51 protein-coding genes, 2 tRNA genes and 1 pseudogene are annotated in these 54,436 nt (G+C 34.7%); 28 read left to right on the forward strand and 26 right to left on the reverse strand.

From position 1 onward, the window contains the following. Positions 1–371 precede the first annotated feature (371 nt). Entirely contained in the window at positions 372–677 is a 306-nt protein-coding gene (locus H5T44_05525) for a hypothetical protein (GenBank protein MBC7081683.1), read from the reverse strand. 274 nt (positions 678–951) lie between these two features. Between H5T44_05525 and H5T44_05530 the strand changes: the two genes are divergently transcribed. Beyond that, positions 952–2,109 carry a DUF362 domain-containing protein gene (locus H5T44_05530; protein MBC7081684.1) on the forward strand — a complete coding sequence of 386 codons (1,158 nt, stop codon included), beginning with the start codon at positions 952–954 and terminating at the stop codon, positions 2,107–2,109. 8 nt (positions 2,110–2,117) lie between these two features. Here H5T44_05530 and H5T44_05535 read toward each other — a convergent pair whose 3' ends face one another. Genes H5T44_05535 through H5T44_05545 form a run of 3 tightly spaced genes read right to left on the reverse strand, consistent with a single transcriptional unit; the run spans position 2,118 to position 4,711 of the window. Beyond that, positions 2,118–2,828 (reverse strand): DUF92 domain-containing protein, encoded by a 711-nt coding sequence (locus H5T44_05535; protein ID MBC7081685.1) that lies wholly within the window; start codon positions 2,826–2,828, stop codon positions 2,118–2,120. Further along, positions 2,825–4,288 (reverse strand): RtcB family protein, encoded by a 1,464-nt coding sequence (locus H5T44_05540; GenBank protein MBC7081686.1) that lies wholly within the window; start codon positions 4,286–4,288, stop codon positions 2,825–2,827. Before H5T44_05540 ends, H5T44_05535 begins: the two co-directional genes overlap by 4 nt. A 9-nt stretch (positions 4,289–4,297) precedes the next feature. Next, positions 4,298–4,711 carry an archease gene (locus H5T44_05545; protein ID MBC7081687.1) on the reverse strand — a complete coding sequence of 138 codons (414 nt, stop codon included), beginning with the start codon at positions 4,709–4,711 and terminating at the stop codon, positions 4,298–4,300. A gap of 607 nt (positions 4,712–5,318) precedes the next feature. On the opposite strand from H5T44_05545, the gene H5T44_05550 reads away from it, so the two are divergent. The 5 genes from H5T44_05550 to H5T44_05570 all read left to right on the forward strand — a co-directional run bounded on the left by H5T44_05550 (position 5,319) and on the right by H5T44_05570 (position 10,130). Next, positions 5,319–6,287 (forward strand): Dna2/Cas4 domain-containing protein, encoded by a 969-nt coding sequence (locus tag H5T44_05550; protein ID MBC7081688.1) that lies wholly within the window; start codon positions 5,319–5,321, stop codon positions 6,285–6,287. Positions 6,288–6,331: 44 nt separating this feature from the next. Next, positions 6,332–6,421, forward strand: a tRNA-Arg gene (locus tag H5T44_05555). 53 nt (positions 6,422–6,474) lie between these two features. Further along, positions 6,475–7,548 carry a hypothetical protein gene (locus tag H5T44_05560; GenBank protein ID MBC7081689.1) on the forward strand — a complete coding sequence of 358 codons (1,074 nt, stop codon included), beginning with the start codon at positions 6,475–6,477 and terminating at the stop codon, positions 7,546–7,548. Then, entirely contained in the window at positions 7,549–9,288 is a 1,740-nt protein-coding gene (locus tag H5T44_05565; protein ID MBC7081690.1) for a lamin tail domain-containing protein, read from the forward strand. It abuts the gene before it with no gap. Further along, positions 9,288–10,130: a rhomboid family intramembrane serine protease gene (locus tag H5T44_05570; protein MBC7081691.1), complete on the forward strand. Its 843-nt coding sequence runs from the start codon at positions 9,288–9,290 to the stop codon at positions 10,128–10,130. The genes H5T44_05565 and H5T44_05570 overlap by 1 nt, the downstream gene beginning before the upstream one ends. Here the strand turns inward: H5T44_05570 and H5T44_05575 are convergent. Both H5T44_05575 and H5T44_05580 read right to left on the reverse strand, forming a co-directional pair. Then, a complete protein-coding gene (locus tag H5T44_05575; GenBank protein MBC7081692.1) occupies positions 10,118–10,918 on the reverse strand; it encodes a hypothetical protein in 801 nt (266 codons plus the stop codon). The two genes, H5T44_05570 and H5T44_05575, sit on opposite strands and share 13 nt — an antisense overlap. A 1-nt stretch (position 10,919) precedes the next feature. Beyond that, positions 10,920–13,013, reverse strand: a complete 2,094-nt coding sequence (locus tag H5T44_05580; GenBank protein ID MBC7081693.1) for a PKD domain-containing protein — start codon at positions 13,011–13,013, stop codon at positions 10,920–10,922. Between the two features lie 51 nt (positions 13,014–13,064). Here H5T44_05580 and H5T44_05585 point away from each other — a divergent pair, with 51 nt between their 5' ends. Continuing rightward, the gene (locus H5T44_05585) at positions 13,065–14,267 is read left to right on the forward strand and encodes a histidine--tRNA ligase (protein MBC7081694.1); all 1,203 of its coding nucleotides are present in this window, start codon (positions 13,065–13,067) and stop codon (positions 14,265–14,267) included. On the opposite strand, the gene H5T44_05590 is transcribed toward H5T44_05585, so the two are convergent. The 3 genes from H5T44_05590 to H5T44_05600 are packed head-to-tail and all read right to left on the reverse strand — an operon-like array spanning position 14,254 to position 17,296. Then, positions 14,254–14,601, reverse strand: coding sequence for a hypothetical protein (locus tag H5T44_05590; protein MBC7081695.1), 348 nt, complete (start codon positions 14,599–14,601; stop codon positions 14,254–14,256). The two genes, H5T44_05585 and H5T44_05590, sit on opposite strands and share 14 nt — an antisense overlap. Position 14,602: 1 nt before the next feature. Beyond that, positions 14,603–15,370, reverse strand: coding sequence for a slipin family protein (locus H5T44_05595; GenBank protein MBC7081696.1), 768 nt, complete (start codon positions 15,368–15,370; stop codon positions 14,603–14,605). Between the two features lie 45 nt (positions 15,371–15,415). Next, the gene (locus H5T44_05600; protein ID MBC7081697.1) at positions 15,416–17,296 is read right to left on the reverse strand and encodes a PKD domain-containing protein; all 1,881 of its coding nucleotides are present in this window, start codon (positions 17,294–17,296) and stop codon (positions 15,416–15,418) included. Positions 17,297–17,380: 84 nt separating this feature from the next. On the opposite strand from H5T44_05600, the gene H5T44_05605 reads away from it, so the two are divergent. Further along, positions 17,381–17,740: a prefoldin subunit beta gene (locus H5T44_05605; GenBank protein ID MBC7081698.1), complete on the forward strand. Its 360-nt coding sequence runs from the start codon at positions 17,381–17,383 to the stop codon at positions 17,738–17,740. Here H5T44_05605 and H5T44_05610 read toward each other — a convergent pair. The 3 genes from H5T44_05610 to H5T44_05620 are packed head-to-tail and all read right to left on the reverse strand — an operon-like array spanning position 17,730 to position 20,805. Beyond that, positions 17,730–18,557: an MEMO1 family protein gene (locus H5T44_05610; GenBank protein ID MBC7081699.1), complete on the reverse strand. Its 828-nt coding sequence runs from the start codon at positions 18,555–18,557 to the stop codon at positions 17,730–17,732. The two genes, H5T44_05605 and H5T44_05610, sit on opposite strands and share 11 nt — an antisense overlap. Before the next feature lie 29 nt (positions 18,558–18,586). Further along, complete coding sequence (locus H5T44_05615; GenBank protein MBC7081700.1) at positions 18,587–19,633, reverse strand: radical SAM protein; 1,047 nt, start codon at positions 19,631–19,633, stop codon at positions 18,587–18,589. Further along, a complete protein-coding gene (locus H5T44_05620; protein ID MBC7081701.1) occupies positions 19,621–20,805 on the reverse strand; it encodes a M28 family peptidase in 1,185 nt (394 codons plus the stop codon). Before H5T44_05620 ends, H5T44_05615 begins: the two co-directional genes overlap by 13 nt. A gap of 80 nt (positions 20,806–20,885) precedes the next feature. Between H5T44_05620 and H5T44_05625 the strand changes: the two genes are divergently transcribed. The 3 genes and pseudogenes from H5T44_05625 to H5T44_05635 all read left to right on the forward strand — a co-directional run bounded on the left by H5T44_05625 (position 20,886) and on the right by H5T44_05635 (position 23,810). Beyond that, entirely contained in the window at positions 20,886–22,652 is a 1,767-nt protein-coding gene (locus tag H5T44_05625) for a glycosyltransferase family 39 protein (protein MBC7081702.1), read from the forward strand. After that, positions 22,639–23,424, forward strand: a complete 786-nt coding sequence (locus tag H5T44_05630) for a serine/threonine protein phosphatase (protein ID MBC7081703.1) — start codon at positions 22,639–22,641, stop codon at positions 23,422–23,424. Before H5T44_05625 ends, H5T44_05630 begins: the two co-directional genes overlap by 14 nt. A 32-nt stretch (positions 23,425–23,456) precedes the next feature. Then, positions 23,457–23,810: pseudogene (locus H5T44_05635) on the forward strand (DUF4870 domain-containing protein). Here the strand turns inward: H5T44_05635 and H5T44_05640 are convergent. The 5 genes from H5T44_05640 to H5T44_05660 are packed head-to-tail and all read right to left on the reverse strand — an operon-like array spanning position 23,805 to position 28,137. After that, entirely contained in the window at positions 23,805–24,218 is a 414-nt protein-coding gene (locus H5T44_05640) for a hypothetical protein (protein ID MBC7081704.1), read from the reverse strand. The pseudogene H5T44_05635 and the gene H5T44_05640 sit on opposite strands and share 6 nt — an antisense overlap. Then, positions 24,215–25,489, reverse strand: a complete 1,275-nt coding sequence (locus tag H5T44_05645) for a Ni/Fe hydrogenase subunit alpha (protein ID MBC7081705.1) — start codon at positions 25,487–25,489, stop codon at positions 24,215–24,217. Before H5T44_05645 ends, H5T44_05640 begins: the two co-directional genes overlap by 4 nt. Next, the gene (locus H5T44_05650) at positions 25,486–26,268 is read right to left on the reverse strand and encodes a sulfhydrogenase 1 subunit delta (GenBank protein MBC7081706.1); all 783 of its coding nucleotides are present in this window, start codon (positions 26,266–26,268) and stop codon (positions 25,486–25,488) included. Before H5T44_05650 ends, H5T44_05645 begins: the two co-directional genes overlap by 4 nt. After that, positions 26,265–27,110: a cytochrome-c3 hydrogenase subunit gamma gene (locus H5T44_05655; protein ID MBC7081707.1), complete on the reverse strand. Its 846-nt coding sequence runs from the start codon at positions 27,108–27,110 to the stop codon at positions 26,265–26,267. Before H5T44_05655 ends, H5T44_05650 begins: the two co-directional genes overlap by 4 nt. After that, positions 27,103–28,137: a 4Fe-4S dicluster domain-containing protein gene (locus tag H5T44_05660; protein MBC7081708.1), complete on the reverse strand. Its 1,035-nt coding sequence runs from the start codon at positions 28,135–28,137 to the stop codon at positions 27,103–27,105. The genes H5T44_05655 and H5T44_05660 overlap by 8 nt, the downstream gene beginning before the upstream one ends. A 140-nt stretch (positions 28,138–28,277) precedes the next feature. Here H5T44_05660 and H5T44_05665 point away from each other — a divergent pair, with 140 nt between their 5' ends. Genes H5T44_05665 through H5T44_05680 form a run of 4 tightly spaced genes read left to right on the forward strand, consistent with a single transcriptional unit; the run spans position 28,278 to position 31,598 of the window. Beyond that, positions 28,278–28,493, forward strand: a complete 216-nt coding sequence (locus H5T44_05665) for a small nuclear ribonucleoprotein (protein MBC7081709.1) — start codon at positions 28,278–28,280, stop codon at positions 28,491–28,493. A 12-nt stretch (positions 28,494–28,505) separates the two neighbouring features. Beyond that, positions 28,506–28,664, forward strand: a complete 159-nt coding sequence (locus H5T44_05670) for a 50S ribosomal protein L37e (GenBank protein ID MBC7081710.1) — start codon at positions 28,506–28,508, stop codon at positions 28,662–28,664. Then, positions 28,657–30,039: an amidophosphoribosyltransferase gene (gene purF, locus H5T44_05675; GenBank protein ID MBC7081711.1), complete on the forward strand. Its 1,383-nt coding sequence runs from the start codon at positions 28,657–28,659 to the stop codon at positions 30,037–30,039. The genes H5T44_05670 and purF overlap by 8 nt, the downstream gene beginning before the upstream one ends. After that, the gene (locus H5T44_05680) at positions 30,036–31,598 is read left to right on the forward strand and encodes a hypothetical protein (protein ID MBC7081712.1); all 1,563 of its coding nucleotides are present in this window, start codon (positions 30,036–30,038) and stop codon (positions 31,596–31,598) included. Before purF ends, H5T44_05680 begins: the two co-directional genes overlap by 4 nt. On the opposite strand, the gene H5T44_05685 is transcribed toward H5T44_05680, so the two are convergent. After that, positions 31,587–32,888, reverse strand: coding sequence for a DUF1743 domain-containing protein (locus H5T44_05685; protein ID MBC7081713.1), 1,302 nt, complete (start codon positions 32,886–32,888; stop codon positions 31,587–31,589). The two genes, H5T44_05680 and H5T44_05685, sit on opposite strands and share 12 nt — an antisense overlap. A gap of 41 nt (positions 32,889–32,929) precedes the next feature. Between H5T44_05685 and H5T44_05690 the strand changes: the two genes are divergently transcribed. The 4 genes from H5T44_05690 to H5T44_05705 all read left to right on the forward strand — a co-directional run bounded on the left by H5T44_05690 (position 32,930) and on the right by H5T44_05705 (position 35,516). Beyond that, complete coding sequence (locus tag H5T44_05690) at positions 32,930–33,832, forward strand: transcriptional regulator (GenBank protein MBC7081714.1); 903 nt, start codon at positions 32,930–32,932, stop codon at positions 33,830–33,832. 1 nt (position 33,833) lies between these two features. Beyond that, positions 33,834–34,478 (forward strand): FAD-dependent thymidylate synthase, encoded by a 645-nt coding sequence (locus H5T44_05695; protein ID MBC7081715.1) that lies wholly within the window; start codon positions 33,834–33,836, stop codon positions 34,476–34,478. Further along, complete coding sequence (locus tag H5T44_05700; GenBank protein ID MBC7081716.1) at positions 34,463–35,437, forward strand: RNA-guided pseudouridylation complex pseudouridine synthase subunit Cbf5; 975 nt, start codon at positions 34,463–34,465, stop codon at positions 35,435–35,437. The genes H5T44_05695 and H5T44_05700 overlap by 16 nt, the downstream gene beginning before the upstream one ends. Then, positions 35,433–35,516 (forward strand) — tRNA-Ser (locus H5T44_05705). The genes H5T44_05700 and H5T44_05705 overlap by 5 nt, the downstream gene beginning before the upstream one ends. Before the next feature lie 82 nt (positions 35,517–35,598). Here the strand turns inward: H5T44_05705 and H5T44_05710 are convergent. The 5 genes from H5T44_05710 to H5T44_05730 all read right to left on the reverse strand — a co-directional run bounded on the left by H5T44_05710 (position 35,599) and on the right by H5T44_05730 (position 39,884). Next, positions 35,599–35,778: a hypothetical protein gene (locus H5T44_05710; protein ID MBC7081717.1), complete on the reverse strand. Its 180-nt coding sequence runs from the start codon at positions 35,776–35,778 to the stop codon at positions 35,599–35,601. 523 nt (positions 35,779–36,301) lie between these two features. Further along, the gene (locus H5T44_05715; GenBank protein ID MBC7081718.1) at positions 36,302–37,219 is read right to left on the reverse strand and encodes a hypothetical protein; all 918 of its coding nucleotides are present in this window, start codon (positions 37,217–37,219) and stop codon (positions 36,302–36,304) included. Beyond that, positions 37,216–38,634, reverse strand: a complete 1,419-nt coding sequence (locus tag H5T44_05720; protein ID MBC7081719.1) for a hypothetical protein — start codon at positions 38,632–38,634, stop codon at positions 37,216–37,218. Before H5T44_05720 ends, H5T44_05715 begins: the two co-directional genes overlap by 4 nt. A 1-nt stretch (position 38,635) precedes the next feature. Then, positions 38,636–39,565, reverse strand: coding sequence for a hypothetical protein (locus H5T44_05725; protein ID MBC7081720.1), 930 nt, complete (start codon positions 39,563–39,565; stop codon positions 38,636–38,638). 37 nt (positions 39,566–39,602) lie between these two features. Continuing rightward, a complete protein-coding gene (locus H5T44_05730; protein ID MBC7081721.1) occupies positions 39,603–39,884 on the reverse strand; it encodes a PRC-barrel domain-containing protein in 282 nt (93 codons plus the stop codon). A gap of 46 nt (positions 39,885–39,930) precedes the next feature. Between H5T44_05730 and H5T44_05735 the strand changes: the two genes are divergently transcribed. Next, on the forward strand, positions 39,931–41,031 hold the full coding sequence (locus H5T44_05735) for an exonuclease SbcCD subunit D (protein MBC7081722.1): 1,101 nt from the start codon (positions 39,931–39,933) through the stop codon (positions 41,029–41,031). Continuing rightward, positions 41,028–43,433, forward strand: a complete 2,406-nt coding sequence (locus H5T44_05740; GenBank protein MBC7081723.1) for an SMC family ATPase — start codon at positions 41,028–41,030, stop codon at positions 43,431–43,433. The genes H5T44_05735 and H5T44_05740 overlap by 4 nt, the downstream gene beginning before the upstream one ends. Positions 43,434–43,462: 29 nt before the next feature. On the opposite strand, the gene H5T44_05745 is transcribed toward H5T44_05740, so the two are convergent. Continuing rightward, positions 43,463–45,550 carry a sodium-translocating pyrophosphatase gene (locus H5T44_05745; protein MBC7081724.1) on the reverse strand — a complete coding sequence of 696 codons (2,088 nt, stop codon included), beginning with the start codon at positions 45,548–45,550 and terminating at the stop codon, positions 43,463–43,465. A 160-nt stretch (positions 45,551–45,710) separates the two neighbouring features. Here H5T44_05745 and H5T44_05750 point away from each other — a divergent pair, with 160 nt between their 5' ends. Genes H5T44_05750 through H5T44_05780 form a run of 7 tightly spaced genes read left to right on the forward strand, consistent with a single transcriptional unit; the run spans position 45,711 to position 52,105 of the window. After that, the gene (locus H5T44_05750; protein MBC7081725.1) at positions 45,711–46,022 is read left to right on the forward strand and encodes a hypothetical protein; all 312 of its coding nucleotides are present in this window, start codon (positions 45,711–45,713) and stop codon (positions 46,020–46,022) included. Then, positions 46,016–47,968, forward strand: coding sequence for a V-type ATP synthase subunit I (locus tag H5T44_05755; protein ID MBC7081726.1), 1,953 nt, complete (start codon positions 46,016–46,018; stop codon positions 47,966–47,968). Before H5T44_05750 ends, H5T44_05755 begins: the two co-directional genes overlap by 7 nt. Positions 47,969–48,027: 59 nt before the next feature. Next, complete coding sequence (locus H5T44_05760) at positions 48,028–48,510, forward strand: V-type ATP synthase subunit K (GenBank protein ID MBC7081727.1); 483 nt, start codon at positions 48,028–48,030, stop codon at positions 48,508–48,510. Continuing rightward, entirely contained in the window at positions 48,507–49,070 is a 564-nt protein-coding gene (locus tag H5T44_05765) for a hypothetical protein (protein MBC7081728.1), read from the forward strand. Before H5T44_05760 ends, H5T44_05765 begins: the two co-directional genes overlap by 4 nt. Further along, entirely contained in the window at positions 49,067–50,086 is a 1,020-nt protein-coding gene (locus H5T44_05770; protein ID MBC7081729.1) for a V-type ATPase subunit, read from the forward strand. Before H5T44_05765 ends, H5T44_05770 begins: the two co-directional genes overlap by 4 nt. After that, a complete protein-coding gene (locus H5T44_05775) occupies positions 50,083–50,361 on the forward strand; it encodes a hypothetical protein (protein ID MBC7081730.1) in 279 nt (92 codons plus the stop codon). The genes H5T44_05770 and H5T44_05775 overlap by 4 nt, the downstream gene beginning before the upstream one ends. 1 nt (position 50,362) lies before the next feature. Next, complete coding sequence (locus H5T44_05780) at positions 50,363–52,105, forward strand: ATP synthase subunit A (GenBank protein MBC7081731.1); 1,743 nt, start codon at positions 50,363–50,365, stop codon at positions 52,103–52,105. Between the two features lie 19 nt (positions 52,106–52,124). On the opposite strand, the gene H5T44_05785 is transcribed toward H5T44_05780, so the two are convergent. Both H5T44_05785 and H5T44_05790 read right to left on the reverse strand, forming a co-directional pair. Then, a complete protein-coding gene (locus H5T44_05785) occupies positions 52,125–53,519 on the reverse strand; it encodes a hypothetical protein (protein MBC7081732.1) in 1,395 nt (464 codons plus the stop codon). A 30-nt stretch (positions 53,520–53,549) separates the two neighbouring features. Further along, on the reverse strand, positions 53,550–54,436 hold an 887-nt coding region (locus H5T44_05790; protein ID MBC7081733.1), incomplete at its 5' end, for a peptidase C25.

Raw genomic sequence — 54,436 nt, forward strand, 5'->3', positions numbered from 1 at the left:
TATGAATATTTAAAAAATATTTCGGCTTACCTAAATTTTTAATTAGTAAGGGAAAAACAGATTAGCTCTTCTAATATAAAAAGATAACCATTTTTATGCTTTGTTGCATAATTAACCAATTTCTATTCTTTCATTTTTTAGATTTTCTTGGATCTGCCCATAGCATTCCATTAGTTATATCATAATCTATCAAGGCATTATAGGATACTTCATGGAACATGTTTTCTAGCAGGTGCATATTCTCCAAATTTACGTTTGACTCAGAGAAAATGCTCTCAGCATACCATCTCTTACCATAATCATAACTAGTTTACGGAACTCACATGCGTACTTTTTAGTTTTAAATGTAGCACCTGCATCTCTTCTGATTTTTATTCCTGCCATACAACGCCTTCAATTTTTTGAAAATTATGAACTTTCCATTTATGTCGCATCCACTCACCTCTTCTTTTTCCTCGTATTGGGTTAAGGTGTTTCTTATTTGGAGTTTGCTTCAAATCGTAGAATAGTCTGGCACCTAAACTCACTAACTTAGATAGCCCTCTTAAAAATCCTTCCAGACCCCTATAATCTCTACTTAGGAGGGTATGGAGATATGCCAAAAATATTATTAGAGAGCCCGGATAATGAAGTGCACCAACCTTGTTTTTGTTTAATTTTTCTAACTCTTTGTCCAAGAGTTAATAAAATCTAGAGAAATATACGCTTCTCCATGAGCCATAAGTTTTTACTTATATACCCAATCTCTTTTATCGACATATTTTTTACCCATCTTTGTCTTTTCGTAACCCATCCCAAGAGTAAATAGGTTTAGGCTATTTTAATATTTATGGACACAGCATCTTAATTGATTCTCAAAATTGATTTGACTTTTGCTTTTTAAGCAGACTTAAAATTTTTTTTTATATTTAACCCCCAATATAATTAAAAACATGAAAGTCATTCCAATTGTTGAAAAGCAAAGTTGCAATTGTAAGAAATGAAAACATATATGAAGCAACTTTTAGAGCTCTTGACTATTTAGAATATGATTTGAAAGGCAAGGTACTTATAAAGCCAAATCTTACACTTGATGTCCCAATTCAAAGAAGGGCATGCACAAATCCACAGGTAATAGATGCTCTTATTGATGCTATAAGGAATTTTAATGGAGAAGCTTTTGTTGGAGAAAGCTCAATGGTTGGATGCGATACATTAAAAGCTTATGAAAAAAGTGGTTTAAAAGAAGTATGTGAAAGGAAAAAAGTTAAGTTCATTGATTTCAATAGATGCGAGCCAGTAAGGGTTAAAATAAATGGAGAATTTTTGAAGGAAATTGTTGTTGCCAAGGAAATTTTTGAATTTGATAAGATAATTTCTGCTCCAGTAATGAAAACACATGTCCTTACAGGAGTAACTCTCGGGATGAAAAATATGAAGGGCTTGCAATATGGAAATGAAAAAATAAGATTGCATAGGAAAGGAATTAAAATGCTCCATATTGGGATAGTGGATATAAACATCGCCTTCAAGCCTTATCTTACGGTAATAGACGCAAGTTATGCGCAAGACGGCGAGGGCCCCGTTGCAGGCAATGTGAAAAAGATGGATTTGGTTGTTGCAAGCAGGGATGTGGTTTCTGCGGATGCTACCGCGTGCAAAATTATGGAGATAAATCCGTATAGCGTATATCATATAAAGAGAGGAGAAGAAAAGGGGCTTGGAAAAATTAAAGATGTTGAGCTTAAAGGAGAAAAAATAAAAGATGTAAGAGAGAAGTTTGAAAATCCTGTAAAAAGTAATAGGGTAAAATACTGGGTATTTGATTTTGGAATGGTATTTGCTTCTAAGTTAAAAGGAAAGCTCGGGGAAGAGGGTTATAGAGTTATAGCGGAATTGATGAGAACAAAGCCATTTATAAGCCATGATTGCAGAAAATGCGGAAGGTGCTATGAGATATGCCATCAAAAAGCAATAGAGAATTTTAAGATAAATCATGATAAATGTGTTGCCTGCATGATATGTATGGAAGCATGTCCGTTTAATGCAATAAAACTAGAAAAAATTTCTATTATAGAAGGGGTGAGAGAGATTTCAAAATTTGCCTTAAAATCTTTAAGAAAGCAATAGTTCCAAATCTACAAAATAGTTATTACAAATGCAATAAGGGCAACAATGGAGATTGATATCAAATTTACATCGCTGTTATTTAATATTGCATCTGATGAATTTATTGCGCCTTTTCCTTTTCCCTGAAATGTTGCCCCAAGGAATGAATCAATATGGCATCCAAGAAATCCTAGTAAAACGCATAGAAAAACCTGATATATATTTATTTTAACAAGAAAGTAAGCGGAAATTGAAATAATTAAAGCCCCAATGATACAAGCAATTTCTCCTAAAAAAGAGATAGCTCCATTTGTTCCAGGTGAAACTTTTTTGAAATTTGTTATCATATATGCTTTATCTGAAAAAACCCCTATTTCTGAAGCCATTGTATCTGAAAGGGCAACTGATATTGAAGCAACAAAAGGAATTGAAAGATCACTTTTTAAGTAAAAGGAAGATAATGCTATAAATGCGGGTATTATTCCATTCGCAATTACATTTGAAGCTTTTCTAGATTTTCTCTCAAGCAATCTTCTCTTTTTAAAGTCATGTCCATAGCGAGTTACGAATGCTCCCGCTACAAGAAAAATGAAAAGGAGAAAAAACCAGCCAAATCCTTGTGTAAGTACTATTGTTAAACCTATTCCGATCGCAGAAATTGCTCCTGTTAAATCAAGAACTCTTAAGTAAAATGAAAGAATGCCAAATATTAAGCATATTAAGATTTTTAAAAAAATCATCCTTTCACTACGCCCAATGGAACCATTCTTGCAACTTTTAATGATAGCCCTGCTCCATGGGTGGCATTTACAACCATGCTTACATCTTTATATGCGTCTGGGCTTTCTTCTGCCATCACAACCATGCTTGCGGGATGAGCATATATTCCCTTTTCTTCCAGCATTTTTGCAATTTCAGTGCCACGCCATCTCCTCTTTGCCTCTTCTCTTGACATAACCCTGCCCGCTCCATGGCATGTTGAGCCAAATGCCTCTTCCGCTTTTTTTGTCCCTTTAAGCAAGTAGCTCTCGCTTCCCATATCTCCTGGAATCAAAACTGGTTGCCCAATGCTTTGATATTTTGTAGGTATATCTGGACTATCTGGCCCAAATGAGCGAGTTGCACCTTTCCTATGAACACATACTCTCATTTTCTTTCCATCCACTTCATGCTCTTCAATTTTTGCTATATTATGGCAAACATCATAAACTATTTTCATCCCTAAATCTCCCGCATCTTCCTTGAATACTTTTTCAAAAGATTGGCGAACCCAGTGCACAATCATCTGCCTGTTTGCCCATGCAAAATTTGCAGCGCAGGCCATGGCTTTAAAATATTGCTCTCCTTCCCTGCTTTTTAGAGGGGCGCAGGCGAGCTGGCGGTCTGGCAACTCTATTTTATATTTCCTTACCGCCTGTTCGAGCACATGAAGGTAATCAGTGCATATCTGATGGCCACAACCTCTTGAGCCAGTATGAATCATTACAACAATTTGATTTTTCTCAATTCCATAAATTTTTGCTGCATTTTCATCAAATATATCTTCAACTTTTTGAATTTCTAAGAAATGATTTCCTGCTCCAAGGGAACCAACCTGACTCATCCCTCTTTCCTTTGCTTTATCTGAAACCGCATCAGAGCTTGCTTCTTCCATGCAGCCATTCTCTTCTAAATATTCCAAATCCTCTTCCCATCCATAACCATTTTCAACCGCCCATTTTGCCCCCATTTGTAAAACATCATCAAGCTGTGATCTATTAAGCTTTACTTTTGCCTCACTCCCTACTCCAGAAGGAATATTTTTGAATAGCTCATCTGTCAGCTCTCTTATTATATTTTTGTTTATCCGCTCAACTTTGATATCTGTCCTCACCAACCTTACACCACAATTTATATCAAATCCTACCCCTCCAGGAGATATCACTCCTTCTTCATATTCTGTAGCTGCCACCCCTCCTATCGGAAAGCCGTAGCCCCAATGTATATCTGGCATTGCAAGAGATTTGCCAACTATTCCTGGGAGTGTTGCAACATTTGCGGTTTGCTCCGGGGCATTATCCTTTCTTATAGAAGGAAGCATTTCAGGCAATGCATAAATCATTCCTGGAACTTTCATATTGAGTTTTCCATCTATTCCCTTATAGCTTTTCGGTATTTCATATCTATAATCGTCTATTTTATTTAATGGTCCGTTCCACATTTTCTCACCCTAAATATCAAACAATACCCTAATAACAAAACCTTTTTTATTTCTTTTTATCTCCAGCATATGATATGTTACCGCTTTTATCTCTATTCCATAACCATGCTTTGATCTATCATATTTTTCTCCATATGCAATCGCTTCCAATTTATCATTTATCTTTACCTTGAAATCTCCAAAGACAAGTTTTTCAACATCATGCAAATAAATGAGTTCTGAAAGCCAATCAACTAGAAGCATTTCATCGTCTCCTTCGCGATTTATTTCTATTTTTTTCTCTATTTTTCCCTCAATTTTCTCTCCATTTGTTATTATTGAAAACATTCCCTTTGCGGTATTTTCAAATGCTTCTTCAAGAGTTTTTCCATATGCCTCTATTCCAATGTCTGCGGTATGATCAATTATTTTATACACATTAATAAGATAGAAGTATTATAAAAATCTTGGGGGAAGGTAAAAAAGATTTAAAAGGAGTGTGGAGGCTTTAATCTTAACCCTTCCCCTCATATCTAATATAGCATTTGTTTTTTAAATTTTTCGGATTTTTTGTGCGATAAATAATTACTGAAAGAAAATATCGTTAAAAGATTGAATTGCAGACGAAATTGACACAGAAAGATTGTTTTTATGATAAGATATAGCATAATTAAAACAGCCTGTTTGCTATGCGAAACAATAAAAATTGCCATCTATTGCCCTAACAGATGAAGTGATAATATTTGATACTGAGAATATATTGAATTCAGCATAAGATTCTTTCAGGAGGTATAAGAAATTATGTGGAAAGAATAATTGAAACAATAAAAGATAGAACAAGAGTTTTTGATAACTATTTTCCAAGTAAGAGATGAAAAATAAAACATTCAATACTTCAGTTTTTCCTTTATGTTTTCTAATGGATAAGGAGTCATGAAAGTTTATCCAGCAATTCCCTTTTTATGAAATAGAGTGGCATCGCATCTTGCAATGCTAAAGTTGGGAGATTTTCCTACCAAAATTTTATATTTAATTTAAATTTTCCTATTGAATGTTTGTATCTGCTGGGGATTTAGAAAAATATGCCTATTGCCCTCTTTCCTGGTGGCTGAGCAGGGAGCATAAGACAACCTCTGCTGAAGGAGTAAGAAGAGATAAAGAAATAAAGAACGAGATTTTGGAGATAAAGGAAAAAGAGGAAAAAATAAAGTTATATAATCTTATTACAACATTTTTTTCAGTATCCGCTTCAATAGTTGCAATTCTTGGGATAATATTTTTATATTCAAAACTTGAAATGGTATGGCTGTATCTTTTCCTGATAATTTCCTTGCTATGGCTTTTTAACTCTTCCTTATTTTTTTATAAATCCCTCAAAACAATAGATGCAATAAGGCCTTATTATGAAAAAATAGTTCTAATATCTTCAATAATAGCAATAATTGTTGCATTATTTGCCATATTTTTTTTCTTCCCAAAAAATGAAAATTTTAGCAGATTTTTAGAAATATTAGCTCTTTTCTGGATAATTTCTGCGAATATATTCTTTTATAGAACATTAGCTTTTTCTGAAAAAATTATTGAAAAGAAAATAAAGTATATGCCATTAAAGGGAGAAATTGTATATGTTGGGAAAGATAAGCCATCTGAGGAATTAATTTCAAAAAATTATGGAATAAGGGGAACACCTGACTACATAATAAAAATAGATGATGATTATATACCTATTGAAGAAAAATCCTGCATATTAAATTACCCTCTTCTCCATCATGTAATACAATTGATGGCATACTGCATTATTGTTGAAGAAAATTATGGAAAAACTCCTTATGGCATTCTTCGCTACACTGGAAAGGAATTTAAAATACCCTATGAAGAAAGATGGAAAAATAGAGTAATCGATTATGTAAATGCAATGAAAAGAGACATTGAAAGGAATGAAGCTCACAGAAACCATAACAAAAAAATAAAATGCTCAAACTGCTTGCGAAGAGAGTGGTGCCCAGAAAAACTCGATTAACCAAAAACTCGATTAAAAATATATACAAAATCCAATTTATAAATGGGCGTGTGGCCTAGCTAGGATAGGGCGGCAGCCTCCTAAGCTGCAAGCCGCGGGTTCAAAAGCGCAAGCTGAAAATCCCGCCACGCCCGCTCCAGTTCTATTTAAATGGCAAAAATTAAATTCTTTATTGTTTTTCAATTGCATGAAATGGATAGCTTTGCTGGTCGCTTTAACAACACTTATAACATTTTTTTCACATGATTTTAGCGCGAGCCATTATCTTCCAGAAAGATTTAGCTGGAGGGATATAAATGGTGTGGATTTTACGACTCCAGTGAAAAATCAAGAGCCATGCCCGAGTTGCGAGGCATATGCAATTGTTGCATCTCTTGAAACAATGGTGCAGTATAAAGTTGGTTACCCTTTTGGGTGTGATTTATCTGAGGCACATCTATTTTTCTGTAGCGGAGGAACTTGTGAATGGGGTGTAAATGTTACCAATGCAGCGAACTATGTAGTTAATTATGGAGTGCCAGATGAAGGTTGTTTTCCAGACCCTCATAGAAAAAAGGACTCAACCTGCGATCCTCTTCCAGGATGGGAAAATAGAACAGTTAAGATAGAGGGATGGGGATGGGTAAATAATGATATGGAAAGTATAAAAAAAGCACTTATAGAGCATGGTCCATTAGTTGTATGCATATATGTATGGGAAGATTTCATGCATTATAAAGGAGGGATATATAAACATAGATGGGGTAGATTAAGAGGAGGGCATCTTATAACATTGGTTGGATATGATGACAGTGAGCGTTACTGGCTATGCAAAAATAGCTGGGGTAATAAATGGGGAGAGGAAGGATGGGTAAAAATATCCTATGATGCAAATTTGTTTATCAAAAATTGTTATGGAGGCAGTGGAATACTATATTTAGAGGAGGTTTATGGAAATTTTATGCCTGATGTACCAAAAATTTATATTGAAAAGCCAAGAAGATATCATACCTATATATTTGGAAGTGAAATTCCGTCAATTTTCTGGAGGATATTTATTCAGGTTGGTATCCCAAGGATCATTGGGTTTGCAAATGTAGAGACAAATGTAACAAATGCGGAAAAAGTAGAATTTTACGTTGACGGGGTTTTGAAAGAAGTTGACAATGATCCACCCTTTTCTTTCAAATTGGATGAAAAAATCGGATCGCATACAGTAGAAGCTTTTGCATATAAGGGTGAAAATGTATCAAAAAGTGTAATAGATGTTTTTGTGATTTAGATGAAATTCTCCGCTATTTTCATTTTGCTTCTTATTTGCAATATTACTTTTTTAGCAAATGGTAATATACTGATAAAAGAAGTTTATTATTATGCACGCCCGAACAGGAATAATGAATATATATGCATAATAAACACAGGAGAAGATACATCTCTTGAAGGATGGTATATAACTATTGATCCGTCAAAAGATTTTAGTGAGCAGAGAAAAATATTACTTCCAGATATAGTTATAGGAAAAGGAGAGAAAATTTATCTTACTCAGAATGGAACATCTTTTAAAATGGAAACCTGCTTTGAGGCAAATTTTGAATGGAATGATTGTTCTTACTTGCCCGATTTAAAAAAATCGGGAAACTTTGTTCTTTCAAATAGTGGAGGGGTGATATGTTTAAAGGATAAATTAAATAATACGGTTGATGTAGTTGTTTATGGAAATGCATATTTTGATGAAGGATGGGAAGGGAAAAGCATAGATGAGGTAAAAGAAGGGGTTGTATTACGGAGAAAAGATAATATTGATACAAATACAAGTTTGGATTGGGAATATAATAGGACTTACATAATCGGGCAATCTGATTTTCCCCCATTTGTAGGATCTGCAAATAAAGCAATAATTTTTTGTTCTCCAGATTGCTCCTACAGTGTGATTGAAAAAGAAATAAGAAATGCAAGTGAAATGAAGATTAACTTATATCTGTTTACAAATCCATTTATTGCAGATTTAATTGAAAAATCTGGAGCAAGTATAAAGCTACTTTTAGACGGCAATACGGTAGGAGGAATACCGATGGAGGAGAGATATATTGCATATAATTTAAACAATAGCGGGCTTGTAAGATATATGAGAGGAAATGAAAAAGAGGGAATATATAAAAGGTATAAATATAACCATGCAAAATATGCAATAATAGATGATTCTAAGGTTATAATAACATCCGCGAACTGGGGCAAGAGTGGCATACCCATCAACTCCTCTTATGGCAATAGAGAATGGGGAATAATAATTTATGATGAAAAAATTGCAAGCTTTCTTTCAATTGTTTTTGAATATGACTGGAACCCTTCAATGCAGGACAGCATAGAATTTGATGAAAATAGCTTTACCCATGGTAAGCCTCCCAATGATTATTCAATAAGCTATTTTATACCAAAAGGAGATTATATTCCAAAATTCAATCCTTTGGTTATTAATTCTTCTTTTAACTATACAGTTATTCTCTGTCCAGATAATGCGGAAGAAGAGATAATTAAGTTGATAGATTCAGCAAAAAATAGAATTTTTGTTGAGCAGAATTATATATATAAAGATTGGGGAAATGATTTAAATCCTTTATTGAAGAAATTTATTGAAAAAAATGAAAGTGGTGTTGAAGTAAGGATAATACTTGATCATTATTACTACGAAGAAACAAAAATAAAAAATGAGGAAACAAAAAATTTTTTAAAAAATATTGAAGTAAAACTCTCTGATTTTTTGCCAATTCATAATAAGGGCATGATTGTTGATGATAAAGTGCTAATTTCTTCTATAAATTGGGGTGAAAATTCTTTTAGGAGTAATAGAGAAGTTGGGATAATAATTGAGAGCGAGGAAATTGCCAAATATTTTGAGGAAATTTTCTGGTATGACTGGAACTTTAAGATAGAGGAAAAGGAAGAAAAGGATTACAAATTAATAATAATTCCTTCCCTATTCATTGGGACATTTATTTTGTTATACCTTTATTGGAGGAGATAATGGCAGTTGAAATCCTCTTTTTATTGATAATTATCATTCCATTGATTTATGGTTTTATAAAAAGAATTCCAATATCACTTATTTTAATTCTATTAAATATCATAATTTTCATAATTACGATATTTTACAGACAATTGGTTGAAGAATTTGCCTTCACTCCCTATTACCTCAGAGATTTTTCAAGAATCTATACAATTTTTACCTCACTTTTTATTCATGGCGATTTTTACCATTTGATATCAAATATGATTGGCTTATTCTTTATAGGCTATCCTTTTGAAAATGAAATAGGGCAGAAAAAATTCTTTTTAGTTTATTTTTTATGCGGATTTTTTTCATCAATTGCTTTCTCTGTTTTTAGCTTTGGAAATCACTATTTAATAGGGGCATCTGGTGCCATATTTGGCCTGCTGGGGGCTTTTGCCGCCCTTTATCCGATGAAAAGAATTGTTGTGCCGATGCCATTTATTTTTGTTGGGATGCCCGTTCTGCTTTTCGCTATTATTTATGCATCAATAGAAACGCTCTATACATTTGCTGGGATTACAGATGGAATTGCCCACTCCGCTCATATAGGAGGATTTGTTGCCGGGGTTTTGTTCGCTCCATTTTTAAGGAAAAAATTTGTTTTTGAAAGAAGTTTTAATATAGATAAGCTTGAAGGATTGCTTCAAAATGAGAGGCAGAGAAAAATTTTTGAGAGAGCAAAAGAAGCAAAAGAAAAGGAAATCAGGGAAGCATGGATAAAATATCTCTTAAAGGAAATAAGATGTCCTGAATGCGGTGGAGAAATTGAAATAAATGGAGGTATAAAGTGTAAGAAATGCGGTTACAGAAAATAAAAAACAGCATATCCAATGATTGCTCCTGAATTCAGAAACGGCAGGCCGGGCTGGGGGGCGCGAGAAACCAAAAGAAGGAGCAAGATTAGGCCAGCAACTGCACCGCATAGGGTAAAAATAAGGGCAATGAGGCCATGATTGATATATGAGGCGGTTATTAGCATTCCGGGAATTACAATATCTCCCAACCCCATATACATTGCATCTCTTTTTCCGTGTTTTCTTCTTAATCTTTTTGGGAATATCAAAAGCAAAGGCAAATTTGTTGATAAGGCACTTTTTGCAAGCTTAATCATATGCTTTGTTTTATAAACAGATATGAAATCATATATGGCTAGAGCTATGAGGATAATTATTACATAAGCTATTGGAAGTGATGAAAATATTGCTATTATGCCGGATGCAAGGAAAATGCCGAATATATTGACGAGATACCATTTTGGATATTTTATTATCAGAATAATCATAATGAGCGAAAAAATGATTGCTAAAAGATAGGAATAATTTCTGTTTATAAAATGAAAGAAAGCATCGAATATAGATATGGAAGCGATGAAAAAGAAAAGAAAGAAAATATATTTTACAATTTTCTCCCTGTATTTTGAAATCAAAAGGATTATGGAAGTAAATATAAGGATGGAAGAAAGCATTATAAAAATATTTGATGGATTCTCAGGATTCTCTACTTTATAACCTTCTTCATGAAATGAATTTGCTACAAGGCATGCAAGGAGTTGAGATACTATGAAGGCAAAAACAATGACTACATATGGAAAATATCTCTTCATCTTACTTCATTCTAAAATCCATTAACTTAAAAATTGCTTCTAATATCCTTGAAAATATTGTTTTATTACATGGTATTGCAATGCTCGCTTGCTCGCTCCATTCACTTATTCCTCCATATTCATCTTTTGCTAAAACTCTTACATTATAAACCCCTCTTTTCCCCCATGAATGAGTTGCATTTATGCTTTCATTCGCTTTAAATGGCCCCATCCAATCGCTTATATTTCCATCTCCCCAATCCCATTTATAGTATATTTCATCTCCTTCCGCATCAATTGCATATGTTGAGAAGGAATATTCATGGCCAACTCTTCCTTTTGGTGAGCCAGCTGGTTTTGCGGGCTTTTCAGGCGGGCTATTTATATGGAAAATAAGGGAAGGGTCTCCGAAAAGATTAAGCTGATAATAGCACCATCTCATCATCGACCTTTTTATCAGGTATAGATTATCTTCTTTTGAATCTTGATTGGCTTTCCCTATGCTGAATATCTTTTCTCCGAAAATTGCGTCAACAAACTCGCGATGGTATCTCTGCGAATCTCCATCTGTCCGATATGACCAGAAAAATCCATATCTTGCATTCATTATGCATGCAAATGCCCCATTTTTACTTTTTGTGAAATATTCCGCCATGCAGTCACTGTAATCAAATGCTCCCGCATAGCAACCCTGAGAGTAAATGAAACAATATTTTTCATTTTCTAGCCCCTCAACATCTTGAGGCATGAGGCGCATATTGTATTCAACACTTGAATGACCCAGATGATGTATCATATGTGGTCCCTTATTTATAACATTTATTATATCTTCTCTATTCCAATAATAATCTTCGCTATCATACAATTTTGTGATGTTATAATTGGATGGAAATCCATGGGTTGAGTAACCATCATCTTTACACTCTCCTATTAGTTGATCCAAATAATTTCCTCCATAACTTGCTATTCCATAATCTCCAAGATACTCGCCAGCGAGGCATATTTCATTTAAGTATGGATCACTAATTCCTGCTTTATCATATTCTATTGTTTTTTTAACAAAATTTTTTGCTTCCTGCAAGCTATCTACACATGCTCTTCCAACATATACCTCAGCAATTAAATCAACATCCTTTCCATTTTCTCCATCTGTGGGCTCACCCCATTTATCATCATTATCATAATTGAATGTTCCATCAAGGCAGGCATAATATAAATCAGATGGCATAAAAGTTTCATATGGGTCAACCTCTTCATCCAGCCCATAAACCCATAACATCTTCGCTGGAATAATATCTATATCTCCCCCTAGTAAAACATAATCAATCCCATAGTTAAGATAAACTTCTCTTATGTAATCTCTCAATCTATCCGAATCATTGCCAATATTTTCTATCTCTTCAACAATTGTTTTTATTCCCCTGCTTTCCTTATAATCTTTAAGTTCATTAAAAATGCCTTTGAGTTTTTTGTTTGTAATGATTAAAAGCTCATAGGATTGATCTAAATTTTTTAATTTATATGTATTGGCTATTTCAGGATTATCAACTTTCTTTATAACTTCTTTCCTATCTTTTCCAATTCCCCTGAAAAGAGGGCTGACTTTTCCTTTAGAAAGCTCAATTTCAATTTCTATCTCCTTATAATAGAAAATTTCTCCAGAAGAAGGAACATATTGCACTGGATGAAGGGCAAGCACAAGAATGTTATATCCTCTGAAAGAATATATTCCTATCTCAGTGAAAATTTTTCCTGGATATACTGAAAAATTGAAATTTTTTGATGGCAAACCCGCGGGCAATGAAGAAAATGGAATTGGCTTTTCAATCGGCATCAAATTATAACCTTTTCCAAGAGAAATTTTTTCTCCCACATTTGCCCTTATTTTTTTAACGCTTTTGCCCTGAGGAAGGAGAATATAGGAAGGATAAGAGGGCAAACCCGGCTCCCCTGCATTTCCATAAATTGATGATTTTTCTAAATAAACCTCATCATATGAATTTAATTTTTTTATCAAAGGCTCTTTAAAAGAATATTTTACAGAAATTTCATCTTTTGCTGAAATCATAGTTGGCATGAAAAGCAGAAGGGCTATTATTATTGCTTTTTTCTTCATTATGTTGTAAATAATATCTCAAATTTAAATATAACTAATTCATTTATTTTCATGATTGAAAGACCCCGTGGCACGAGAGATTTTAACCCTGAAGAAATGAAAAAAAGAAGGCTGATTGAGAGAAAGCTCAGGGATATATTCGAAAGATATGGATATGAAGAGGTAATGACCCCAACAATAGAGCACCTCGAACTTTTCACTTTAAAGTCAGGGGAAGGAATAATAGAGGAAACTTATGCTTTCGAGGACAAGGCGGGCAGGAGGCTTGCGTTGCGCCCCGAGCTGACCGCGCCGGTTATGAGAATGTATGTGGAAAAATACCAGATGGAAATGAAGCCGATCAAGTTTCATTATTTTGGAAATTGCTTTAGATATGATAGGCCACAGCATGGTAGGTATAGAGAATTCTGGCAGTTTGGTTGCGAGCTAATAGGAAGTGACACACCTGAGGCAATTGCGGAGCTTATATCCCTTGCATATAATTCTTTAAGGGAAGTGGGCCTGAGGAAAATTTTATTGAGGATAGGGAATCTTGATATTTTGAGAAGATTTCTAGATGGGATAGGAGGGAATTTTCCAGATGTAATGAGGCTTATAGATAAAAGAGATTTTGAGGCGTTGAAGGGAAAAATAAAGGATTTTGATAAATTCATGGATTTTATAGAAACAAAAGATTTGAATGAATTGAAGTTTGATGAAGCAAAAAGAATGAAGGAAATATTTGAATGCTTGGATATATATGGCATTCCTTATACTTTAGATTTGTCAATAGCAAGAGGGCTGGAATACTATATAGGGATTGTTTTTGAAATTGACGCCCCAGCACTCGGCGCAGAAAAGCAGATATGTGGAGGAGGAGAATATAATTTAGTTCCAATTCTTGGTGGTAAGAAGATTTCAACAAGTGGTTTTGCTATTGGTTTTGATAGAGTTTTGATCGCTCTTGAAAGAGAAGGTTTTAAATTTGAGGAAAATGAGAAAAAATTTTATGTAACATATATAGGAAATATGCTTAAAGAAGCTTTAAAGCTTGCAAATAAATTAAGGAAGGAAGGATTTAAGGTAGAGGCGGAAATAATGAGAAGAAATATTTCAAAATCTATGGAATTTGCGGATAAAAAGGGAATAAAAAAGGTAATTATTGTTGCTCCAGATGAATGGAAAAAAGGGGCGGTTTTGATTAAAAACCTTGAAAAAAGTGAGCAGGAAGAAGTAAGAATTGATGAAATTGAAAATTATCTTATTTCCTCTTAACTATAAGGCGCCAATAATCTTTTCCAACAATAACAAGCTTTTCTCCTTTTTTAATATCTTCCTGCGCGATCGCATTCCATAGCTCTCCTCTGAACAAAATACTTCCTGTTTTACCCGCTTTTATATCTTCATATGCCTCACATTCCTCTCCTATAAGTGTTCCTATTTCAGGCTTTTTCTTCCATATTTTTAATATTTTGTAAAGAATAAATAATAGAAAAGAGAAAATAAAGATAATTATTGCCAATGATATTGCAATTGAAGCGGTGGAATAAAAACCTGTGAGAATTATTAAAATTATAGCGAGCAAAATTAATACCGCAATTTTATTCATCCTAATCTTTCTTTATCCCTTTTGCAATCCCAACCATTTTCCCAATTTCCGTTGCGCCAGTTACAACTATTAAATTTTTTTCCCTTGCAATTTCAGATAAAGTTTGCAGTTCTCTTAACCTCATTGCGGAAGGAGATTTATCATATAATTTTGCAGCCTGAGCCATCTTTTCTGAAGCAAGATATTCTCCTTCAGCCATTATTATCCTGCTTCTCTTCTCTCTTTCTGCTTCTGCTTGCTTTGCGAGGGCGCGCTGCATTCCTTCAGACAGGACGACATCTTTTATTGTTACCGCGGTGACTTTTATTCCCCATGGGTCTGTTGCCTGGTCTATTGTTTCCTGTAGCCTTTTGTTAAGTTCGTCTCTCTTTGAAAGCAATTCGTCGAGCTCTACCTGGCCAATAACATCCCTTAAAGTTGTTTGAGCAAGCAAGCCGGTAGCGAGCATATAATTCTGAACCTGAGTAACCGCCTTATTTGCATCAAAAACTCTGAAATAAACGACCGCATCAACATCAACAGAAACATTATCTCTTGTAATTATTCTCTGCTTTGGCACATCCGCAACCCTAACCCTCAAATCTATTTTAACGGGCCTATCGATTATTGGAATAATAAAAACAAGCCCCGGCCCCTTCATTCCCAGCAGGCGCCCGAGCCTGAAGACAACAATTCTTTCATATTCAGATAAAACTCTTATGGAAGATGCGATAATTGAGATTATTATAACCAAAAGCAGAAACAGCAGAAATATTTCCATTGATCCCATAGCTGAATAATACAAATTGGAATATAATATTATTGGATTTCCACTTCATTTATAATTCACTTCTTTTAATTCTGCTTCAATATTTATACCCTCAAAATTAACATTTCCCTTTACAAGGTTCGCTATCTCTGGAGAATAATAAATTTTTACTATATCATAAATCGAGATTTTATAAGCGCTGAATATCCCTGCTTCTGTTTGCACAGTTTCTTTTCCAGAACAATCTATTTCCATCGAGCCAAGTGAAATGGTATATTTAATAGGATAGTTTATTATTCCGAATAATGCAGATGCATATGCATCTATATTAAGATTTGTAACATTTAAAATCCATTTTTTCTGCTCGATTGGGAAGTCAAATATAGAATAAGGGCTACTAAAATCTATTTTTATCTCTCCTTTAAATGGCAATGGCATAGGAAATGGAAAATCTCCTATCTTCGTCAGCGCAACACCTCTTAACATAAAATAAATTTTTTCAATTGAGAAATCCTTCTCCAAATATATCTTTCCATTTATTCTATTAAACAAAAATCTTCCACTTATTTGTAACTTGGGCTGAGAAGAATAAGAGAAATTTCCATATATCTTACCATCAATTTTTACCATATAATCTTCGCTATCATCAATAACTTCCGCTTTTAAGTCATCGATTCTCCCATAAAATTTCAAAGATGAAGTCTCAACTTCAATTTTTTTAACATTAAAAGTCCAACTATCTCCCTTTTTCCAAACATCAATCAATGCAGATGTTTTATCTATGCCTTCTTTTTCATCCGCCATAACTCTCAAAATTATATCATATATCCCTCTCTCGCTATATGTGTGCCTTGCAATTTTTTCTTTACTTGTTGAGCCATCTCCAAAATTCCAGTTCCATGAATTTATTTCATCACTGTCATCTCTGCTTTTGCTTCCATCAAAGACAATTTCTTCCCCTACCTTCGCTACATACGGCCCGCCCGCATCTGCAACAGGAGGCCAGTCATATGCATTTTTATCATATTCAACCCATACAATGGAGAAATTATCGATGAGAAGGCTTCCATATTCTATATTAAAGAAACCCTTATACCCCCAGTAGCTTCCCCAGCTGTTTTTACATATCCAGTATCCTCCTCTGGGTATGTTTGTATCGTCTTTCCAACCAACTATTGTAACGCAATGATTAATACTCCTTGCTGGACGATATGGGAAATAATCAGTTGAGTTATGATTTTTTAAGCCCCATTCCATGAATTCATCTGTTGCCATCATATAAGTAACTACAGGTCCCTTATCCATTATTTGGGATTTTATTCTTTGTCTATCTTGAGAAGAGCCATCTGGTATCCAATACCCATAATCTGAAATTGGGACAAGATAATTTTCCCAATCAATACATTTTGATTGACACGGAAATGTATCGCTTGCCATGTATGGCATGCAATCTTCTGTTATTATCCCATTGCGATAATTGCCATCTTTTTCAGTAGATCTTATATAATGAAATGCCCAATATGGATCTCCTCCATAGCAACTCCCCGCTTTTGAAAGACAGGAAAGGATATACTGCTCTGATAAATCCGGCTTGATTTCAGCGATTCCTTCTCTTATATTTATTATTGCTTCTAATCCTCCAACCGCTGCAAAGGCCCAGCAACTCCCACAATTTCCTTGATAGCGGGCGGGTGTTGTCCAATCTTTTCCTTCATAGTCAAGCCAGCTAAAATATGACGGAGTATCTTTTATAGAAGGTTTTGGAGAAGCTAAGGAAGGATATGGAGGATTAAGATTCTGCATTACCGGAAATTTAAAAGATAAATTGCTTGCAACAGGATTGGAATTGCAATTGCAATTCTCTTCTCTAAAGGTTATTGAAAATATTAAAGAGAGAGCTATCGCAAACAAAAAGAAAAAATTTCTTCTCCTATCAAACATCCTCATAACTCAATAACAATTTAATTTATAAAAGTTTTTGCTCTATTCTTTAAAACCAAGAATTTAAATAACTAAATTAGATAGCAATTTATGGCAATAAAATTTGAAGATTTGCCACCTCAGGTGCAAAATCAATTAAGGCAACTTCAGCAACTTCAACAGCAAATCGAGCTTTTGATACAGCAAAAACTGCAAGTTGAGATAAGATTGAGAGATACTGAAGATGCTCTTGAAGAGCTAAATAAGCTGGAGGAAAATGCGGATGTATATAAGGGAGTGGGAAATCTAATAATAAAATCTGAAAAAAGCAAGCTGATTAAGGAATTGCAGGAAGAAAAAGAGAGCCTGGAAATAAGAAAAAAGACAATGGAAGCACAGGAAAACAGGCTGAGGGAAAGGATAAATGACCTCCAATCAAAAATTCAGGAGGCCCTCAAAACTACTCAATAACAATCGCAGAATAACCAACACAATATGTGCCCGGCTCCACATCATATGATGTCGCATATTTTAACAACCTCGCATTTTTCGCCCCTCTCCTTTTCACCGCCTCGAGCATCGCCGCCACCGCCCCATACCCGCACATGGTTATGTCATTTTCCTCAACTTTCTCAACTAGTCTTTTCGCATCTATCCTGAGAATTTCGTCTATTGCTATCTTATCTATTTTTCTCACTTCATCTATATCCTCTTTGCTTGGAAATTTTGAGAAACTTACATGAGAGAAATCCGAGCTTGCAATTATTAAAGCATCTTCCTCGCTTATTATTTCCCCAACTTCTCTTGAGGTTTCATAATTCTGCATTCCAAAGCATATTGGAATGAATTTGAATTCTCCAAGAAATTGAAGAAATGGAATTTGGACTTCTATAGAATGCTCGTATTTATGGGCAATCTCATCTTCAGATATTATTCCCTTTGCCAAATTTTTGGCATTTTCATGAATAAAAACTTTTCCTAAAGGTGTGAGCCATGCTCCCTTTGTTGCTATTGCAACAGGTGAGCCATATCCATAATGATTTGGACCCATTATTATAAATTTATCTGGAAAACCATCTTTTGCAATTGCATTATAGACATAAGCAGCAACATATCCAGAGTAAATATAGCCCGCATGGGGAACAACCACACCCTTTATTTTTCCTCTACCCCTTTTAGCTTGAGGAATTTCCCCAGGTCCTTTTAAAAAACAATTCTTTATTTCATTGATGAGCAAATCCTTATCTTTTTCATAGAATGAGCCCGCAACAGATGGTTTTCTTTCCATAAAAATAATTGAAAACCATTAAAAAAACTTTACCATAATAAATGTTCATTTCCTATATTCACTCTCTTTAAATGCTTTTTCGCAGAAGCATAGCATTCCATAGCAAGCTTTTTTGTTGTAAATGGCATATCGAGCATTTTGAAATCCGGGTGAAAAGCTAAAAGAGAATAGGGAATATTTTCATCAAGGGAAGAGATAAATTTTGCAATTTTTTCAACCTCCTCACTATCTATATAGCCGGGGATAAGGAGGGTTGTAGCGTTAAGAAAATTTTCTTTGTCAAATTCGTTTGCTATCATTTCAAAATTCTCAATCACTCTTTTATTTGAAATACCAGTAAGGGCAATATTTAAATTTTCATCAAATGCTTTTAAATCAAATTTTACTGTTCCTCCTGTTACATATGAATATTCTGCCGCTTTTCTTACTAAATTTTTATTTCCTGTTCCATTCCACTCCCAGCATATTCTTGCTTTTGTTTCTTCAGCTATTCTTTTATTTACTTTTAAGAAGAATGGTAGCTGTGGCTCAGGGCTTCCTCCAAAATAACATATACAATTTGCATATCTTGCTTTTTCCAATAAAATTTCTTCATTTACTATTTCACTTGCATCAATGCATTTATGCTCCCAGTTCTGGCAGAAAATGCAGTTGAAAGAGCAACCAAAAGAGAAAACCGCTAAATTATATCCCTTTTCTTTATTTCCTTCGCAAAACCATCCTGCACAGCAATTTGTTGGAAGGGGGTCATAGTAAGTATGAGCCAATCCTTCTCCTACAATTTTCCCTTCTAAATTTCTCCTTACCCCGCAATATCCTTTGCTTCCTTTTCCAATCCTGCATTCATTTGCACATATTTTGCACAAAATACCTTCTTCATCTCTTGGTGGTAGAGGGGGCAAGCGAAACTCCTCTCTTATTTTTCTATGTGCATCCATTGCTATTTTAATTACCTCATCTGGTCTATTTTTTATGCATGATAGGCATATTTTTAAAACTGAAGATACTTCTTCGCTTATCTTATTGCATAAAATACATTTTTCTTTTCTTCCCCTCCTATCAATTAAATGAAGCATATTATGCTTATCTCATTATCATCGCTTTTTCCTTCAATATATCCTACCGCCCTTAGCTTATGATTTAAAAAAGCAAAAATTTTATAAGTAAATTCATAAGGTTTTTCATAAACTGTTCCATAAAATCTATTATCAAAATAAAAATCAACTCTCTGAACTTCTTTTGAAGAGATTATTTCCGCCCTAACTTTTATCTTTCCAATTAAAATAGTTAGATGACCATCAAGCTCAATTATTTTCCTTCCAGAAAAATAAATTCCTCCTATTTCTGGTTCAACAATCCTTGTCATTATATCTATGCTTTCATCAGCAATTTTTGCAAGTGTTGCACTCGCTAATTTACAAATTTTTGTCAAATAATTTATATTTATGTGCTCAATTGTATCTTCAGATGTATGATAATTTGGATTAAACTCATACTCTAGGAAAAATACTCCTTCATAACCGTAATTATAAAAAGATTTATGGTCACTACCCATATAGTCGTGTCTGCTTATTTCGAGGTCAATCTTGCTTTTGTAATCTAATGCTATTTGCTCCGCCATATCTACAATCCATTTTGATGCGGAATTTGAGGATATTCTAACTTTTCTATCCTCTTTAACTGCATATCCTACCCCATCAAGCTGTATGTCCCCTATTATTTTCTCCCCTCTTTTATATGAATTTCTTGCAAAATATTCACTACCATATAATCCCTGCTCCTCTCCAGAAAAGGCAACAAATTTTATAGTATGCAAAAAGGAATATTTTGATAAAATTTTTGCAGAAGTTAAAACAACCGCTACACCAGATGAATCATCATCCGCTCCAGGCGAGACTTCAACTGTATCATAATGAGCTGAAATTATTAAAATAAAATCTGTTTTCCCCTGCAAGGTTGCTATAACATTTTTCCCGCTAATTCCATTTTTCTCCCAATATTGATATTCCACCTTCAAACCCTCTTTTTCGAATTCATTAAATATAAAATCCGCCACCATATCGCATGTCTCGCTTCCTGTGGGGTGGGGGCCAAAACTGGCTAAAATATTTTCATAGAACAGAAGTGTTTCTTCGTTTATAGAATCTATTATTTCCGATATCTTTTCATCGATCTTTGCATCGCTGTCTGTTGGATAAAAATGAACGGGTAATAATATCAATGCTATTGCAATTGCAAATTTTTTCATGCTCCTTAAATTTTTTATTGTTTATAACTTTTTGGTGAATCATTAAAAATATTTTTATATTTTGAATTAATTAAATAAAAATGAAGAGGACTCATTTATTACTGTTGCTTGTATTTGCGGTAGCGATAATAATCAGAGCAATCCCTATAATTTTATATGGAGCATGGGGAAACGATTTTGGAATATATTTTTATCTTACAAAAAAATTTATTGAAACAAAAGAATTTTTCATGGAATATAATGGATGGGGCTCCTCCTATAATTTTTTCCCTACTTTATATATATCCGCCTCGATACTATGTTTTTTAGGAATGAATGAATTCTTCGCTCTTTCTATTGTTGGACCAATTTTTGGAGGGCTATGCATTCTTGTATTTTATTTCATAGCAAGAGAAATTGGTTTTAATAAAAGACTATCTCTTTTATCCTCTATAATACTCGCAGTTTTACCAGTTCATGCATATCAGACATCTCACTCCGCCCCCCTTACATTGGGACATTTTTTTATGCTTCTCTCTATATTACTTTATTTAAAAACAAAGAAAGATAATAGATGGTATGCTCCTTTATCTATTTCAACTCTTTTGCTAATTTTTTCCCATCATCTTACAACCTATTTTTATCTCATATCAATAATGTTTGCCATATTCTGGGAGAATTTTAAAAGCAATTACTGGAGCAAAAACATTTTGAAAGATGTTTCTTATGTAATTTTATCTCTTACATCAACTTTCCTGTACTGGGCTTTTTTTGCAAAACCAGTATATCTCTTTATGGAAGGAAAACATCTTAAACCGCTGGAAATAATAATTCTTTCATATTTCCTCTTTCTATCTTCATTTGTTTTAATAAAATTAAGGAGAAAATACATCAATTTTAAAAAATTTGGAGATATGAATGATTTTCTGATCTTTTCAATGGTTCCGTTGATAACAATCATATGTATAGCAATGGGACAATTTATCTTGCTGGGATATATTTCAATTAAATTTATAGCATTCTCTATACCCTTCTCAATTATAGGTAGTTTTGGAGCAATTGGATGGAGAAAAATTGAAAATAACTATATTAAGGGATGGCTTCTTGCGATTTTCTTTTCAATGATTTTTTCAGTATCTTTGGACATAAAATCCTTGTATATTGAAAGGCATATTGAATATTTGAGTGAGCCACTTGCAATATTTGTGGGATATGGTATAAGTTTTGTTGCAGAAAATATAAAAAATTATAAAATTTTAATAAAGAAAAGAGTAAATCTGTCCTATAACGGTTTTGCAATATTTATCTCAATTCTTCTTATAACGAATGTTGTGAGCATATATCCACTTGGAGAATATTCAACAAATATATGCGAAGGAATTCCAGAAAGTACAATTAATTTAATTGAATGGATGAACAAGAGTTTGCCAAGGGATGCTCTAATATTATCAGACCATAGAATATCAAATCTTGCATTTGCATACGGTTTTAATACAACATATGACAAAATCGGTAATAGCTGGTGCCCATCAAAAATATGGGTTGAGGAGTGGAAAAATTGCATGGATGAGCTATCTTTCGGAGAGGAGAAAATATCTTATATTATAATAGATGACATAATGGTAAAAAAAGGAGTTGTAATAGATGTGGATAAATCATTTACCCTAACAAATGCTTCATATGAAAAATTCCAGAAAATGCCCTTCAAACTAATATACAGAAATTGCACATACAAGATCCCGCTAGAAAAAATAAATTCAACAATTGACTATATGGATTATAAAAATGAAGAAATCATGAAAAATGTGCTCCATTGGGCAGAAATTTATGAAGTAGATTGGAATTATATCAAAAATGAGCTATCTTGAAAAAGCAAGAGAAATAATGGCAGAAGAGCCCGCCCTCCTGCGCCTGCATGACAAAATTATGGTGGCGGGGGACACACATGGCGATGTGGTGGTAGCGAGAGAAATTGTAAAGAGATTTTATGAAGAAAAATTTGATTTTCTTGTTTTTCTTGGTGACTATGTTGATAGACGCCCTCCTGATGTTAGTGCTTCTGAAAATATAGATTTTTTGCTGGGAGAGAAATGCAGAAATCCAGATAAAATTTTTTTGCTGAAAGGAAACCATGAAGCAAATTATGCAATTCCATGTTATCCAAATGATTTTGAAATTGAAATGGGAGAGAAATATGGGGAGTATGTAAAAGTTTTTAGAGAAATGCCGATTGCGGGACTGCTTAACAATGTTTTTGTATCACACGGGGGAATAATTAAAGGGAAAGAAATTGAAAGACTAAGTAAAAATGACTTCGATGATATAGAAGCTCTTACATGGAGCGACCCAGAGATTGCAAATATTTATAGAGGGGCGGGAATAACTTATGATGAAAATGATTTAAATGATTTTCTTGAAAAGATAAATGCAAGGGCATTTATAAGAGGACATGACTACAATTTGAACGGAACAATTGTATATAACAAATGTCTCACGATATTTTCGTCTCGGTTATATAAAAATGAGGGAAATAAAGGAATATTGATTGCAAAAATTTATGGAGATATTGAACACATTGAAGAAATAGAAATTGAAGATTTTTCCACTCAATGGAGAAAATATAAAGCAAGAAAAATATAAAAGATTTATATATAGCTATTTTATTTTCCCTTATGGCAAAAACATCTTTTGGAATTGAGGAAAATTTGGAAGGGGCTCTTTGCTATTTGCTCGGATAGATTACAGGAATAGTTTTTTACATAATAGAAAAAGATAGCAAATTTGTAAGATTTCACGCAAAGCAATCAATATTAACTTTCCTGCCTTTATGGATTCTCACCATAATTTTCGGTGGATTTTTTGGTTTAGGAATATGGTGGTATAGGGCATGGTATGTATTAGCGATGATTTCATGGATTATATGGATTCTAATTCTTATACTGTGGATAATCTTAATTATAAAAGCTTATCAAGGAGAAATGTTTAAACTTCCAATAGTTGGAGAGATTGCAGAAAAAGGTTTATAGAACTAATATCTCCTCTACCTTTTTTATAGCTTTTTCAATTATCTCGTCTGTATATGTTATTTTATCAAAGCTTTTTGCTGGTATTCCTATTAAATGCAATTCTTTTGGAGAAAAGCCGATTTCGTTTAAAATTTTTAATGCTTCCACAGGTGAGATATAGTGGGCATGCTCGCTCCTTGATTCCAATTTAAAAATTTCATCATTTTTTAGATGTATAATATCCTCCGCTCCATAAAATGCATCAACAACAATAACCTTTTTTTCATTTTCATATTTTCTAAAAATCTCAAAAATATCTGTTCCCAGAAAAATTAATCTAGCATTTATTCTTGAAATAGCCTTTTTATAGCATTCATGGCCAGCGGAATCATCTCCTCTATTGCTCCCGAGAAAAACAACCAGGTTCATTTTTTAATTGCATGGACACTGCATGAAATGCATGGATCATAGGCCCTTATAGCCATTTCAACTTTTTTTCCTATAAGCTCCACATCTCTATATCCATTTTCCCACATACCCCTCGCCATTTTTTCAGCATCTTTTTCCATGATCGGCAAAAACATTGCGGTTGGGGTTATAACATTCATGTATTTTACAATTTCATCCTCTATATCTATTTCATATATCAGCAATCCTCTCGGAGCTTCCGTAACCGCAAAACCATGACCGCTTTTCTCTCCTTTTGCTTTTTCCTCTTTCTTTATCTCAATTTTTTCCGCAATTTCAATGATTTTTTCTATAAAATAGAGCATTTCTATTGCTTGAGCAAAATTGTTAGCAAAACAATTATTTGCTTTAATAAAGCTAGAGTACTTATTAATCAAATCTTTTGCGGTTCCATCAATTAAATTTTTATTATTCACCAGCCTTGATAAAGCTCCCACCATAAAAGGTGAATTTTTATAGTAGCTACCTTTTGAAAATGAATAGCTGATAACCCTTTCTTCTATATTATTCTTGTATTCCTCTACTTTAAATTTATTTCCATCAGAAGCAATTATTTCATTTCCATAAACTCCATAGCCAGAATATGGGCTTATTGACAAATGATTTCTTTCCATGTTCATAAAAGATGGGTACTCATATTCAGATATAAAATCCACTACCTCAATAGATGTTTTTATTGCTTCTTTTCCATCCTGAATTATTTTTTTCATTTCTTCCTCCCTCGGTAATTTTCCAAATCCTCCAACAACAGGATTTTCTGCATGTATATCTCTTTTTCCAACAATCTCCTGAACCATTGCTCCAAAATTTTTAAGCATAAGCCCTTTTTTCATCAGCTCTGGATAGCTTTTAGCCATTGAAAAAGCATCTGGAAAGCCAAGATAATCTGGAAAAACAAAAAGGAATAAATGAAGTGCATGGCTCTCAACAACATTTCCAAAATATAGCATATTTCTCATTTCTTTTATATTTTCGCTTACTTCAATTGAAAGGGCATTTTCTATTGCCTCTATTGGAGTTAGTTTATGAGGTATGGAACAAAAGCTACATATTCTTGAACAAATTGATGGCACATCTTCATATTTTCTATTTCTTGCAACTATCTCAAAAAATCTGGGCCCTTCTGTAACATTTATCCTCGCTTTTATTTCATCTCCTATCTCTACAACAACGCCCGCCTTGCCCTCTATTCTTGCGAGATGATCATTTCTTATTTCTCTTTCTATCTTCATCTGAACACCTTTTCAACTATTTCATCAATTTTCCCGCTTTGCTTTCCGAATATTTCCATTCTCTTTTTTATCGCTTCCTTATCGATTTTTTTATCTTTGAAAGTGAGAGCCAGGGAATCAAACCATGCAACATTATGTGGCAAAGGACCTCTGCATCCAATGCAGGCAACATTGTGGGCCAAGCATCTTGCATTGCACCCCGCAACAGTCAAGGAGCCAAGGCAGGACTCGTTTTTTTCTATAAGAACACATGGATAGCCATTTCTTCTGCATTCCGCACACACAGGATAATCCTTTTCTTCAGGATAACTTCCTATGCCAAAGGTTGCAAGATAATATACTAATTCATTTTCTTCAGGTGGACAACCTGGCAAATTATAATCAACCTTTATATATTTTTTCAGTGGCTCTCCAATCCTTGCCTTATAATATATTGAATTCTCTCCATAAACTTCTTTAAAAATTTTTTTATAATCTTCTCCAAATAAAGAACCTTGCACTCCTCCATGGATTGCACATGAGCCCATTGCGACAACAACTTTTGATTTTTCCCTTATCATTTTAACTTCCTCCTCATCTTTTTCAGTTGTAACGCTTCCTTCAACAAATGCTATATCGCATGGCTCAATTTCTCCCTTGCTCGACATCATCTTCCAGCAAACTATGTCAAAATTCTTTGAAACCTCTAAAATATCTTTTATGCTTGCCATTCTCAGCTGGCAACCATAGCAGGAAGTTAGCCCGTATATTCCTATTTTTAATTTCATTTTATCCCTCATATAAGTCCTGGTATTGAAATTATATCATAATACCCAAATACCGGCCCATCTATACATATGTACTTTAGGAACGTAGAAGAGCCAGCGATGCAATGCCCGCATTTTCCAACACCACATTTCATCCTTCTTTCAAGGGTGACATAGATGTTGCGAGGATTGTAGCCATTTTCTATCAGTTTTTCAAATATTTCATGATAAACCTGAGGTGGCCCGCACACGCACACATAAGAATTTTTCGGATTTGTATTTGCATGCCTTATGTGCTCCTGCGCCCTCCCAACCCATCCAGGCCAATCAGGGTCGCGTGTCACGGTTTGAATTATTCTTATGTTTTCTGCCTCTGCCATGTCCCTCATTGCCTCAAGCTCCTTTCTGAAAAGGAGTTTATTTCCTGTCCTTGCGCTATTTATAACTGTAATGTTTCCGAATTTCCATCTATTGTCGACCGCATACATGAAAACAGAGCGAAGGGGAGCCATTCCAATTCCACATCCTATAAGCAATAAATCTTTTTCCTCGAATTTTTGAACAGGGAAGCCATTGCCATAAGGTCCTCTTACTCCTACAATATCTCCTGGCTTCATCTCATGTATCTTGGTAGTAACTCTTCCAGCGGTTTTTATGCATAGCTCAAAAAAACCCTTTCTCATTGGTGAAGAGCATATTGAAATTGGCACTTCTCCAATACCTGGAACTGTTAATTGAACAAATTGCCCTGGAAGAAATCCCCATTTTTCCGCGGTTGCAGAATCTTCGAAGCGAAAAAGGAATAGTTTTTCTTCGTCCGTCAAATCATATGTTCTTAGCACCCTGCATTTGTAAATAGAGTAAACATTATCCATGTATCACCTCATAGTTGCTTCTTATTTTATCAAGGTTTTTCTGGAAGTCAATATTTGCTGGACAGAAATATGTGCAGTTACCGCATCCAACACAGTAAGAGGTGCCGAGAGGATAAAAATAGGAATTCTTACAAACATATCTATTTAAAAATCTATCTTTCTTTGTTTCCCTGAAATTGTGCCCGCCCGCAACAAGCCCATGGCTTCTGAACTGGCAAGAATCCCAAAATCTTATTCTTTCACCACTTTTTAAGTCTATTCTGGGTATATCCTGCACATCATAGCATCTACATGTTGGACAAGTCATTGTGCAGTTTCCACATCCTAAGCATTTGTTGCTTTCTTCATCCCAGAGTTTATCATTTGATGTTAATTCAAGTATATAGCGTATATTATCAAAACTTCCTTGATATTTAAAAGATTTTTGCCTCCTTTCTTCAAACTCTCTAAAAGCATCTATATCTTTCTGCTCAACATTCTTAAATAAGCTCAAGTTTTCATCAACAATTTCATGCCCCTTTTGGCTACCAACTCTTATTAAATAACCATCTGGCAACTCATGGAAGAATAAATCAAATCCTATATCAACAAAATCTGTTCTTCTCAAATTGCAAAAGCAATATTCATCTGGCAAACAGCTCAACCCTATTATTATTCCCGCCTTCCTCCTCCTTGCATAGTATATATCAGGGTAAATATTTAGGTATACTCCATCAAGGATTCTCAGTCCCACGATTTCGCAAGCATGCGCACCAAATATAACAAAAGGCTCAATTTTTTCCAGATTTTCTCTATATTCACTTTTTTCAATATCTATTTCAAACATTTTTTCAGTTGTAGGAAGGAAATATTTTTTAAGGGGTAAAAGAGTGCGCTGATAATCAAATGCAATTTCTTTAACATCCTCTATTTCCTTCCTTACATAAAATTTATCAGATATCTTAACTGGAGCATAAAGCTTTCCGTATTTCTTCAATTTTTCAAGAAATTCATATGTTTTATCTTTCTCTATCTTTAGATATCTCATTTCAAGTAGGGATAAAAATTGCATATATTAATTTTTCTCATAACTGAGGAGATCTTGCGATTTTTTGGTTAGAATGTATAGTTGAGGGCTGATCATCAAAATTCAAGGAAAAATTTATTAACTCCTATTTATACAATAACATGAAACCCTTGGAGTTAATTCATTCAAGCATTGATAAAAGGGTGGTTGTTGCAATCAAGGGTGAAAAAGAATATCGTGGCATACTTGAAGGATATGATCACCCTCACCTCAACTTAATTCTTAAAAATGCGGAGGAGATAATAAATGGAGAGAAAAAAAGAGAGCTTTCGAAGGTTATTGTGAGAGGAGATAATATAATATATATAATGGTTTAAGAGAGTGAGAAAATGGGTAAGGGAACGCCGTCAAAGGAAGGAGGAAAAAAGACGCATATTGTATGTAGAAGATGTGGAAGACATTCCTACCATGTAAGAAAAAAACAATGTGCCTACTGCGGTTTTGGCCGCTCTAAAAGATGGAGGAAGTATAATTGGAAAAATGAATGAAAAATGTGGGGTAGTTGCGATTTCTGCCCGCAAAAATGTAGCGGAGAAGTTATATTTCGCTCTTGTAGCAATGCAGCACAGGGGGCAGGAGGCGGCGGGCATTGCGCTTTATGACGGGGAAATAAAGGTTTATAAGGGGACGGGGCTTGTTGAGGAAGCTCTTAATAAATTCAATTTTGAGGAGCTAAAGGGAAGCGAAGGGATAGGGCATGTATATTATTCAATAAAAATTTCTTCTCCAGAAAATGCCCAGCCATTCAAGTTGCACACATCTGCGGGTGATATTGCTATTGCTCATAATGGTATAATTGTGAATTCACCTGAAATAAAGGAAGAGATGATGAAGAATGGTTACAACTTTGTTTTTGGGAGTGAGGAGGAGGTAATTGCATATATGCTATCTGATTACCTGAGAGATGTAAGTATTGAAAAAGCTATAAAAAGATTGATGAAAAGGATAGATGGCTCATATTCATTTACTCTTATGATAAACAATAGAGTTTTTGGATTAAGAGACCCGCTTGGAATAAAGCCACTTTGTATTGGAAAAATAGAAGACGGGTATATTATATGCTCAGAATCCGTTGCAATAGATGCTCTTGGAGGAGAACTCGTAAGGGATGTTGAGCCTGGAGAGCTTGTTGAAATAAGGCAAGATGGATACAAAAGCTATATTCTTTCAAGAGAGGAATGCAAAGCCCATTGCTTCTTTGAATATGTATATTTTGCAAGAGCGGATTCATTTATCGATGGAGTAGATATCTATAAAACAAGAGAAAAACTGGGAGAAATTCTCGCTGAAGAAAGTCCAGTAGATGCGGATTATGTCATTCCTATCCCAGATTCTGGAAGAACTCATGCATATGGCTATTCAAAAGCAAGCGGAATACCAATGGCGGAGGGGCTAATGAAAAATAGATACATTGCAAGAACATTTATATTACCATCCCAAGATACAAGAGAAAAAATGGTTTTGCTTAAATTAAATCCTGTAAGAAGTATTATAAAAGATAAAAGAGTAGTTGTTGTAGATGACTCCATAGTAAGAGGGACAACAATGAAAAAAATTGTAAAATTGCTACGCAGTTATGGAGCAAGAGAAGTTCATGTCAGAATTGCTTCTCCGCCAATAATTGCTCCTTGCTATTTCGGCATAGACATGACAACAAGAGAGCAATTGGTTGCATCAAAGAAGAGTATAGAAGAAATAAGAAAGGAGATAGATGCGGATACACTCGCTTATATTTCAATAGATGGCTTGATTAAAGCAATTGGAAAAGATAAAAAGGATCTTTGCCTCGGTTGCATAACTGGAGAATATCCAGTAAAAGTTAAAGGGGAAAAGCAAAGATTTCAGGATATCCTAAAAACATGAGAAAAAAGATTTTTGTCATAATTCTAATTTTCTTGATAAGCATCCTTTTAATTCTCATTTTAAAGAGTCCATCAAAAGAAGAAATAGAAATAAAATTGATCCCGAAAACCCTTTACATTGAGGAAGGAAAAAATGCAACAATAACACTAATTATAGAAGGCAATGCAACTGGCGCGGAAGTAAGCTGGCGCATTGAGGCAAATGGGAGCACTGGCAAGCTTGAAGAAAAAAATGATTATCGGGGCAATGGCATAAAATTAGAAATGAATTATTTTGCTCCTGATGATGTTAATGAGGAGGAATATAAAGTTAGAATAGTTGCAATTGTAAGATTTAAAGGATATGTTAAGGAAGATTTTGTGAATTTGATTATTTATCCAAGGATTTATGAAACTGAAATTGGTTTATTTTGCAACAGAGATGAAATTATTGCGGGAGAAACATGCTTTTTAAAGGCAAGTTTGATAAGTGTGGAGGAGAAGAAACCAATTGAAAATGCAAGCATAAAATTTAGTTTTTTTATCGAAGAAAAAAAATTCATGGAAAAAATTGTTTATACAGATAAGAATGGGCTTGCTGAATTACCATTCTTTTTATCAAATGTTAATGATACAACTGAAATTGAGGTATTTGCTGAATATAAAAGAAATTTTTCGGGATATATGGACTATGAAGGAAGTATCGCAAATAAAAAAATAAAAATATTACCAGAAAAGCCTGGAGATTTTCCAGTGGTGCTTATTCATGGATGGATTGGAAGCATAAGTTCTTCGCTTTTGAACTATACCTGGTGGACTCTAACGCAGAAACTCCTGGAAAAAGGCTTCAAGGTTCTGGACTTTGATATAAATAAGCTAGGTGTGCAGTGGCTTACTTATGAGCCAGGATGGGAAGAGCATCATATTTCCTGGATTGCTGGAAAAGTTTCTCAAAAAATAAGAGATGCTCTTGTTTTAAATGGCTATCCTCCAAATCAAACAATAGATATAGTTGCACATAGCATGGGAGGAATTATTGCAAGATTTATGGCGGAGCATTACATGGCGGATGTAGATTATTGGAATGATAGCTGGAGTGGAGATGGTTATCCATGGTACGGAGATGGTAATCCAGATGTAGTAGTAGGACCTTACCAAATAGATGATTTAATTGTTGTTGGAACACCCTGTCACGGAATACCGCCAAATATAAATGAATATTTTTTGAAGAATATAATAAAATATACCTATTTCCCATGGTGGGTTGCCCAAGTGCCAGATATGTTTTATAATTCTCCATTTTTAAAAGCGATGGGTTATAAAACAACTGATTTAATTGATTATTATGCAATTGGTGGGGATATAGGCGTTATATTCGGAGATTTTCCAAGGGATTTTGATAATGATGGTATTGCTCACTATTCAGATGGTTTATGTCCAACAGAAAGTCCTTATCTGGAGGGGAAGCCACTTTATATTTTAGAGGGCTCCGCCTGGCCGATCGGGAAAGAAGATCATATTTCATTAATCGCAATAAATGAAAGGGTTCATGACTACATAATAGAGCACTTAATAAATTGATAAATCATCTTTTTTTATATTCATCCTTTTTAATGGCTTGAACAGATGGCGTCTTGCTATTACAGGAACTTCATATAATCCTGGTTTTGGCCTTTCCATTTTTATGTATTTTGCATCTCTTTCGCTTGCTCTTTTACCACATTTTGGACATCTATATCCTTTATTTTTGCCAATCGATTTCATGTGTTTTTTACAATTTTCGCAAAATGGATTTTCTATTTTTTCATAAACTTCAACTGTTTTTTTGATTTCTATTTTTTCTATATTTATTGTAAATGGATTTTCCCTTACTCCTCCATAAACAACTACTTCATCCCCTCTTTTCAATTTCTCTATTATTTTTCTGAAATTTTTTGTTGGCTCATATGCGGTGCAATCTATTTCCTTCCCATTGGTTATTGAAAATATTAAATGTCCTCCTTCTATGTAAAATGGCTCTTTTTTAACCACTCCTTTTACAATAACAGATTCATAAGGCCTTATTTCCTCAATTTTCTTTTTTTGTAAATGCTCATCCGTTGCCTGGTTTGTCTCAAAAATAAGCCATCTTTCAAAAGGAGATGATACTAAAATTTTCATTGCTTCTTTTAGCTCATCCGGATTTTCCCCTCTTATTCCATAAAATACCGGGGATTTTGCTCTAGGAAAGATTGCTATATAATCATTTTCATAATCATAATTGTTGAATGTTGACGGAAATAGCTTGTCCATCCTTATAACACTTTCCTTTTCAAGATATTTTTCCCCGCTTGCATAAGTAAGGAGTTCATATGTTCTGTCATATGGTTTCCATGAAATTGCGGAGGAAGCTCCAACCAGCCCTATTTCTCCCCTATAGCAATTATATTTTGCTCCATTTTCTATTAAAATCTTTTTAACTTCTTCCAATGAAACAATTTCTCTAACCGCTTTCCTATACAAAATTCTACTAAACTTTTTTTTGCTTATCACCCATGCGGGATTTCCTTCCTTGCTTGATTTTTCTCTTATAATTTTATCAACAACTTCTATTACCTCCTCTTCATCCGCCTCCTCTTTTTTATTTTCATAGGAATATATTTTTTCATCAATTTCTCCTATATGCTTTTTTTTACCACTTCCAATTCCTATCTGCAATGCAATTGCAGCATTTCCTCTCGTCTTCCACAAAATATTTGGATTTAGCCTTACAATGCGCGGATAACCAATCAGATTATATCCCAGGAAAATAATCTCTTTTACAATTTCGGTTGCAACAAAAGTTGTGCATCCTCCATTCAGCGCATCTGTATCATCTATTCCAATCCACACAATTTTAATTAAATTTTTATATATATAAGTATATAGTGTTGATGAAAGAAGAAATCATTCGCTCAACTCAGATGCTTTTAACAAGAGCGGGATTTTACTGTAGCCAGATATGCAAGATAAGGCCAAGTAGCTTTGATTTTATTGCAAGAAGAGATAATCTCCTCTTAATAATAAAGATATTGAACAACATAGATTCAATAAGCGAGGATAGCGCAAAAGAAATGATTTCTGTAGCAAGATTTCTAGGCGCTCTTCCAATCATAGTCGGCGATAGAACATGCTCCACTTTCTTAGAGGATGATATCGTTTATTTCAGATACGGAGTTCCCATCCTTACAATAAAAACTCTGGAAAATTATGTAAGGGGGCGTCCCCCTGTTGTGTGCGCGGCGCCTGGTGGGTTTTATGTAAATATAGATGGTGAGGTTTTTAGCAGGCTTAAAAGGGAGAAAGGGCTTTCTATTGGGCAGTTAGCAAGGATAGCGGGTGTTTCGAGGAAAACGATACAGATGTATGAGAAAGGAGAGAGAGCAAGTGTGGATGTTGCGGAAAGATTAGCTAGCTATATTGGATATGATTTTATAAAGCCAATAACATTGTTTGAGGAGGTAGAGAAGGAAGAGATAGAAACGAAGGAAATAAAGAACGAAATGCTTAAACTCATGGAAGAAATAGGAGCTTTCATATTTCCTACTTATAGAAGCCCATTCCATGCGGTTTCTAAGCTTTTGGATGAAATTTTTATAGTTGGAATAAATGATAGAAGAATTTTTGAAAGGGCTAGAATAATTTCAAACATCTCAAAGGTTACTGAAAGAAGGTCTGTAATACTTGCAGAGAAGTCAAATGTAAAAATTATAGAAGGAGTGCCAATTATTGAAAAAGATGAATTAAGGAGGGTTAGAGAGCCGGAAGAATTAATTGGGTTATTGGAGATAGATTAAAATGGAAGTAAAATTAATATCTCATACACCTGAGCCAGATATTATTGCAGGCTTTTCCGCTATTTTTACTCATTCAAAAAAAAAATTTGACGAAATAAAAGATGATGAAAAAGTCAAAAAAGTTTTGAGAGCGGTGATAGAAATGGGGCATACAAGTGTTGTTGAGCATGCATACTTTACTTTTGAAATATCTGGTATATCAAGGGCTCTTACTCACCAACTTGTAAGACATAGGATAGCATCCTACTCCCAACAAAGTCAGAGATATGTGGTTCAGGAAATGAAATATATAAAACCTCCTTCTATAAGAAAAAAATACGGGAAAAAATATGATGAAATGATTAAAAAAATATGGGAATTTTATGATGAAATGAGGAAAGATATTCCAATTGAAGATGCCCGCTATATTCTGCCAAATGCTGCCTGCACTTCAATAATTGTTTCAATGAATGCTCGCTCGTTACTCAATTTTTTTGAATTGAGATGTTGTCTTCATGCCCAGTGGGAAATAAGAATGCTTGCATGGAAAATGCTTAAATTAGTTAAGGAGGTTGCTCCAACAATATTTGAAAATGCTGGCCCACCTTGCAAGACAAAGAAAGTTTGTCCCATGAAGAAGAGGAGTTGCAGATGGTACCCAAAATAAAGAGAAAGAGACTTGTAAAAAGCGAGGAAGAGAAGAGCCCATTTTTTGGAAAAGAGCCGAGCAAAAGAAGCATTGAAGAGTTAATTGAGAATGGTGTTGTTGTTGTAGATAAACCTTGCGGGCCAACATCCCATCAGGTTGCTTCATGGGTTAAAGAAATTCTGCACGTAAATAAGGCGGGGCATGGAGGAACACTTGATCCAAATGTCAGCGGGGTTCTACCAGTAGCTTTAGAAAATGCAACAAAAGCAATAGGACTTATGCATGAAATATCGAAAGAATATGTTTGTGTGATGAGACTTCATGAAAATGTTGATGAGAAAAGAGTAAGAGAAGTTATTAAAAGTTTTGTTGGTAAAATATGGCAAATTCCCCCGAAAGAAGCTGCTGTAAAAAGGGTTAGAAGACAGAGAACAATATATTATATAAACATAATTGAAATGGATGGAAAGGATGTGCTTTTTAAAGTAGGTTGTGAGGGAGGAACATATATAAGGGTTTTATGTGAGGATATAGGAAAAAAGATTGGAGTCGGGGCTCATATGGAAGAGCTAAGAAGAACAAAAACAGGAATTTTTGAGGAAGAAGATGCGATATATTTGCAGGATTTACTTGATGCCTACATCTTCTGGAAGGAGGAGGGAAAAGAATTTATCAAAAAAATTATTTATCCAGTAGAAACACTCGTAGAGCATCTTCCAGATATAATAATAAAAGATTCAGCTGTTGACGCAATATGTCATGGAGCAAATCTTATGGCTCCAGGAGTTGCAATGGTCGAGACGGGAATAAAAAAGGGCACTAAGGTTGCGATAAAAACTTTAAAGGAAGAGGTTGTTGCAATTGCGGAAGCACTGATGAGCACCAGAGAAATAATGGAAAAAGAGCATGGCGTAGTTGCTGATACTAAGAGAGTTATAATGAAACCAGGCACATACCCAAAAATGTGGAAAAGCTGAGGTAGCCTAGAGGTAGGGCGCAGGCCTGGAGAGCCTGTGGGGCTTATGCTCCTCGTGGGTTCAAATCCCACCCTCAGCGCTTCTTTGCATGCAAACTTTAAGAATATCTCCATGTGTTCCATCATTTACCAAAGCTAAGTTAATATGTGCCCATTCCTCTCCTAGATAATCAAGTTTGTTTGCCTTGCTAGATCCAAAAACATAACTGTGTCAAAAATTGTTTCTTTGCCAGGCCATGGATTTACTCCTGGGTCAGGGTCGCTTCCATCTGGATCAGTAGAGTGATCTAACCCTAAATTATGCCACAGTTCGTGCATAAATGTCTTGGTTATTTCAGCCACTCTACTTCTTCCCGATAGTTTATCAATCGATTAATTCCCTCATCTGCTATTGCAATATGGTCAACAAAAAGAACATAATGGAAAATATCTTCTATGTAGCTTTCCGCCATTGTCCTCAAATATATCCTCGCCCGTTGCCATGCCAGCAGAGCCAGATGCTACTCATCATCGATATGAAGGGAAATGCAATGTTTTTGAGATTATGGTCTTTACTGCATCAAATGCTTTTGTGATGTAAATATTCTACCAACCGCCTGTTTTTATTTTGATTATAGTGATATTTCCCGAGATATCAATATTTTCTATTTCTGTGTCTGGATTAACATGTTATCTCCAGAGATATTCATGTTTCTTTCTATATCAAGAGTTTTGTCTTCGCTTAATTCATTCCGTAAATACCAATATTTTTTTTCATTCTACCTCCTTCAAAGCCCATCTATGGTAAGGGATCTTAACTACTTTGCTCTAGCCGTTTTTATTAAAAATTACAAAATAACAATAATCCTATTATTTATTGATTGTGTTAAACTCCTATAGAGGCATCAATTATCTCAAAGCACATTTCTCCATCTGCACCATTTATATAGTATTCTCCACAATCGTCAGGAATCTTTAAATTTTTATAAAAAGATGAATTTCCATATATTCTTATTATATCATACTCCCATATGTAATCGTTATAATTTCTCTCCGCTAATTTTGTATCCATATCATATAATATTATCCATATTGGGCTTGTTCCATTGCCCGGCTCACCTCTATCGTCTAAATCCAAATGGAATGTTTGGTTTGATGTAAAATTTTCTCCTGGAAGAACAATTATTTCATCATTTTGGGTCGAATTTAATCCGCTTGAAATATTTATTACCATTTCTATTGCACTATCTTTATCTCCCATGTCTGAAATAATCTTTATCCATTTTATCACTATATCTACTCTCAAATCTCTTAACGGATCTATATCTCCTCCATCAAATACTCCATCTCCATCCACATCTGGATTGCGAATAAATTCCCTTATTTTTTCGTCACTTATTCCAATTTTTCTATAAAAACTAATTTCTTCATAATCACTATTCCACCACACATTATCTCCATCAATGTCATCTTTCCAATTTATTGGGTTTGTTTCGAAAATTTTTAATTCTTCATAATCCGTCAGCCCATCTCCATCTGTATCTACTTTGCGCGGATCAGTAGGGAAGAGATTTCCTGAATAGGGGCTTTCCTCGAAATCTGTCAGCCCATCTCCATCTGTATCTACTTTGCGCGGATCGGAAGTAACATTATATCTTGTAGAAGCCCTTTCTCCCGCATATAAAACACTGATACTCCATCCTTTTTCTTCTATTTCATCTGGCAAACCATCATTTTCCATATCCTCATTTTTTATGCATCCTAAAAGCAAAAGAATTACTAAAACAAGAAAAACTTTTTTCATTTTTCTAATAATTCAAAATCTCTTTTAATCTTTTCCCTTATTTCATTTCCCATCTCCTTAATTTTTAAAATTTCTCTTTCAACAGAAATTTTATCTCTATCTATTCTATCAAACAAATCCTTAATTTTTATTTTATTTGGCTCAATTATTTCAAGCCTTTTCTCATCTATTTCATATTTTGGAATGTCTGGCAAATCAATTTTCTTTGGCTCTTCAGGATAAATTTTTTGTATTTCTCTTTTTATTTTTTTACTCTTCTTTTCACACAATTCATCTATTTTTTTACATTCTTCTTTCCATGCATTTTTTAGCTCTTCATTCATTTTTTCATAGCTCTTAATTATCTTTTCCTCAAGTTTTCTTTGCTTTTTGTTTGCTACTTTCTTCAATTTCCTTATTTCTTTATCTTCTTTAGCAAGATTTCTGCAGAAATATACAGCGGATTTCCAAGCTTCTTTTAATTCCTTTTTTACTTTTCTTCTTTCTTCTTTGCTCATTTTTGACAACTCCTCCTTTTCCTCAATCCACATTTTTGGTACATATGCACATAGATTATTTCTCCTGTAGAAAATAAATCCAATAGTAAATAAAATAATTAAAGATGGCATAGAACTTGCCAAAGCAACAATTTGCCCGAGTGTAAGATGCCCTCCTTCAAGCACAACCAGAATACTCATCACCTTGCTTGACCCTGTAGAAATTGCATCAACCCTGTATCTTATAAAATAAACTGTTCTCTGAAGATAAAACTTTTCATGTGGAACAACAAAACTCAGGTAAGTCATTTCCTCTCCTTTTGGCGGAATTACAATCGGATTTTGCGCGACCGTTGCCAGCCAGCCGGGCGGGCAATAATCAATTATTATTGAAAATCTTTCTTCATAGTTTCCATAATTTTTTATTTTGACTGGGATATTATACCATTGTTCTTGTTTGGCTTCTATGTAATTTTTTTCCATTCTTACATCAAAGGTGTGGTATGCGGATGATTTAACTTGAAATGTATAATTTGCGGAATGGACATTTCCCCATATATCATATAATTCACCATGAAGATGAATGTATGCATAATTTGATGGCCTTTCAGATGAAACAACTCTAACCGTTCCTATTTTAGTTTCATTAGGATAAAGATGACTCCATTGTGGGTCGACAAATGCCTGCCATCCACTTCCTTCTACTTCAACACTGAACTTAACATAGAATGCATAATAGTTTTTTTGAAAAGTTCCTCCATTATAATATTTAAATTTAAACCAATAAGAGCTAAGTGGCTCAACTTCTGAAATTGATTCGTTCACCGCATCAATCCTTAAATTTATAAGAAATGGATATTTCTCCTCTGCGTAAGAAAATGGAATAGAAATTGTTGTAAAAAGGAGAAAAAAGATTAAAAGGAAGGAAAAAGAGCGCATGTTACTTTCTTTTCCTGAGTAAAATGCCAGCTAAGATAACGCCTGCTATGAGTAGAATTGAATCAAACCCTGGAATATAAAATCCTCTGTTTTTCGCTAGGAAATATGCGGTAACAGTATGAGTATTAACCAATTCTATTTCTTCTGTTGATCTGCTCCATGTTCCTCCCTTTTTTACCCAATAAGGAGTTTCTGCTATCGCTTTTGCACTTATAGCAAAATCCTGCCATTTATTATGATACGAAATTGCGGTTCCATGAGGAGATGTCAATGTTATTTTAACAGTTTCATATGGAAAGGTTTCATCTCCCGCTTTTTTGGGATCTATCACAATCTGTGGAGGGCTTATAACATAATTCCATCCCTCCGGCTCTTTCTCCGGGTAGAGATTTACAATAACCCTTGAATTTCCATAATTAACAACTTCCACAATAAATGTTAGCTCTCTATCAGGAGCGGTTCTTTCAATAGGTGTAACCGCTCTTATGGCAATTTCTGTAAATGGATTATATGATACAACGAGCGTAATCTTAGCCTCATCTATCTGACGGAAGGCTCCACCTCCTATTAATTTCCCTCGCAGGGAAATTTCGACAGTTGAGGATGTGCCCGCCACAACATCATGTTTTGATACTTTCAAAAGAACCTTAACTGTATAGTGCTCTCCAGGTTTTAGAACAAATGTTTGAGGGTTTGAAGCTACTGTAAGCCAATCCGGATAAGTTGCGCTTACATCCACATATATTGGCATGAAGCCAACCACATAAGGGTTATATACTACATCCAGCGAGATTTCTTCCTGTCCATATCTTTCAACATAAGCTATTGAGGAGCTTGGTGTAGCATCTATTTTACCCCAGGATATTGCAGAGACATTTCCAACTAAAACAATTGATAAACAGGCCATAACAAACAGCAATTCTTTCTTCATTTTATCCCTCAATCATCTGTTATTGCTTAATTAATATTTATTTTTTTTCTTCAGCTTCTTCACTCCTTTCTGCTGGAGCCTCAACTCTTTCTGGCATATAGCTAAGGAGTATTATATCTCCCACCGCAGACACCCATCTATATGGTACGCCTATATCCATTCCATTGGGCACGATTTCCCTGTTGGTGTCTGTTATTATCAATTTATCTATTTTGCATCCTTCTGTATCAATAAGTACTTCCTTTACTTCCCCCACATATTTCCCCTTATTTGTATAAACCGGCATATTAATAAAGTCAGTCACTTCCATTTTCATCACAACCCATAATACAAAATTATTTTAAATATTTATTCATTTAATTTTTGTGAAAATTTTTCATGTATCGGATACACATCTTGGCTACTCAGCTTACCATAAGCTTTCACCAGATGGTTTAAATCAGAGGGAGGCGGATGTATATAATTCATTTGAGCAATTTATAAATTACTCCTTGGAAAATAAACCGGATATAATAATTCACTCAGGAGACCTTTTTGATAGTGTGCGCCCTACTAACAGAGCCATAGTTTTTGCCATGAAGCAATTAATTCGTATTTCGGACGCAAAAATTCCTTTCATAATAATATCAGGAAATCATGAGACACCAAAACTGAGGGAAACAGGTAGCATATTGAAATTATTCGAGCATTTGCCATATATTTATCCAGTATATAAGGGAAAATTAGAAGAAATAGAAATAGGAGAAGCCTTGATACATGCAATTCCTCACTGCTTTTCAAACGAGGAATTGAAGAAAAATATAGAGAATTTGAAGATAAGAAAAAATTCCTTGAATATTCTTACTATGCATGTTGGAATTATCGGTATAAAAGAATTCAGAAGCGGTGATTTCAATGAACAGGTTATATCTTCTGGCTATCTTTCAGAGGAATTTGATTATGTTGCTTTGGGGCATTATCATAAGGGTGTGCAGGTAACAAAAAACTCCTATTATGCGGGCTCAACAGAGCATTTTTCATTTAAGGAGGCGGGAGAAATTAAAGGATTTTATGAAGTTGATTTATCAGATAAATTAAAATTGAATTTCATTCCATTAAAAGTTAGAGGAATGATTGATTTAGGAAAAATAGATTGCCTAGAGCTCTCAGCGGATGAAATATTGAAAGAATTTTTAAAAAGAATTGAGGAACATGATATAAGGGAAAAAATAGCGAGAATAGAATTAAATAAAATAAGCAGGGAGAAATATAAAATGCTCGACTGGGAAAAAATAAAAAATGCGTCATCTAGGGCAATGCATTTTGAAATTGTTCATGAATTTCTGGAAATTGAAAATATAAAGGGTAAAACAAAGATTGGAAGCATTGAAGAAGAATGGAAAGAATATATAAGCCAGTTGAATATAAAGGAAAAGGAAGATGTTGAAAAATTAGCCCTTAAATATCTTGAGGAGGCGAAAAGTTGAAGTTGATAAGCCTGAGATTACACAATTTCAGAAAATTCAGAGATGTAGAGATAAATTTCCCGACAGGTTTGATAGGGCTTGTAGGAAATAATGGGGTTGGCAAATCAACAATAATAGAAGCAATAGGTTGGGCAATTTATGGGAGTAGGGCTTTGAGAAACAGGGATCAGAAGCAGATAAAGACGCAGTGGGCGCCCGCGGGCGAAGATTGCTGGGTGAATTTGAAGTTTGAGATGGGGGGGAATGTTTATGAGGTTACGAGAATAATGAGTGGAAGTGCTACAGATGCGAGGGTGAAGGTAAATGGAAGTATAATGGCCTCTTCTTCTGCGGGTGTTACTGAATTTCTTGAGAGAAAAATAGGTATGGACTGCGAATCCTTTTATACATCTATATTTGCGAAACAGCAGGAATTGAATGCTCTTTCAAACAAGTCCTCCTCTGAAAGGAAGAAAAACATGCTCAAAATGCTCAGAATTGATTTGCTTGATGACGCAATAAAGAAAGTGAGGGAAGATAGAAGAAATAAGCAGGAAATTTTGGAGTGGATGGAAAAAAATCTGCGGAGTTTGGATGATTTAAGGAAGAATCTGGAGGCAAATAAAAATAGATTGAATTTCCTTGTTAGCAAAAAAATGGAAGTTGAGAATGAATTAAAAAAGCTGAGTGAAGAGATTAAATTTTTGGAAGAAGAAAGAAGAAAGGAAAAGGAGAAGGCGGAGAAATTTAAAGAGCTTAACAATTCAAAAAAAATTCTTGAGGAAAGAATTAAGAGCAAGTTTGAAATAAAAGAAGCAAAGTTAAAAGAAATAGAAGAAATTTTGAAAAAGAAAAAGGAGCACGAGGAGATTAAAAAATTTGCGGAGGAATATGAGAGGATTTATATTATAAAGGAAAGCATGGACAGCATTTTGGAAAAATATATAGAAAAGAAGAAAATTGAGGATGAGTTATTTAGGAAAAATAGAGAAATTGAGGATTTTGAAAAAGAAATAAAAAAATTGGCAAAACAGCTTGAAGGAGAGGAAAAAATATTTGAGGAAATTGAGGAAATAGAAAAAATAATCAATGAAATAAATAAGAAAAGAGAGAAATTGAGCATTGAAAGAAATGAGAAAAATGCGGAAATCAAGGAAAAGGAAAAAAGAAAGAAAAATCTTGAGAAAAATTTAAAGGAATTGAAGGAAGCGGGTGAAGATAGCAATTGCCCAACTTGCGGCAGGCCGCTCAAAGAAAAATATAAAGAAATATTGGCAAATATTGAAAATGAAATAAATGAATATGAAGGAAGGATAAGGGAATTGGCGTTGCAGGTTTTAAAAATAGAGGAAGATTATAAAAAACTTGAAATGGAAAATAAAGAAAATGAATTGAAAAAGAAAAAAATGGAAGAAACTTCAAGAAAAATTTCATCTTTAAGAGAAAAGATTAAATTTTTTGATGAGCAGAAAAATAGCAGGATAGAGGAAAGAAACAGGTTGCTTTTGAAAATAAAAGAATATGAAGGTATTCTGTTTGATGAAGAAGAATATAACAAAATATCAAAAAGGCTTAAGGAACTTCTTCCAATAAAAAATAAATCTTCAATTCTTGAAAATGAAATAAAAAAGATACCTCAAATAGAGAAGGAAATAGAAGAGATAGAGAAAGATATTTCCCTCATCTCTTCCCAGATAAAAAATTTAACTGTAGAGATAGAAAAACTATCTTTTGATGAGAAAAAATATGCAAAAATTGAGGAGGATTATGAAATTGTTAGAAATAAAATGAAAGAGGCTGAGAAAGAGTTCATAAGGCTTGAAGGAGAGATAGAGAATGTTAAAAAAGAAATTGATAGAAACGAAAAGGATATAAAGGAAGAGGAGGAAAAAAGGGAAAAAATAAAAGTTTTAAGGAAAGAAATTGCGGGTCTTGAAATGCTTGCTGGAGATAGGGAAACTGGTTTGCTCAATGATTTCAAAAGATATTTAATTTCAAAAATCGGTCCAACGCTCTCGCTTTTTGCTTCTCAATTCTTCTCAAAATTTACTCAGGGAAAATATAAAGAGATTGAAATAGATGAGGACTATAACATAGGAATCTATGATGGGGGAGAAAAATTTGATATAGAAAGATTTTCTGGCGGGGAAAAAGATATAGCCAACCTTTCTTTAAGGCTTGCAATTTCTCAATTGATTAGCCAGAGAAGCGATGTGTCTTTAAATCTTATTGCACTTGATGAGATATTTGGTTCTCAGGACAGGGAAAGGAGGAAAAGTATTTTAAATGCACTCGCGGAGTTAAGAGATCAGTTCTCCCAGATAATCCTTATTACGCATATCGATGATATAAAGGAATCCCTTGAAAATATAATAAAAATATATGAAAATGAGGATGGCTCTTCAAGAATAGAGATTGAATAGCTAAAGATGAAGTAGGTATGGATGGAAAGCTAAAATATTGAAAACTTTATGATAAAAGCAGCAAAAACTATCGCCACCATACTCATCAGCTTTATTAAAATGTTCAGCGATGGTCCAGAAGTATCCTTCAATGGATCACCAACAGTATCCCCAATCACCGCCGCTTTATGTTGCGAGGAGCCCTTTCCGCCAAAAGCCCCATCTTCTATGTATTTTTTCGCATTATCCCAGGCTCCGCCGGTATTTGCCATGAATATTGCAAGCATAAAACCACTTAGAAGAGAAGATAAAAGAAGACCAGCGAGCGCTTCCGCTCCAAGGAAGAGGCCAACAACAATTGGTGCAATTATTGCAAGTAAGGCGGGCAGAATCATTTCTTTCTGTGCCGCTTTTGTTGTTATATCAACGCATTTTCCATAATCAGGCTCCGCATTTTCGCTGAAAATCTTCTTAAATTGCGCCCTTACCTCTTCAACTATTTTTCCTGCAGCCCTTCCCACCGCATTTAGGGTTAAAGAGCAGAAAAGGAACGGAAGCATTGTTCCGATGAGCATGCCCGCAATAATTTTTGGATTGAGCAGATTCAATTCAAAACCTCCTTTTATTTCTGAAACTCTATCGCTATAGGCAGCAATTAATGCCAAAGCGGTTAGTGCTGCTGAACCGATTGCAAATCCTTTTCCTGTTGCAGCGGTTGTGTTTCCTAATGCATCAAGTGCATCTGTTCTTTTTCTTACCTCTGGCTTTTGATGGGTGAATTCTGCAATACCTCCCGCATTGTCCGCAATTGGGCCATATGCATCTGATGCCAGAGTTATGCCCAGGGTTGAGAGCATTCCAACCGCAGAAAGCCCCACTCCATATATCCCTATCGCTGGCTCTCCTTTCCAGGATAAAAAGTAGCTGGAAATTGTTGCTATTGCAACAACAATTGCTGGCAAGAAAGTGCTTAACATTCCTGTTGCCATTCCTGAAAGAATTACAGTTGCAGAGCCAGTGTTGGAAGAGGAGGCAATTTCCTTTGTTGGTTTATAGTTTGCGGATGTGAAATATTCCGTATTCAGCCCGATTATGACGCCCGCAATTAATCCAGATAGCACCGCAAAATATATTCCAATATATTCTTTTCCTAAGATAAAATGAATCGCAAAAAAAGAAAGAATCGCAATTAAGATGGCGCTTGTTATTATACCCTTCCTTAAGCTTTTTAGCAAAACCGCATAACTTGCTTCTCCTTTGCTCCTTACCAAAAATATGCCAAAAATAGAGCAAATCACGCCTAGCACCGCTATAATCATTGGAATTGTAACCGCTTGTAAAGCCAGTCCTTTTCCATAGAAAGCTGCTGTTGCAAGAGCCATTGTTGCAATAATAGAGCCCGCATAGGATTCGTATAAATCCGCTCCCATGCCAGCAACATCTCCAACATTATCTCCAACCCAATCCGCAATAACCGCTGGATTTCTAGGATCATCTTCTGGTATGCCCGCTTCAACCTTCCCAACCAAATCCGCTCCAACATCTGCAGCCTTTGTATAAATTCCACCCCCAACTCTTGCAAAGAGAGCAACCGAGCTCGCTCCCAGACCAAAAGTAATCATTGTACTTGTTATATTTTTTATAGTCTCCTCTGATCCAAGTCCCTGCATGCCATAATACCATTTCAGGAAGTAAAACCAAACGCTTAAATCCAAGAGGGCAAATCCAACGACCACCAGTCCCATCACCGCCCCGCTCCTGAAGGCAATTTTTAAGCCAGCATCCAAACTTTTCTTTGCCCCGTTAGCGGTTCTTGCATTACTTTTTGTTGCTATTGTCATTCCTATATATCCACATAATGCGGAAAAAAAGCCTCCCGTTAGAAAAGCAAATGGCACAAAAGGAGTTAGCAAACCACTTAAAGAAAGTATTGCAATAATTACCACCATCACTGCAAAAAATAAGGATATTGTTTTATACTGCCTTTTTAAAAATGCCTTCGCTCCTTTTCTAATAGCCATAGATATTTTCTTCATTTCTTCAGTTCCTTCATCTTCTTTTAAAACTCTTATTGTTAAATAACCCGCAAATGCAAGAGCCAGCGCACTTCCTATAGGAACAAATAAGGTTGAATCCATATTAATCGTGCAAGATATTTTAAAAATATATTTAAAGTTTGGGGAAATATAGATGGAAGATTTTTAGAAGGAATTTGAAAAAGCTTTGGCTTTCAATTAAATCTTTGGCCAAAAATTTCTTCAAAAATTTATATATTAGTTCATAATAACCTTTTTGAGAATGATAGAAGAAATTGAAAAGCTTAAGAAATTGGAAGAAGATGGTATTAAAAGGATAGAAGAAGCAAAGCAAGAAGCGGAGTGGATTTTGAAAAAAGCAAGGGAAAAGGGGGGAAAGGAAAAAGAAAAAATAATTGAGGAAGCGAAAAATAAAGCGAAAAAAATTATAAAAGAGGCGATAGAGAAATTTGAAAGGGAGGCAAATGAAATAGATAAAGAAGGGCGGAAGGAGGCGGAGAGAATAAAGGAAAAATATAAGGAAAAGATAGGCTCGGTGGCGGAGGAAATTTTCGAGGAGTTGATAAGTTGGTAGTACCAGCTAGAATGAGCAAGGTAAATATACTGATTCAGAAAAGCAATAGTAATGATTTAATTAAAAGATTACATGAGGAAGGATTGTTAGAAATTGAAAGAACAAGTAGCTTGGATATTTCAGAGGAAAGAATGCATCCAGATGTTGAGATTTTTGCAAAATATGATCTTCGCCTCAGTAGAATAATTGAAATATTAAAAAATTATCATAAGGAAAAAAGGAAAATTTTTTCCTCAGATTTTGAGAAAAAAAAGGTTAGAAAGAAAAGCGAGGAAGAAAAAATAAGGGAAGCAGAGAAAATTCTTTCAGAAATAGAAAATGAAGTTTTGCTAAAGGAAAATGAGATAAAGGAGCTGGAAGGAGAAATTTTCGAGCTTGAAGAGAGAATAAAAAAGCTTGAATATTTAGCTTACTTCAATATAGATATCTCTTGGCTAAAAAAGTCAAAATATATTATAGTTAAATGCGGTTTATGCACTGATATAAATTCATTAAAAGTAAGCGATGAAATATATTTTGAATATAAAAAAATAGGAAAAAAGAAGGAAAACCTATGGGTTGTGCTTATAGTTGCTCATTCCTCTCTTGAAAAGGAAATTTCTCAGATCAAGAATTTTGAAGAAATATATATTGAGGGAGAAGGTAGAGTTTCTGAAGTTATAAAAAATATAAGAAATGAAATTGAGGAAAAAAAGAGGAAAAGAAAGGAAATTGAGGAATGGTTATCGAATCTTTATAAAGAAAAAAAGTTAGATTTGATGGCAATAAAAGAAGAAATAGAGATTGAAAAGGAAAGAAAAGAAATATATGAAAAATTCTGGAAAACAAATTATACATATCTTATAGAAGGATGGTGCTTATCTGAAAATTCAGAAAAAGTTAAAAAAATTGTTGAAGAAGTTACGGAGGGAAATTCCTATGTGGAAATAGAGGAATTTAGCAGAGATAGCGAGAAGCCACCTGTACATCTTAAAAATCCAAGATGGGCAAAGACTTTTGAAATGCTCCTTGAATTTTTTGCGGTGCCAAGATATAATGAGATAAATCCAACCATATTTATAGGAATTTCATTTATAATATTCTTTTCCTTAATGCTCGGCGACGCGGGCTATGGACTTGTTATGTTTCTGCTCTCAATTTTTGCTTATATAAAATTCAAGAAAAGTGAGGCCATAAGAAGTTGGGCGGTTGTTGGAATTTTACTCGGGCTGGGGAATATAATAAATGGCTTAATATTCAATAGCTTTTTTGGAGATTTTATACCCCGCTACATATATAAAGATGCAACAAAGTTGCTCTACAGCGCAAATATTTTTGGAATAAGCTTGCCAATAGATGCAATCCATAAACCAATTCTCATCTTATCAATAACATTGATAATTGGATTAATTCATCTGAACTTAGGGCTGATTTTAGGAATGTATCAAAACATAATAAGGGGTAACAAAAAGAAGATTTTTGAAGAGCAAATATCCTTTATTATGCTTGAAATTGGAGCAGGAATGCTTATAGGAGAGAGAATACTTCACCTGTGGCATATAGAAGGGGTTATGTTATATCTTTCCTTTATTTTTGTTTTAATTGGTTTGATTTTTATATTCAAAAGGAAAGGCCCGATGGGATTTTTTGATATAACAGGATTTATGGGTGATTGGCTTTCATATTCAAGAATACTCGCACTCGGATTGGCTACAACTGGAATGGCAATGACAATAAACATATTCGGACAAATTATTCCAACAATATTATCTCTTATAGGAGCTATTTTGGCTCCTGTTGTTCTTATAATAGCACATTTCGCAAACATTATTTTGCAATCTCTTGGAGCGGGAATACACAGCTTGCGCCTTCAGTATGTTGAATTTTTCAATAGATTTTACGAAGGAGGGGGTAAAAAATTTATACCTTTCCGTATTAAGAGGAAATATACGGAGGAAATAACATGAAAATGAAATGGAAAATGCTGGCGGTTTGCGGGATGTTTTTGTTAGCGACACCTTTTGCAATGGCTGCAAGCGATGATGAAATAAGGAGCGAAATAATAATTGGATGCATGTTAGCTGCATCAATAACAGGGATAGCATCCGCAATAGGCCTCGCATTAACAGGCGTGTCTGCGGTTGGGGTGGTTGCGGAGAAGCCTGAGCTATTTGGAAAAACCCTTATACTTCAACTCCTTCCAATGACTCAATCAATTTATGGTTTGCTCACCGCGATATTGCTTATGATGGGTGGCGGGCTCCTGGGCGGAGGAGGAGCGCTTACTCCATTAATGGGGAGAGGAGCGATATTTATAGGAATGGTAGTAGGCTTCACAGGGCTATCTGCTATTATGCAGGGAATGATTGCATCCTCAGCTATTGCTGGCACCGCAAGAAATCCAGGCATAACCGCTCGCGGTATAATGTATGCTGCAACAGCGGAAACGATGGCGATATTTGGTTTGCTTGTTGCAATTCTGCTCATGACTGGAATAGGTTTTCTATGACGCTCGAAAAACTGATGGAAAGAATAAAGGAGGAAGTAGACAGGGAGATAGAGGAAATAATTTTGCATGCGGAGGAAGAAGCAAAGAGAATAATAGAGGAAGAAAGGGAAAAAGGGATGGAGGAGGCAAAGATAATTGAAATAAATGCAAACAAGGAAATAGAAAGAGAAAGGGAGAAAATTTTGGCAAATGCAAGAAGAATTGCAAGGACGCATATAACAGATGCAAAAGAAGAAATAATTCAGGAATGCATGAAAGAAATTGTTGAGAAGCTGAAAAATTTAGATGGGAAAAGGTATAGCAGATTTGTTGAAAAAAATGTTGAAAATGCAATGAAGGAGATAAAGGATGGCTATATGCTTTTTACAAGGGGTGAGGATTTAAAAATTGCAAAGAAAATGGGAATTGAGGCAAGAGAAAAAATAAACGGGATTGGAGGAGTTATATTGAGGAGCAAGGATGGAAAGAAGGAAATAGATTTGACATTTGACTTCTTGATAGAAAAGAATAGGGAAAATATAAGAATAAAGATAGCAAAGAAGTTATTTGGTGAAAAATGATTCTTGAGCTATTTATAGCAATATTGGGCATCAGCATCGCTATAAGTTTATTTCCTTCTCTTTTCGTTCTTGCAAAATTTTCATATGCAAATGCAAAATTTAGTGCAATTGAACCAGTTTTTTTAAAGGAAAGAGAAATTGAAAGATTGCTTGGTTGCAAAAATGTTGAAGAATTTAAAAATAGCATTGTGAGCAAAGATTTTATTTTATATGGAGAAAATGCGAGAGAGATTCAAGAAAGCATTGATGAAAGCTACCTTAAAATAATAATTATGGCAATGAATGATTCTCCTAAAAGTGTCAGAAAATTCTACAGGATATGGCTTAAAAGAGCGGAAATAGAAAAGCTTAAATACGCTATTAGGAAAAAGATGGGTGGAGAGGAATTTGAAGTAAAGGTTTTTGATGAAGAAATAAAGGAAATTATAGAAGATTTAAAAAAAGGAGAAGGAGAAAAATTAAAAAATGTTTTTAATGTTTCTCTTGAAATGCCTTTTGAGGAGATAGAGAGGGAAATAGATAAAAAAATTATAAATGAATTGCTTGAATTGGAACTTCCGAGGCATTCAAGGAAGGCAAAAAATAAATTTGTAAGGATAATGATAGATATAATGAATATAAAGGCCATTTTAAGGGGAAAATATTACGGGCTCATAGATATAGAAAAAAATATAATTCCACATGGCTGGGAGCTGGCAAAATGGCAAATAGAAAGGCTGATAAAAATAGATTCAATATCGGAAATAATCTCTCTCATGGAAGGAACTTCTTATTACCCTCCTCTGAAAGAAGCAATTGTCGATTTTGAAAGAGAAGGTGTAACCGCTTTTGAAAGAGCCCTTGATAAGCATTTAATAAATATTTCAAATTTGATAGCAAATGAAAATCCCCTTGCAATCGGTCCGGGGATAAGATTTTTAATTGAAAAAGAATATGAGGTAAGAAACCTTAAGGCAATTGTAAAAGGAATAGAAGAGAAAATGGCGGAGCTCGCCAGGCGGATGGTGATTGCTTGAAAATATTTGCAATGGCGGATGGCGGAATTGCGGAATTGCTCAGGATGGCGGGCGCAAATATTTGTAGCTGTAAAGAGTTTGATGAGGTTGTGAGAAGAAAAGATGCTGGATTGCTTATCATTTCAGAAAAATTTGTTGATGAACTAAAGGATAAAATATTAATGCATCGCCTGCAGGGTAATGCACCTTTTATTATAGAAATTTCTGGGAAGGAAAAAGTTGGGGAGGATTCAATAAAAAAGATTATTGTAAGAGCGGTTGGAGTGGAGGTATAAAATGAAAGGAAAGATAATAAGTGTTTCTGGGCCAGTGGTGAAAGCAAAGGAAATGAAAGGAGCAAAAATGTATGACTTAGTTGAGGTTGGAGAGGAGAAGTTAATAGGGGAAATAATACAGCTAAAAGAAGATAGGGCGATAATTCAAGTTTATGAAGATACAACAGGTTTAAAGCCAGGAGAAAAAGTTGAAAGCACTGGAATGCCATTATCTGTTGAGCTTGCTCCAGGTTTGTTGACTTCCATATATGATGGAATTCAAAGACCATTGCCTGAGATTGTCAAAAAATGCAATGAATTTATAAAGAGAGGGGTTGAGGCATTCCCTATAGATAGGAAGAAAAAATGGGGGTTTGTTCCAACTGTAAAGGAAAAGGAAAAAGTGGAGGGTGGGGATATAATAGGGATTGTAAAAGAAACTCCAATCATTGAGCATAGAATAATTGTGCCCCTGGATGTTGGAAAAGGAAATGTAGAGAGTATAGAAGAAGGAAAATTCAGGGTGGATGAGCCAATTGCAACTATTGGCGGAAAGGAGATAAGCATGCTACATAGGTGGCCTGTAAGAAAGCAGCGTCCTTTCAAAGAAAAGTTGCCTCCTTCCCTTCCTCTTATAACAGGACAGAGGGTTTTTGATACATTTTTCCCAATTGCTAAAGGAGGAACAGGCGCCATACCAGGAGGATTTGGAACAGGAAAGACAGTAAGCCAGCACCAGCTAGCTAGATGGAGCGATGCGGATATAGTTGTTTATATAGGGTGTGGTGAAAGAGGAAATGAAATGACAGAAGTGTTGCGAGACTTCCCGCGCTTAAAGGATCCAAAAACAGGACATCCTCTTATGGAAAGAACAGTTTTAATAGCAAATACATCAAACATGCCTGTCGCTGCAAGAGAAGCAAGTGTTTATACAGGAATAACCATCGCAGAATATTATAGAGATATGGGCTATGATGTCGCGCTTATGGCTGACTCCACCAGCAGGTGGGCAGAAGCACTTAGAGAAATATCTGGCAGGCTTGAAGAAATGCCTGGCGAAGAGGGCTATCCCGCATATCTTGCTTCTCGCCTTGCGGAATTTTATGAAAGAGCGGGGAGGGTAAAAGTGATGGGTAGCAATAATAGAGAAGGGTCGATATCTGTTGTGGGAGCGGTCTCTCCTCCAGGAGGAGATTTTTCTGAGCCGGTTACTCAAAATACATTGAGGATAGTAAAAGTATTCTGGGCTCTGGACGCAGAGCTTGCGGATAGAAGGCATTTTCCTTCTGTAAACTGGCTTCGCTCCTACTCCCTTTATCTTGAAAGAGTCAGCAATTGGTGGGAGAAAAATATTGGCAAGGAATGGCTAAGGCTGAGAAATGAGGCAATGGCTTTGCTTCAAAAGGAAGAGGAGCTTAAGGAAATAATAAGATTAGTTGGGCCAGATGCATTGCCACCGGTTGATAGAGTAATACTTGAAGGAGCAAGGATAATAAGAGAAGATTTTCTTCAGCAGAATGCATATCATGAAGTAGATACATATTGCCCTCCAAATAAACAATATGAAATGCTAAGAATAATAATAAAATTTTACAATTTGATGAAGGAGTGTGTTGAAAAAGGAGTCGATTTTGAAAAATTGAGGAATTTGAAGAGCAAGGAAATGATAGCGAGAATGGCAACAACACCCAATGAGGAATGGCAGGAAAAATTCAGAGAAATAGAAAAATATATGGAAGAGGAAATAAAGGGGATTCAGAAGTAGATATAGAATACATTATATATTATCCAAATACATCATACCATGTTCCATTTATCATCACTTTGAAAATTAGCTCTTCTAAAATTCTGAAATACCCTTCTTTATGGAATATAGGCACTTCTTTTTGCCATGTAATCCTGAAATCTTCTGCAACCAATGATTTAATTTCTATCAATATTCCAAAAATTTTTGCTATGCTGAAATTTAATGAATATTGAGAAAGTGTTTCATTATCTGTATCAATGAATATATAGCCTGGCACAGAAAGATTCCATGCGATTTCAAAATGTTGTGCCTGATGAATTGAAAAAGTTTTCAGATAAATATTCTCTGCTTCCATTTTTATTTCGGTTTTTAAACCTTTAAAACCATCTACTTTTATATATCCTTCTGAAGATATTTTCCATTGAATTGTTGACTCACCTGTCAGATTTGTTATTAAGAAATATGAGCTAGGATTTTCTATTGCATTTGCTAAAATGAATGTTGTCTTCTTCTCATCTATGTATATGTAGAAATAGCCACTTTCATTAAAAATGGAAGTTAATCTTGTTGGGAGATATTCCATCCTCATTATGAAATCAAAATCTTGAAATTCTATTATAAGAGTTGAATTAAAAGTATCATTTGCCATATAATCAAATCTTTTTTCATCTCTTGAAAAGCTCACTGAAAAGCTCATTTTTTCTGGTATATCCTCTATTGTCAAATTAACCGCAATTTCATCTAAATATCTCATCCTTATTTTCTGTTTCAATTCCGCATTTCTCTCAATTGAAAAATTAATCATATTTAATGAAAGATTTGGAGAGATTTTAATCATTGATTCCACCGCTGGGAAATAATCTATAAATAGTTTTTTTTCGTCAAATTCAACTATAGCGGTTAAATTTTTATTTTCTCCATCAAATAAGGGTTCGATATTTATATAAAATTCCGGGTCTTTCTGGTAAAATACATAGGGAATAATCCAAAAAACTTCCCTTATCTCTTTTGGCATTTCCTCATTTTCTGGAGAATAGCAACCTATCTTAAATTTATGAGATGATATAGCTCCGCTGAAAGATATTTCTATTTCGCCATTCTTTATTTCTTCTCCCATCCTTATAACTTTCATTGCAAAAGCAAGGGTTAAAACCGGACCAATCTCAATGCTCTGAATAAGGGGTAAAAAAATCAGGCTTATTCTGATATCTTTTCCATTTTCACCAGTGCTAGCATTATTATCAATATCTATCCCAAAAAAAGATTGGAGCAATGGAGTATATTTTTCTATTCCATTATACCTTGTATATATCAAAAAATATCCATTTGGTTTTATTCCATTCCTCTCAGCAACCCTTTTTTTAATCAAGAAGCTACTTCCCACTGGCGAAAGTAATAGAATAAGAATTAAAATCGCAATCATCCTTTTCATGCTAATAAATGGCATGCCTGTATATATTTTTTAGTATCCTCCTATCATTAAGCTAGGATCTCCAAGCAAAACCCACTGCTGAACCGTCTTTACATGCCCCGCTTCAAAGTCATTCATGTCAAAAGAGCTTATGTATTCTGTAATTGCTCCCGCATGCGCCTGGCCCAAGATGTGCTTGTCCTTTTCTCCATATTGCCTGAAGAATTCTATTGTTATCCACCCATCTCCTCCTCCAGTTGTGCAATCTTTGCCAGGCATTCCATAGCCAAGCCCTGTGTTTCCAATGCTCCCTATTGCTCCTCCTTTTGGTGTGCTTACAAGTCGCCAGCTCAAACATTCTGGAACAGGTTGCCCATATGTCCACATGTAGTTATCTGGAAAGCCGAATAGATGTAAGGCATTTAAAACCGCTGGAATAATGGAAACATTGAACTGGCTATTGTGGCAACCACCTATTATCGCAACAGGTAATTTTTCACCGTTTCTCAGGCTATCTATAGGAAATACTGGAAAACTTATATACGGGAACCATGGTCTGAGGTTTGTTACAGTTAAGCCAGTCAAGCTTGCATGCTGTCGGTTTCCAGGTATGCCTGGCAGATGGTCTCCCCAAGAGTTAGGACTTCCATGACCTGACATAAACAAAAATCCGCACCCCTTATTTAATTCATTTATAACATCTTTTATGCCCGTGAATTCTCCATTTGAAGCCCATAAAATTTTTCTTACAAAATATCTTGGCATATAATACAATGCTCCTCCTCTCCCGTTTAAAATCTTTTCTCCAGTTGTCCATTCTCCTTCATAATACATCTCTGTATTATTTCTCCAGTCCTCAAAAACAACGCTTCCATTTTCATTTTCAACCCAGACATGAATGCTTGTTAAATTTCCATATGGTTTCGGGTCATAAGATT

Source organism: Thermoplasmatales archaeon, assembly GCA_014361195.1.
Classification (GTDB): Archaea; Thermoplasmatota; E2; order UBA202; family JdFR-43; genus JACIWB01.

What these genes read in the sequence shown, in the direction of transcription:
- H5T44_05780 (MBC7081731.1), top strand. Translation starts at nt 50,363, where the DNA reads ATGAAAGGAAAGATAATAAGTGTTTCTGGGCCAGTGGTGAAAGCAAAG.
- H5T44_05715 (MBC7081718.1), bottom strand. Translation starts at nt 37,219, where the DNA reads ATGAAAAAAGTTTTTCTTGTTTTAGTAATTCTTTTGCTTTTAGGATGC.
- H5T44_05550 (MBC7081688.1), top strand. Translation starts at nt 5,319, where the DNA reads ATGTTTGTATCTGCTGGGGATTTAGAAAAATATGCCTATTGCCCTCTT.
- H5T44_05605 (MBC7081698.1), top strand. Translation starts at nt 17,381, where the DNA reads ATGGCAATAAAATTTGAAGATTTGCCACCTCAGGTGCAAAATCAATTA.
- H5T44_05570 (MBC7081691.1), top strand. Translation starts at nt 9,288, where the DNA reads ATGGCAGTTGAAATCCTCTTTTTATTGATAATTATCATTCCATTGATT.
- H5T44_05645 (MBC7081705.1), bottom strand. Translation starts at nt 25,489, where the DNA reads ATGAAGATAGAAAGAGAAATAAGAAATGATCATCTCGCAAGAATAGAG.
- H5T44_05680 (MBC7081712.1), top strand. Translation starts at nt 30,036, where the DNA reads ATGAGAAAAAAGATTTTTGTCATAATTCTAATTTTCTTGATAAGCATC.
- H5T44_05595 (MBC7081696.1), bottom strand. Translation starts at nt 15,370, where the DNA reads ATGGGATCAATGGAAATATTTCTGCTGTTTCTGCTTTTGGTTATAATA.
- H5T44_05620 (MBC7081701.1), bottom strand. Translation starts at nt 20,805, where the DNA reads ATGAAAAAATTTGCAATTGCAATAGCATTGATATTATTACCCGTTCAT.
- H5T44_05600 (MBC7081697.1), bottom strand. Translation starts at nt 17,296, where the DNA reads ATGAGGATGTTTGATAGGAGAAGAAATTTTTTCTTTTTGTTTGCGATA.
- H5T44_05765 (MBC7081728.1), top strand. Translation starts at nt 48,507, where the DNA reads ATGACGCTCGAAAAACTGATGGAAAGAATAAAGGAGGAAGTAGACAGG.
- H5T44_05650 (MBC7081706.1), bottom strand. Translation starts at nt 26,268, where the DNA reads ATGAGGGATAAAATGAAATTAAAAATAGGAATATACGGGCTAACTTCC.
- H5T44_05655 (MBC7081707.1), bottom strand. Translation starts at nt 27,110, where the DNA reads ATGGATAATGTTTACTCTATTTACAAATGCAGGGTGCTAAGAACATAT.
- H5T44_05750 (MBC7081725.1), top strand. Translation starts at nt 45,711, where the DNA reads ATGATAGAAGAAATTGAAAAGCTTAAGAAATTGGAAGAAGATGGTATT.
- H5T44_05760 (MBC7081727.1), top strand. Translation starts at nt 48,028, where the DNA reads ATGGCTGCAAGCGATGATGAAATAAGGAGCGAAATAATAATTGGATGC.
- H5T44_05690 (MBC7081714.1), top strand. Translation starts at nt 32,930, where the DNA reads ATGAAAGAAGAAATCATTCGCTCAACTCAGATGCTTTTAACAAGAGCG.
- H5T44_05565 (MBC7081690.1), top strand. Translation starts at nt 7,549, where the DNA reads ATGAAATTCTCCGCTATTTTCATTTTGCTTCTTATTTGCAATATTACT.
- H5T44_05660 (MBC7081708.1), bottom strand. Translation starts at nt 28,137, where the DNA reads ATGAGATATCTAAAGATAGAGAAAGATAAAACATATGAATTTCTTGAA.
- H5T44_05560 (MBC7081689.1), top strand. Translation starts at nt 6,475, where the DNA reads ATGAAATGGATAGCTTTGCTGGTCGCTTTAACAACACTTATAACATTT.
- H5T44_05720 (MBC7081719.1), bottom strand. Translation starts at nt 38,634, where the DNA reads ATGCGCTCTTTTTCCTTCCTTTTAATCTTTTTTCTCCTTTTTACAACA.
- H5T44_05695 (MBC7081715.1), top strand. Translation starts at nt 33,834, where the DNA reads ATGGAAGTAAAATTAATATCTCATACACCTGAGCCAGATATTATTGCA.
- H5T44_05575 (MBC7081692.1), bottom strand. Translation starts at nt 10,918, where the DNA reads ATGAAGAGATATTTTCCATATGTAGTCATTGTTTTTGCCTTCATAGTA.
- H5T44_05590 (MBC7081695.1), bottom strand. Translation starts at nt 14,601, where the DNA reads ATGAATAAAATTGCGGTATTAATTTTGCTCGCTATAATTTTAATAATT.
- H5T44_05535 (MBC7081685.1), bottom strand. Translation starts at nt 2,828, where the DNA reads ATGATTTTTTTAAAAATCTTAATATGCTTAATATTTGGCATTCTTTCA.
- H5T44_05610 (MBC7081699.1), bottom strand. Translation starts at nt 18,557, where the DNA reads ATGGAAAGAAAACCATCTGTTGCGGGCTCATTCTATGAAAAAGATAAG.
- H5T44_05725 (MBC7081720.1), bottom strand. Translation starts at nt 39,565, where the DNA reads ATGAAGAAAGAATTGCTGTTTGTTATGGCCTGTTTATCAATTGTTTTA.
- H5T44_05615 (MBC7081700.1), bottom strand. Translation starts at nt 19,633, where the DNA reads ATGCTTCATTTAATTGATAGGAGGGGAAGAAAAGAAAAATGTATTTTA.
- H5T44_05665 (MBC7081709.1), top strand. Translation starts at nt 28,278, where the DNA reads ATGAAACCCTTGGAGTTAATTCATTCAAGCATTGATAAAAGGGTGGTT.
- H5T44_05745 (MBC7081724.1), bottom strand. Translation starts at nt 45,550, where the DNA reads ATGGATTCAACCTTATTTGTTCCTATAGGAAGTGCGCTGGCTCTTGCA.
- H5T44_05700 (MBC7081716.1), top strand. Translation starts at nt 34,463, where the DNA reads ATGGTACCCAAAATAAAGAGAAAGAGACTTGTAAAAAGCGAGGAAGAG.
- H5T44_05630 (MBC7081703.1), top strand. Translation starts at nt 22,639, where the DNA reads ATGAGCTATCTTGAAAAAGCAAGAGAAATAATGGCAGAAGAGCCCGCC.
- H5T44_05585 (MBC7081694.1), top strand. Translation starts at nt 13,065, where the DNA reads ATGATTGAAAGACCCCGTGGCACGAGAGATTTTAACCCTGAAGAAATG.
- H5T44_05580 (MBC7081693.1), bottom strand. Translation starts at nt 13,013, where the DNA reads ATGAAGAAAAAAGCAATAATAATAGCCCTTCTGCTTTTCATGCCAACT.
- H5T44_05625 (MBC7081702.1), top strand. Translation starts at nt 20,886, where the DNA reads ATGAAGAGGACTCATTTATTACTGTTGCTTGTATTTGCGGTAGCGATA.
- H5T44_05540 (MBC7081686.1), bottom strand. Translation starts at nt 4,288, where the DNA reads ATGTGGAACGGACCATTAAATAAAATAGACGATTATAGATATGAAATA.
- purF (MBC7081711.1), top strand. Translation starts at nt 28,657, where the DNA reads ATGAATGAAAAATGTGGGGTAGTTGCGATTTCTGCCCGCAAAAATGTA.
- H5T44_05670 (MBC7081710.1), top strand. Translation starts at nt 28,506, where the DNA reads ATGGGTAAGGGAACGCCGTCAAAGGAAGGAGGAAAAAAGACGCATATT.
- H5T44_05640 (MBC7081704.1), bottom strand. Translation starts at nt 24,218, where the DNA reads ATGAACCTGGTTGTTTTTCTCGGGAGCAATAGAGGAGATGATTCCGCT.
- H5T44_05770 (MBC7081729.1), top strand. Translation starts at nt 49,067, where the DNA reads ATGATTCTTGAGCTATTTATAGCAATATTGGGCATCAGCATCGCTATA.
- H5T44_05785 (MBC7081732.1), bottom strand. Translation starts at nt 53,519, where the DNA reads ATGAAAAGGATGATTGCGATTTTAATTCTTATTCTATTACTTTCGCCA.